The following is a 57,671-nucleotide window of genomic DNA, read 5'->3' as shown; positions in this document are numbered from 1 at the left end:
TGCTCGAAAGAGTCATCGGATCATGCCATTTATCGGATGCGCAACTTGCATCTGAGCAGGTAAAAAAGTGGGGAAATGCGGCTCATTCCGGTTTCCTTACATTCACCGCGTATTTGACATTTAAAGGTTCAAGGCAGCCGGAATGCTCTATCTCAGGCCGCTCAACGATCAGCCTAACCGCTTCAGCCCTCGCGATGTCATCGTGGAAGTTCTGCGATATGGCCGCGGGCTGGCGCTATGGTTCATTCTCTGCATGGCGCTGGCGGTTGCCTATCTGGTCTATACGCCGCCGGAGTACTACGCATCGACCAATGTCATCCTGGAGCCGCGGAATTCATTTTCCGCTCTGCAGGGCAACGATGCGACCCTGCTCCAGGTCAACCTCGACAACTCCCAGGTCGAAAGCCAGATCCAGATCGTGAGATCCGAGAGGGTACTGCGATACGTCTTCCAGACCCTGAACCTGCAGAACGATCCGGAATTGATGGGCAAGCCCTTTACGGGGCCGGACCCGACCGGCGAGGTGGCCAAGCGCCAGGCCGAGGCGGCTTTCCAGTCCTTCTCGAATCGAGTCACTGTGCGCAGGATCGGACAGTCGCTGGTGCTCGAGATCGGCTACCGGTCGAGTTCCTCCGTCCGCTCGGCCAGCATCGCCAATTCAATCACGGCTTCCTTCATCCGCGAACAGATCGAAGGTAGGTCCCTGACCATTCAGCGCAGCAACGACTGGCTGCAGGGGCGCATCGACGAAATCAAGTCCCAGCAGCAGGCGAGCGAGGAAGCCGTGCGCAACGGCGTCCTGCCGGACAGGCAGTTCTCCGCGTCCGACTCGCGCATCATCAGTTCGGCGACCGAACCCCTGGCCAAGAGCTATCCCCAGACCAAGCTCATTCTCGCGCTGGCCTTTGCGCTTGCCCTGCTCACCGGCCTCGGAGCCGTCGGTATCCTGCACAGCCTCGACCGAACGCTTCGGGCGAAGCGGCACATACAGCGGGATCTCGGCCTGAACTGCATCGGCATCGTGCCGATGGCGACGGAAAGCAGGGACGGAGGCCTGCTTAGCAGGGCGATCAACCTGCCGCGCTCGACCCTGAACGGCCTGCGTTCGCTGTGGCCGTTCCACGGTGAGGACCAGACGGAAAATGGCGAGGATTTCCTCTCCTACAGCACGTCGCGGGCGGGAACGGTATCGCCCTTCGCCGAAAGCCTGCGGGCCGTCCGCACGGCCATCATGGGCAGGGAGGTCAGCTCGGGGCCGCGGCTCATCGGTGTCGTCTCCTGCCTTCCCGGCGAAGGCAAGACCACCATCGCCTCGAACCTGGCCCATCTCTTCGCTGCGTCGGGGCGTCATACGATGCTGGTCGACGGCGACCTGCGCAACTCGACGCTCACGCGGCGCTATGCGCCGAATGCCAAATATGGCCTCAGCGACGTGCTGCAGCACAGCGAAAGCCAAATTACCGTTTCCGACGTGAACATCGCGCCGCGGCTGGATTTCATCCCGGCGATGGGCAGCGGCAGGAGCACCGACATCAATCTCTTCATCGGCTCCTCGGCCATGCAGGGGGAACTGAAGGTGATGAAGGCCTACGATTATGTCGTCGTGGACCTGCCGGCGATGAGCATGTCATCGGACGTAAAGGCCCTTGCTCCCCTCCTCGATGCGATGGTGTTCATCATCGAGGCGGGCCGGACCACGAGCGATGACGTCACAGAGGCCCTGGAAACGCTCCAGCAAGCCAACGGCAAGGTTCTCGGCGCTATTTTGAACAAGGTTCCCAAGCGCGACTGGCCGACCTTGCTGCGTCGCCCCAGGCAATAGCTCTTTAGATGAGCGGATGACGACTTGCGTCCATCCACAAATCGCCCAGCTTAACCCATTTGGATTTCGCCCACTCGCCCGAGTGGGCTCGACAACGTGCAGTTCCCTCTGGAAATACTCACATCGGGGGACTTAGCGGGCAAACCTACTACCTACTGCCTTTGGGTTAGACGATACCTAAATTGGGCCCGCCACCATCACCGTTCCTATCAACATTGCTAAATTGAAATGAAGGGTCATTTCAATCATTCTGCGACCATGCAGTATGGCGTAGAAGGGTTTTTGGCTACAGGATTGTGAATAGTGCGGCAGATAACGTGACGCACTATAAGTAATTCCTCCAAAGATTACATTTAGGCTGCTATGCCAAGCCGTCGCCGAACGGTCAAGTCAAGCAAGAACACAGAGATTGAGTTCTTTGTGGAGTTGCAGGATCTGCGCGAAGAAGTATCGCGACTTTGTTCCATTGACCTGTCCGTGGAGGCAACCGGTGAGCCCAGCAAACTGCAGGTTACAAGAGATCCATCCCCTCCGGCATCCTCGCGCTTGCCGGATCAATCGAGTGGCAGCTGCATGGTTGCGAGTAGTCTGATCGGGCCGATAGTTCTGATCAATAACAGGGCGCTTCAACGCGACTGCCTGAGTCGCGTCCTGGCGATCGAATTTCCGCACCGTGCCGTGCTGACCTTTGCTTCGATCGACGACTGGAATGCCGTCGCCGACCAGGAGGCTTCCACGCCCCTGATCTTCCTGTGCGAAGGCGACAGCGTTGTCGACCTCGCGGCGCTCGGCCTGGGATCTGCCACCCGGCAGCCCACCCCGGTCATTCTCCTCTCCGATGCCGAGGACCCGGCAAGCATCTTCCGCGCGCTGGACATGGGCGTGAAGGGCTACATTCCCTCGAGTCTCGGGATCGAAGTCGCGATCGAGGCAACGCGCCTCGTTATGGCTGGCGGCGTATTCGTGCCGGCGGCCAGCCTGATCCGCGCTGCCAGCGAACCCGTGACGATGCGCCCCGAACTCGCCGGAAGACCGCACGCGCCGATCTCGCCGCGTCAGTTGTCGATCATAGCGGCGGTCAGCCGCGGGAAATCCAACGCCGCCATAGCCAACGAGCTCAATCTTCGCGAGAGCACGGTCAAAGTGCATATTCGCAACATCATGAAGAAGCTCAAGGTGAAGAGCCGGACGGCCATCGCTCACAAGTCGCGCGATATCCTCCGTGCCCAGGGCCACGAGATCTACAATGCCCCCGAGACCACCCGGCCGCTAGGACCAAGTATAAAGGTCTCCTGACGAGGAAGCAGCGCTATTCACCGATGGCGGCGCCGCCCGCCCGGGCCGCCACTCCGATCGCCCCTTGGAGGGCTCTCCCGCGTCGCCGGCTGGTTGCATACGGGCTTTGGCGCCGGCAGATGCCCGCGCACGCATCGTCCGTATGGCATGGGCAAGGGAACCGCCTGGTGGCAGTGGCGATCTGCAGCGCAGCCGTGAATGAAATGAAGCCACCAAAAGGCGACAAAAGAAGTTGGCGCGCACCGGAGTCACCCGGGAGCGCGCCCGCTTCATGAAAGAGGAGAGCCTGCCGAAGGCCCTCCAGATCAGAACAGCTCGTTGGTCAGGAACGCGATCTCGGTACGGTTGCGCGCCTTGATCTTCCGCATGATGTTGCGGACATGCACCTTCACCGTGCATTCGCCCATGTTGAGCTTGTAGGCGATCAGCTTGTTCGATTCACCCTGGCGGAGGCGATCGATGACCTCGAGCTGGCGCTGGGTAAAGACGCTCTGACGAGACTTGCCGCTCGTTTCCGCTTCCGCGGTCGCCGGCGAGTTGGAGCCTCTCGACGAGAGAAGGCCGCTGGCCGGCACGAAGGTTCCACCCGCGCGAACGAGGCGGATGGCAGCGATCGCGACATCCAGGTTGGAGCTCATCGCGATATAGCCCTTGGCTCCGCGCTCGAGAGCCGCAACGATCTCGCTTGGCTCGTCGAAATCGGACACCATGATCACGCGCGCCTCGGGCTTCGTCTGGATGACGAGATCGAGATCACGGCGAACGGCTGCTTCGGTGGATTTACGGCCGGTGGCACACAGAAGCACGATCAGAGGAGCGTCCTGAGCATCCTGCTGCTGCCAATCACCGACGCTTGCATAACCCTTGGTGAGGAAATTCGGCTCGGAAGCCGAAAGACAGCGCATCAGACAGCTGCGCGACAGCGCATTCTCATCGATGATGGCGATGCGCGTTTGCAGATCCGGGTCGAGCTTCACGCCCGAGCGGACATCGTTCGAGCCTGCGGGGTATTCGTCCTTCTTGAAATCAAGAACGGCTGTCGAGGGCACGGAAGAAGGCCCTCCCCCTGTCGCAAACGGCTCCAATTCTTGGCGACCCACAGATAAGTCGTTCACAGTCCCAGTCTCCGAATAAATGATTTTTCCCAACGCCGCCAGCAAGCCTGTCCCAACCAAGCCGCGGCACTCAATATCCTGGCAACATTCGTGGTTCTAGCAGCCACGCTTAATTTCAATCCGGGCGGAGGAGTATTATGTTACCTCGAAAGGACGAGGTATTGCCCGGAAAATTTTCCCAGATGCCTAACCATTATGCATCGATTCCGATGTAAACTCCATAAGAATGCAGAATGGCCCTGCGGAATTTGTATGATGCGTTACGTTAGACATCATTGGCCGTGACACCTGCGTGATACCGTTAGGATAGGTTTCAGTCTAAAGTTGGGCCGGCACCTCCCGGTAATCACGCATTTCCTAAGGTCAACTCCTGTGCAGGATTCGATCCCTCGAAAGCCGGATCGTCCTACCCCCTCTTTCTTCAGGGATTCCCCGTTCAGCTCTGTGCGAAATCGCACAGCGGCCCGCAAAAAACGCTCTTCGACAGGAGGAGGTGTATCCCTGGGAACAGGATCCTACCCCTGCTGCGAGATTGGAGCGTGAAATCAATCGGGCGGGACAACGGCCCGGGAAGGATCCAGCAAATCGTACTGCTGCGGCATTACGTCCTGCCTGCCCTTCGACCTTTTCGCCTCAGAATGGAGGAGCGGCCGATTCTCGCGCTTCGGCACCTCGTTCGAATCACACCTGCCCGAATCGGGAGATGCTCGGCTTACTGGCATCCGCACCGGTTCGGCAAGATGCCCTGCGGGAGGGGAAGGCGGGTTGGCGGAATGCCGTCAGCGCGAGGCCGCCTCATCGGGATGCGGAGGGCGGTCTCGCAAACTCCAGACGCACCTGCTGGTACGGAGAGGGCATGTCGTCGATCAAGCTGGTCGGGGTGCCGGCCACATAGCGCTCGAAGAACGTCAGGATATAGGCGTCCACGATGTCAGGAATGCCTCGGGCGCTGGGCAGCAGCGCCACGAATTGCTGTGCGATCGAGCGTTTGGAAACGTCGACGAAGCTCTCATGGTTCGCGCCGGTCATGACCAGATAGTAGCCGCCATGAGCAATCATGTTGGCCCGCAGCCGGCGATAGTCGGAATCGTTCAGCTGCGCGAGGAGGCGATCCGGCACGTCGGGCGAGGAAAGCTCTTCCGGGGTCGGCATCGGCGTATCGTCGCTGATCTCCATGAGAGGCTGTACCACCCCAAGCTTGGCAGCATCGGCAAAGAGCCAACCGTCCAGGTTGAGCGCCGCCTTGAAGCGCGGATCCTGCCACGCCGTTTGCGCTGCGACGGCACCGCCGAAGGAGTAGCCGAGGATCCCCGCCCGGCTGAAGTCGAGGCTGCGCAGAAGGGCCAGCGTCCGGCTCGTCGCGGGGCATGTAGCCGCCGCAGTGAGTGCATCGAAGACGGCGCTATTGTCCGAAGCGAATTGGCGGGCCTTGTGATCGGCCACGAGCCTGGTCCTCTCGAACGACTCCTGAGAGGAGAAATCGAGGAACTGCCCGTATTCGTCGAGGTCCAGCCGGTGATCGATGCTGATGACGACGAAGCCGTGCGCCACGAGATTCAGGATCTGTCCGAAATGACTGTCGCTGCTGCCGCCCCATGCGGCGTTGAACAGCAGCAAGGGACGAAGGCGTCCTGCGTCCGGCACATCCACCCCCTCGCGTGGGTACCAGGCCTTAACCACCAGCCGGCGCCCGATATCCGCAAGGCCCTCCACCGCATGTCCCCCCGGGCAGAGCTCCGTCAGCGGCAGTGCCAGCATGTCGACGCCGGACGTATCGGCGCTGGAGGGGCCTGGGGCCCCCAGGCCGGCCACGACCATGCCTGCCAGCAGGCGCACGGCGGAGGACAGGGTCCGCCATGCCTTTAGTCGCGTCTTGAGGCCGACAAGGAACGGCCGCCGGCTCATTGCTGGCCGGACTGCCGCTTCAACGTGGCATTGATGATATTGGCGATCGTCGTCGAGCCCGCGCGGCGAAGCAGATCGCTATGACTGCCGGGAACCGCCGCCATGGTGACTGATTCGGTGGTCAAGGACTGCCACCCCATCGTCTTGTCGAGGAACGGTCCGAGGGGCATGTCGGCATTGTGGATGGAGAGGATGGGGACAGGCAATTGCCGGGTCTCCTGGCTCCAGCCGGCCTGGTCGATCCATTTATTGCGTTGCGTGATCTCGTCGATGTCGGCATCCGGTCTGGAGCCCAGCCCCAGCGCCGCGAAGATCCGCCTCGTGAACATCCCCATGCGGCGGAGAGCATTCCTGCGCCCCTCCCCGCCCCTGAACAGTTGTCCGACATAGAAGGTCAACTTCTGGACGCGATAGGAAGCCTCGGCCAGAGATGCCCGCAACCTCGACTGCCGCTGCAGATATTTCGGCGCCCACGCATCGATCGCCACCAGGAGTTCGACGCGTTCTCCCTTTTCGGTTAGCTGGCGCGCGATCTCGAAGGAGAGACGTGCCGCGAAGCAGAAACCAAGCAGGATATAGGGGCCGTTGGGACGAACTTCCTCGATAGCGCGCAGATAATGCGAGGCCAGCTCGGAATAGGGTATTTGCGGCCTGCTCTCGACGAAATCCGGCACGGGGATGGCAATGAAGGGACGCTCTTCTCCCAGGCGATCGGCAAGATCCTGGAAGATGAAGGTGTCATGCACGGCCAGGATCGGGATCTTGTCGCCCTGAGACTGCATGACGACCGCATTGCGGGTCGGCGCCGGCGGCTCGCCGACCAGAAGGTTCGCCAAGCCGGCGATGGTCGGATATGTGTAGAGGTCTTCGAAGGCGATGCGCCGGTCGAAAGCTTTTTCGACGCGCGACAGCAGGCGGAATGCAGTCAGGGAGTGCCCCCCAAGCGCGAAGAAATTGTCGGTTCGGCCTGGCGCCGGAATCTTGAGGACGGCCTTCCAGATCTCCGCTAGCTGAGCCTCCACGCCGTCCCGCGTCAAGGGAGCGGGAGCAGCGGGTGCCTGCAGCGCGGACTTTGCCGGTACCGCCGCCTCGAGCGCCCGCGCGGGCACCGAGGGCCTCTCGGCAATCGCCCGGTCGGGATTCGCGACGAAGCCTTCGAGCAGACGGTGCAACTGCAGGAGATAGCCCTCCGCCGTCTCGGCATTGTAGAGCGCGGTGTTGTACTCGCAGGACATTCGCCAGCCGTCCGGCCGCTCGACGAAGAAGAAGTTGAGATCGTAAAGCGCGCCTGGCGAGACCGAAGGCATGTCGATCAGCGTCAGGTCTGGCCGCACATCCGTCGGGATGAAGGAGCGCTGGCAGATGACATTGACGGAGAAGAGCGGATTGCGGCCCGGATCGCGCACCGGCTTGACGATGGCCACGATGTCCTCGATGGGCATGCGCTGGTTGACGAGAGCGCCTTCGATGACATCGTGCATCCGCATCATCAGCTGGCGGAAGCTCGGCATTCCCCCCGCATCAACCCGCAGCGGCACCGTATTGATGAACGGTCCGATGACATTGTTGAGTTCCACCCGGTCGCGGCCGGCGATCTGGGTGCCGAGGGTGATGTCCTCCTGCCCCGTGAGGTGATGGAGCATGCCGACGAGGGCACTGGCACCGACCATGAAGAAAGTGCAGCCCTCCGCCGTCGCCAGGGCCGTCATGGCGTCGGTCAGCTTGCGGGGCAATTGGCGGCCGGCGATTACTGCCGGCGCCGCTCCCACGGAGCGCGGCTTGTCGGTCGGTAGGTCGAACGGCTTGAACCCGGCCAGCTGACGCGTCCAATAGGCACGCTCCGCCTTGAGGTCGTCGACCTTGATCCATTCGGTCTGCCAGACCGCGAAGTCGGCGTATTGCAGCGGCAGGTCCGGCAGTTGGGGGGTGTCTCCCCTCAGGGCCGCCTGGTAGAACGTCATCATATCATGGGCAATGATCCCCACCGACCAGCCGTCACTCGCAATATGATGGACCGTAACAAGGATGATGTGTTCTTCCGCTCCCACCTTCAGGAGCGTCGCGCGCAGATTGGGAACCGCCGTCAGGTCGAAGGGCTTGCGTGCCTCGATCAGGCTGATGCGCTCCCTTTCCTCCAGCCGCGCGGGCTCGGGCAGGAGCGTAAGATCGATCACCGGGAGTTGCAGGGTGGCTTCAGGCATGACGAGCTGGACCGGCTCGCCGTCGATCTCGCGATAGGCGGTTCGGAGGATCTCGTGCCGCTCGATCACCTCGTTCAGTGCTTCCTGCAGCACGGGAACGTCGATCCGTCCCTGGAGCCGCCAGCGCACCGCGACATTCAAGGCCGGATTTTCCGGCGTGATCTGATCCAGAACCCAGAAGCGGCTCTGGGCCAGGGAGCACGGGAACTCATAGATCTCCGGCTCCGGAGCCAGGTGATCCATCCCGCCGCTGTTTCCGGGGTCAGAATTCGTCATAAACGTCACCGTTCGGGATACTGGACAGTACTGACCGCCGCAGCCGCCGCGCCGCTGATGCGACGGCCGGCCCTGGCGACACGGACGAGCTGGGGCAGCTCGGGCTGAGCTTCCGGCGGCGCCACCGTGGCAATGGTTGCGGCCGCCCTGGCGATGGTCCGGTTCTGCAGAAGGGTCTTGGCCGAAAGAGCCAGCCCCGCCTGATTGGCCCGCGCCACGATCTGGAAGATATGGATCGAATCCGCCCCCAGCGCGAGCAGGTCGTCCTCCACGCTTACCCTCGACTGCCCCAGCACATCAGCACAAATCTGCGCGAGCAGGATCTCGGGCTCGCTGCGGGGAGCCACATAGGTGGTTTCGTCGCCGAGCGACGCCCCGTCCGGCTTGGGCAAGGACCGCCGATCGATCTTGCCGCTGGAGTTGCGCGGCATCGCATCGAGCCTTACCCATTGGCTTGGCACCATGTAGTCGGGCAGCGTTTCCCCAACGGCCGCACGCAGCCTCTCGATACGCGGGGCCTTGTGCTCCGGTGCTTCGAAATAGGCGACCAGCCGCGGATCGCCGGGCGTATCCTCCCGCAGGATGACCGCCGCCACGTCCAGGCCTGCCTTGCCCAGCGCGCCCTCGATCTCGCCGAGTTCGATGCGGAAGCCGCGCAGCTTCACCTGGTGGTCGTTGCGTCCGAGGAGTTGCAGGCGTCCGCCCGGCAGCAGGCGCGCGAGATCGCCGGTTCGATAGAGGCGTCCGCCCGCCTTGCGCGAGATGGAATCCGCGATGAACTTCTCGGCTGTCAGCTCGGGCCGGCGGAAATAGCCGCGCGCCACGCCGTCGCCGCCGATATGTAATTCGCCCACGACACCGACGGGCACGACACGGTCGAACCTGTCGAGAATGTGAAATTGCGTATTGGCGATGGGATGGCCGACGGTGATCGGCTCGGGACCGGGCTTGATGAGCGCCACGGATGACCAGATCGTCGTTTCAGTCGGCCCATACATGTTCCACAGCTCGCCGCCATTCTGGACCAATTGGTCGGCAAGGCTGCGGGGCAACGCCTCTCCCCCGCAAAGCATCTTGAGGTTTGGCGAGGGCCGGAAGCCGCTCTCCAGCAGGATCACCCAGGTGATCGGCGTCGCCTGCATCACCGTGGCCCTGCTCTCCTCGAGGCGCCTGAGCAAAGCGAAGCCATCCGCCGTTTCGCCTTGCGGCGCGATGACCACGCTGCCACCCGCGGTCAACGGCAGGTAGAGTTCGAGCGCCGCGATGTCGAAGGAGATCGTCGTCACGGCCAGCAACCGGTCGCTGGCGGTAAAACCGGGCGTGGCGCGCATCGACGCGAGGAAGTTCGCCACGTTGCGATGGCTTACCTCGACGCCCTTCGGCTTGCCGGTGGATCCTGAAGTGAAGATCACATAGGCGAGATCCTCCCCCCGGACGTCCACCGAGCCCGCCGCCAGCGGCGCGAGCGACGCGATCGCTTCGCGCTCGGTGTCAAGCTGGATGACCCTTGCCGTACCGAAATCCATGCCGGCATGAGCGGCCTGGGTGAGCACCGCCGAGACCTGGGCTTCCTCGATGATCGAAGCCAGCCGGGCCGCCGGATGATTGGTCGCCAGGGGCACGTAGGCACAGCCGGCCTTGAGCACGCCGAGCAGGGCCACGAGCATGTCGATCGAGCGGTCCACCAGCACCGCCACGCGCGAGCCGCGCGCCACGCCGCGGCCGGCAAGACAGGCAGCGACCTGCCCCGCCCTGCGATCGAGGTCGCGATAGCTTACCGTCTCGTTCTCGAAGGATGCCGCCTCGGCACCAGGCGCTACCGCAACCTGCGCTTCGAAGAGGCCGTGGATCGTGTTCAGCCTCGCTTGGAGGGGCACGGTGAGCACCGGGCCGTCAAGCGTCGCGACCTCGTCCCCCGGAGCGACCAGCGGGAGCCTTTCGACAGGCGTGCTCATATCCTCGGCAATGGCCCGCAGCAGGCTGCGATAGTGGCCCATCCAGCGCAGGATCGTGGACTCGTCGAAGAGATCGGCATTGTAGTCGCAGTCGACACGCAGCCCGTTCGCGGACTCCGTCACATTGGCGAAGAGATCGAATGTCGAGAAGCTCTTCGGATTGGCGGATACCTCCGTCTTTAGCCCCGGGAAGGCGAGGTCGCCTCCCAGGCGCTCCAGATTGAACTGGACCTCGGCAAGGGGCAGCCGGCTTGGATCGCGCGGTAGAGTGAGCTTGCGCAGCACGGTGCCAAGCGTGCAGCTGCGATGGTCATAGGCGTCCAGCACGTTCTGCCTCGTCGCGGCGAGGAAATCGGCGAAGCTCACGCCATCCCGCCATGTCGCCCGCAGCGGAAGCAGGTTGACGCAGTGCCCTACCAGCGCCCGGTCGTCCTCGATCAGGGACTGGCCGGCGGCAGGGATGCCCACCACAACCTCGTTCTGACCGGCGAGCCGGCCCATCAGGACCTCGAAAGCCGCCAGCAGCGTGGCGAAGAGCGTGCTGCCGCGCTTGGCACCGGCCCTCTTCACGGCATCGTAGAGCGGCTTGTCGATGGCGAACTGCACCGAGCCGCCGTTGAAGTTCTTGATCGGCGGACGCGGTCGATCGGTTGGCAGTTCCAGAGGCGGAGGCGCGGTGCGGAACTGCGCCACCCAATAGCTTTCGTCAGCGGGGGAGCCGGCGCTTTGCTGCTCGCTTCGAGCATAGGCGCTGAAGGCAAGCGGCTCGGCCAGAACGGCCTGCGTCTTTTCGATCCTGGCGCGGTAGAGTTCCGAAAGCTCGCCGATCAGCACGTTGACCGACCAGCCGTCGCAGACGATGTGGTGGGCCGTGAAGACGAGCACATGCCTGCCGGCGCCGAGGCGCAGGAGCTGTGCTCGCACCAGCGGTCCGCCGACCAGGTCGAAGGGCGTCCTGGCGTCCTCCCCGATCCGGATTTTGAGCGCCGCTTCCGGCGATGTCTCGGCGGAGAGATCGATGACCGGCAGATCGAGCCGAAGCTCCGGCGCGAAATGAATGAGGGTGCCCGTGGTGTCGAAGCTGGCGCGCAAGGCGTCATGACGCGAGATCACCTCGTTGAGCGAGGAAGTGAGGGCGCCGGCGTCGAGTTCCCCATCGAAGCTCAGGCTGATCGACTCGTTGAAGGCGCAGGAGGCCTCGTCGCCAAGCTGAGCCGACAGCCACACTTCGGTCTGCGAAGGCGTCGGCACGATCGGCCCCGAAGGGGCGGCCGCCTCGGGGACGGGGCTGGCGGCCGGCGAGACCGCGCCGATGGATTCGTCCCGGGGCAACAGGTCATCCGCCTGCATCGCCTCGATGCTCTCGCGGAAGGCCTGGACGATGCGCGCGACGTCCTCGTCGGTGTGCTCCGTCGTCAGGAAGCACGGGAAGCCCTCATGTACGTAAACGCCGCGAGCGCGCAGATGATAGTAGAGCAGGCTGCCGAACCGGTAGTCATGGCTCGGCTGCATGTAGAACATGCTGCCGTAAACCGGGGTCGGCAAGCTAAGTCCGTGTTCGGCGAAGCAGGTCTGGAGTTGTTCGACCAGGCGGCCCATTCGCGCGGACACCTCCTCCTGGAGCGCGGGCCCCCTCGCCTTCATGTGCTCGAGCACGGCCAGCAGCGCCGCGAGGACGAGGGGATGGCGCACGAAGGTGCCGGCGAAGAAGGTGACGCCAACCTCCGGATAGGAGTCGTCGCCATAGTTCCAGATGCCGCCGTCGAGCGCGTCCATGAAGCTCGCCTTGCCGGCAAGCACGCCGACAGGCAGGCCGCCGCCGACCACCTTGCCGTAGCAGGCGAGATCCGCCTTGACGGCGAACACCGTCTGCAAGCCGCCAGGATGCATGCGGAAGCCTGTGACGACCTCGTCGAAGACCAGCGCCGTGCCGGACTCCTGCGTGATGGCCCGCACCTGCTTGAGGAATTCGACCGGCCGCAGGTCGGGCCGACGGCTCTGCACCGGCTCGACGACGACCGCCGCGAGCTCGCCCGCGTGCTGGCGAATCCAGGCCAATGCATCGTCCGAGCCATATTCCAGCACGGTGATGTTCTCGACCGACTGGGGCGGGATGCCCGGAGCAACCGGGAGAGAGCGATGTTCGCCCTTGCGCACCTGGCCCTTGACCAGGACCTCGTCGAACTGGCCGTGATAGTCGCCGGCAAAGGTCACCACGCGCTGGCGCCCCGTAACGGTGCGTGCGACGCGCATGGCGGCCATCACGGCTTCGGATCCCGTATTGCAGAACGTCACGCGCTCATTGCCCGTCATCTCGCAAAAGAGCGTGGCGACCTGGCCGGTCAGCGCCGATTGCGGACCGATCGCGAAGCCTTCCTTGAGCTGCCGGTCGACCGCCTCGACTACGAAGTCCGGCGCGTGGCCGAACATGGTCTGGCCATAGCCGTTGACGAGATCGATATATTCGTTGCCGTCGACATCCCAGATGCGGGATCCCTTCGAGCGGGCCGCCACGACCGGATAGACCATCTCCTTCCAGTCTGGGTTGAAGCCGGAGGCGGCGCGCGGATCGGCCAGTACCTTGCGATAGTCCTGGGTCATGCGCTTGGAGCCAGGGCTGCGCGCGCTGTAGAGGGCGGTCAGAGCATCGATATGGGCCCGCTGGCGCGCGTCGATACCCTGATCATGCGATTTCTGGGTGTTCTTGTAGACGGCGAAGCGGGAGGGCAGGTCCTTGTCGGCCCCTTCGGCTGCAACGGGTGCGGTGGCCGGTGCCGGTGCAACCGGAGCGACCCGCGAGGCGGAAACCACCTGAGGGGCCGTGGCTTGTGCGGGAGCTGGCGTTACGGCCGGCAGGGCGACGCCGCCGCGCAGCACCTCCAGTTGCTGCTGCATGAGCTGGGCCATGACCTGCAGCTGATCGCGCATCAGGCCTTCTACCCCCGCGGCGCCGCCCGCCAAGGGAGCTGTCGCGAGAGGCGCAAGCTGCGCCACCGCGACCACCGGAGCGACGGGCGACGGCTGCGCCGCCGGCACCTGGGCCACGACGGGAGGCGCGGCAACGGGCTCGGGTGCCGGAGCGAACCGATCCGGAGGCAGTGTCGCCGCCACATAGTTCGTGAGGGCCTCGATGCTGCCGAGATCGCCGAGGAGCGCCCGGAAAGTGATCTTGAGGCCGAACTTGTTGAGCAGTTCCTGGGCCGCCTGGGTGAGGAAGAGCGAGTCGAAGCCCATCTCCAGGAAGGTCGTCCCGAGGGGAGCCGTGCCGACGTCCTCGCCGGAAAGATCCTCGAAGATCGAGACGACGAGGGCACGGATGGCGTTTTCGCGGGCGTTCGGGTCAGGCATGGCGGCTTGCTCTGGGAGCGGCATTGCAGGGATATCCTGAGTCGCGCCGACAGGTGTCGGCGCCGGATCGGTGGAAACTGTGGCCACGGCAATCGTCGCAGCAGGCAGAGCGCCCTGGGCTTGTTTGGGAGCGTCGATCCAATGACGCTCGCGCTCGAAAGGATAAGTCGGCAAGCTGACCCGCCGACGCTGTGCGCCATCGCGCAGAACGGCCCAATCTATCGGGACGCCGGCTGCCCAGAGTCGGCCAAGCGCCTCGGCCATCGTGTCATCATCCGTACGTTCCCTAACGGCATCCCCAAGGGATGGCACGACGACCCTGCCCTTCGCCGCTCCCTGAAGGGCCAGCGAGGTCAGCGTATTGCCGGCGCCGACTTCAAGAAGCACGGCGTTCTCGTCGCCGAGCAGCAGGGCCAGGCCGTCCGCAAAGCGCACGGGCTGGCGGAAATGACGCGCCCAGTAGTCCGGAGAGGTCGCCTCGGCCACAGTGATCCACTGACCCGTGACGCCCGAGACATAGGGGATGGCGGGTGGGTGCAGCGCCAGCTTGCGGACATGGCCCGTGAAGGGCTCGATGATCGGGTCCATCATCGGCGAATGAAAGGCATGCGACGTGTGCAGCCGGCGGCTGACGACATTGCGCTCCTTGAGCACGGCTTCCAGCCGGTCGATGGCTTCATGCGGGCCGGCAGCCACGCAGAGAGACGGGCCGTTGATGGCGGCAATGGCGAGATCGCCGTCAAGAAGCGGAACCAGCTCCGCCTCCGGCAGGCGAACCGCCAGCATGCCGCCGGAGGGCAGATCCTGCATCAGGCGCCCACGCGTGGCCACGAGCGGCAGCACCTCCTCCAGCGTGAAGACGCCGGCGAGGCAGGCAGCTACAAACTCGCCGACGCTGTGGCCGATCATGGCACGAGGCGTGATGCCCCGGCTCATCCACAACCGCGCCAGCGCGTATTCGACCGAGAATATGCCGGGCTGCGCATAGCAGGTCGCCGCCAGTACCTTGTGATCGTCCTCGCCTCGCTCGGCCGGATACAGGATCTCGCGAAGGTCGCGTTCCAGATAGGGCCTCAGAATCTCGGCGCAACGGTCGATATCGGCCCGGAAGCCCGCATTGCCCTCATAGAGGTCGCGGGCCATGTCGGGATACTGCGATCCCTGCCCTGGGAACATGAACAGCACGCCAGGCTCGGCGGCGGCCTTCACGGGACGGGCCGAGGCAGAACTCTCCAGCGCCGCAACCGCTCCGGTAAGATCGCGTGCCGCGGCGGACCAGCGATAGTCGAAGGCCTTGCGACCAGCCTGGAGCGTATGGGCAACATCCGCGAGGCACAGATTGGGATTCTCGCGCAGGCGCCCGGCCAGCGCCACGCGCGCCTTGCCGAGGGATGCCTCGCTGCGGGCGGAAAGCGCGATCACCTCGACCGCGTCGGCGGCAGGCCGTGCGGAAACAGCCGGCGCCTCCTCCAGCACGATATGCACGTTGGTCCCGCCCACCCCGAAGGCACTGACCCCGGCCCGGCGGGGCTCGGGACCTTCCGGCCAGTCGTTCAGGGTCGCATTGACGAAGAAGGGCGTATTCTCAATGTCGAGACGCGGATTTGGCGTCCTGAAATGCAGTGTCGCCGGCACCTGCCGATGCTGCAGGCTGAGCGCCGTCTTGATGAAGCCGACGACGCCCGCCGCCGCGTCGAGATGGCCGACATTGCTCTTCACCGAGCCTATGGCACAGAATTGCTTGGCCTCGTCGCCGGTGGCCCGGAAAGCCTTCGTCAGCCCGGCGATCTCGATCGGATCGCCGAGGGGAGTGGCCGTTCCGTGGCATTCGACATAGCCGATCGAGCGGGGTTCGATGCCGGCATTGGCGTGCGCCATCATGATGGCGTTCGCCTGCCCGTCGGAACTGGGCGCGGTAAAGCCGACCTTGGCCGCACCGTCATTATTGACGCCGCTGCCACGCACGACGGCGTAGATGTGGTCGCCGTCGGCAACCGCATCCTCCAGCCGCTTCAGCAGGACCGCCCCTGCCCCGCTGCCGAATACCGTGCCGTTGGCCCCGGCGTCGAAGGTGCGGCAATGCCCGTCCTCGGAGACCATGCCGCCTTCCTGGCTGAGATAGCCGCGCTTCTGCGGGAAGGTGATGGAGACGCCGCCGGCGATCGCCATGTCGCATTGAAAAAGCATCAGCTGCTGGCAGGCCTGCGCAATCGCCATCAGCGAGGTCGAGCAGGCGGTGTTCAGGCTGAAGCTCGGACCGTTGAGGTTCAGCTTGTAGGATACGCGCGTGGCCAGGAACTCGCGGCTGGCGCCCAGCAGCATGGGATACTGCCCCACCTGGAAGGCATTGGTGAAGTCCTCCGAGGTGCCGCGGTTACCCAGGACATGATGGAGGAAATAGGTGTTCATGCTGCAGCCAGCGATCACGCCGATGGCGCCCGGATAGCTGGAAGGATCGTAGCCGCCGTCCTCCAGCGCCTCCCAGGCACATTCGAGGAAGACGCGATGCTGCGGATCCGTCAGTTCCGCCTCGCGCGGATACATGCCGAAGAAGCCTGCGTCGAAAAACTCCACGTCCGGCAGGATCGGCCGGGCGCGCACGAAGTTAGGTGCCCTGCGAACATCGGGACCGAAACTGTCCTCCAGTTCGCTATCCTCGAAACGGGTCACCGACTCCACGCCGTTGCACAGGTTGCTCCAGAACTCGCGAACGTTGCGAGCGCCGGGGAAACGGCCAGCCATGCCGATAACGGCCACCGCGTTGAACGGAAGCTCCTCGGCCTGTGTGCCGCCGGGAAGATGGTCCAGAGGCTCGCTCATTTGGCTCCCCCTCCTTGACGCTGGCGCAACCGCTGCAGCGCCTCTGCCTGCTGGCGCGCCCGCAATTGCCCCGCACCGACCACGGTTGCCTGGGACGCGGCACTGCCGCGAATGAATGCGGCGAGCGCCTTGATCGTGGGCCGCTCGAAGAGATCGTTCATGCGCAGCGCGGGATGAACACTCTCCTGGATGTCGTTCAGAACGGTCACCATCTGCAGCGAGCTACCGCCCTGGTCGAAGAAATTCACGCTGGTGCTTACATGCGGAATGGCCAGCACCCGTGCCCAGATCGCAGCGATTTTCTGTTCGAGTTCGTCCCTTTGCTCAGGAATGACGGGGCTTGCCGTAACCATGGGGGCCGGGAGAGCCTTGCGATCGAGCTTGCCGTTCTCCGTCATCGGCAGGGCGGCGAGTTCGACGAAGGCCGAGGGCAGCATGTAGTCCGGCAACGTCTGCGCCAGATAGGCCCGAAGTTCCGCCGCCGAGGTCGGAGTAGCGGCAGGGACGACATAGGCCACAAGGCGTGCCTCGCCTGCCGGCCCATCCCTGCGGGCGATGACGGCACAGGCGCTCGCGCCGGGATGACGGATGAGCTGGCTTTCGATCTCCCCCGTCTCGATGCGGAAGCCGCGGATCTTCACCTGGTCGTCGCTGCGGCCGAGATATTCGAGATCGCCATCCGGCAGGCGCCGCGCGAGGTCGCCCGTCTTGTAGAGGCGCTCCGTCACGCCGCTCGCGGGCGAACGCCACTCGATGAAGCGCTCGGCGGTGAGTTCGGGGCGATTGAGGTAACCCAGGCACACGCCGCCGCCCCCGACATACATCTCGCCGACCTCTCCCTGCGGGACGGGTCTGCGTGCTTCGTCGAGCACATGCACTGTAAGATCGGGGATCGGCTCGCCGATGACGCTACCGCGATTCTCGTCGAGATCCGCGAGATTGATCGGCCGGTAGGTGACGTGCACCGTGGTCTCGGTGATGCCGTACATGTTGACGAGTTGCGGCTTGCGGTCGCCGTGGCGGGCAAACCAGGGACGCAGCATCTGCAGTTCCAGCGCCTCGCCGCCGAAGATCACGTAGCGCAGGCTGAAACTGCCCGGCTGATGGGTGCTGCGCCGGTCCGCCTCGATCAGCGTGCGGAAGGCCGACGGCGTCTGGTTGAGCACGGTCACCCGCTCGCGCACCAGCAGGTCGAGGAACTCGGAGGGCGAGCGGCTGACGACGTAGGGCACCACGACCACCCGGCCGCCATAGACCAGCGCACCCCAGATCTCCCACACCGAGAAGTCGAAGGCGTGGGAGTGGAAGAAGGTCCATACGTCCTGTGGGCCGAAACCGAACCAATGCTCGGTCGCTCCGAACAGGCGCGCGACATTGCGATGGGTGACCTGGCACCCCTTCGGTCTACCTGTGGAGCCGGAGGTATAGATGACGTAGGCAAGCGAATCGAGGTCCTCGGCGACCACCGGAGCGGTCGCCGGCTCCTGAGCGAGGGCGGCGGCATCCGAATCAAGCAGAAGGGCCGGCACGTTGCTTTCCGGCAAGGAGGGCCGCCCGGTCGAACTGGTCACGAAAGCGACCGGCTTCGCATCCTCGAGCGTGAAGACGAGGCGATCGCGAGGGTAGCCAGGATCGAGCGGAAGATAGCCGGCCCCCGACTTCAGGATGCCGAGCAGCCCGACCACCATGTCGATGGAGCGCTCGAGCCCTATGGCGATCAGGCAGCCGGGCCCCGCCCCCATCTTGCGCAATCGATGGGCGAGCTGGTTCGACCTGGACTCCAGTTCACCGTAGGTTATGGCCGCGCCATCGCATGTCACCGCAATGCTTCCCGCACGGGAGGCAGCCTGCTGACTGATCAGAACATGGATGGGCCGCGCGGAAGCAAAATTGGTCACGGGGCCTCCGGATAAACTACCGCGCCATAGTTAAATCCATGGCACGATACATACGAATTACATCGACCTAGCCGTTGGCGGCAGTCGAACAGCGCTCGGCAAGACATTTCCTCGAAAGCCGCTCCGACACGGCGAACTTCTTCATTTTGGACCCCAAACCAATTCCACATAATACAACCCTGGCCCTCAGAGGAGGAAAAATTATTCCAGGACGAAATAAAATCCAGAAAATTGTTCTATATTATATTTTGAGTATGCAGGAATTCTACAACCGTGCCCTGGATTCCGCCATTCATCGACCAAACGATACCCCAGATCCGTAAAATTCGAAAGAAACTCTTTTCTGTTAAACAGATAATACGGACAGAAGGATGTACCGATGGATTGCAGCGTCACGACAGTTTCGCCATCCTGTATTGGAGTTCGGTTGATCAGCACATGCCGGGGTCGCCTCGCAGCCTCCCTTAGGGAGCGGAACGGATCTTCCACGAACTGCAATACACCTGAAGCCAGGTAGATGTCGGCCTCGTCCAGACCTTCGAAGTCGGTAACGAAGGAAAGTTGAGTCGCGCCCTCCTGCTCGGCGATTGCCGCGCCAGCGGCGGCAACGGCCGGCACGTCGCAGACGATCCACCTTATGTCTTCGGGATAGGCGAAGTAGGGCCTGAAATTGAAGAAACTGATGCCGACATTGCCGCCATAGTCGAAGATCACGCTGCGACCGCGGATCAGCTTCTGCATCCAGAACATCACGGGATAATCGGTCGGAGACACCTGATGGCGCTCGGATTCGAGCCGGAGCGCCGAGGCGTCGTTGTCGTAGCCGATCGGTTTGGTGGCCGGGGCAGACGCCCGTGCGCTGGCGAAATCGGGATAGACGCCACGAAACAACCGTATGTTTCCCGAAGCCATGGCAAAGTAGCGATCGTAGAGACCACTCAGAACAGGCAAGGCAGCCATGCCGTCAAGGCGCCGGCCCAGGCGTCTCGCAACAGCACGAATGTTCATGTCCTCGCCCCTTTCACCACCTACCGAAATGGCGGGCTCCCATTCTCATGGGTATCATCCCGCCACAGCCAATCCTGAACGATGTTTTCCCTACTCAACCGACGCAGATACCGACCAGAACGAGAATAGACGGGGCGACGAACACCTGAACTCCATCCGCCTGGGACGTAACCTACGGGAATCGCAAGTCAAACGATTGGTACCTCTCCAAATCAAAACGACATCCGAATACTAGAGGCCGTAGACTCCCGCCTCAATTCCGGAATTCGAGGACACCCAATAGGGAAAAAGGAAGCGAATTCGCCCAAAGGGGTATGCAGGCACCCCCGCGACGGAGACGTCTCGTAATACCTCCAAAGTGCTAATGTCACCGCAACGGACACTAGGCCAAGGGCTTGCCGGGCCTGCCGATTTGGTTGTAGCGAGAGCGAGCATCGCAAACTGGCGTCGAACCAACCATGCCTCCCCCCAGACCAGCGCATCGTCCGGATGGAAATGACGTCCATCTTTGGTTGTGGCAGCTGGAGACATCTCCTGCCGATTTCGAAGCCTTCTGGCAAAGCCTCTCGCCGGACGAGCGCCAGAGGGCCGATGCCTTTCGATTCGAGAAGCACAGGCAGCGTTTTGTGATAGCCCGGGGCCGGGTTCGTGCCATTCTGGCCCAATATCTGGGTGTCGGACCCGCCCAGGTCGCGATCGACTACGGCCCCGCCGGAAAGCCTCGCAGCATGACACAGCCTGCCGCCTGGCATCTCGACTTCAACCTCAGCCACAGCGAGGCCAGCGCCGCGCTCGCAATATCCGCTGGCATCGAACTGGGCGTGGACATCGAGCATGTCCGGCCGATGGAGGAGGACATCGCTCGCCATATCTTTTCGGCACCTGAGCAGGCACAGTTCGCGGCGCTGCCCCAGGCCGGCCGGAATGCGGCCCTCTTCAAAGGCTGGACATGCAAGGAGGCCTGCCTGAAGGCCCTGGGCACCGGGCTGCAAACGCCGCCCTCCCATTTCGAGTTCGATCTTTCGAAGGGCGAGCCAACGAGCCTCCTGCGCGTCGGTGGAAGCGCCCTCGAAGCCTTTTCCTGGCAGTTGAGTTCGTTCCGCGTATCCGGAACCTGCATCGGCGCCGTCGCGGCACGCGCCCGGGGGTGGTCGCTGATCCCGATGTCTCGAATGGAGGAGCCCTGACATCGCTTCCGTCGCTCCGCGCGGCAGAAACTCCAGGGCTCTTGGTTGTAGCCTGCGCCGCATTGGGCAGGAAGCATGCACGCGCTTGTGACGGCCTCAAGCGGCCGCGGCATGCACCTGTGTATCGGGCAGGAGCACCGAGCCGGCGATCTGACCAGCGCGCGCAATACGGCTGCGCATGTCCTCGCTGATCTCGAACAGGCCGGCATAGGTCATCACGCGGCCGATGCGGGTGGGAACGCCGATGATGTCGGCCGGGCAATCGGCGAGCTTGAATATGCGGGCCATGCGGGCGTCGTAGACCGACACCACGAAATCGATGCCCGCCAACATGCCGACCTCCACGATGCCGCAGAGAAGCTCGGTCGTCACGGAATGAAGCCGGCGATTGCCGTCGGTGGCGAGATCCGGATCGATCGCGAAACGGGAACTCTCCCAGATCAGCGGGCTCTCGACGATCTCCCCATCAGGCAAGAGCACGGAGAACACATCGCGGAGCATATTGGGGCCGGTCGTCGGCAGAAGACGCAGACCGCCCTCGACCCGGCCGGTATACTGGTTCCTCGATACTAGATAGACGGGATCGCAATCGTCAAAATAATCGACTTCCTGACCATCTCGAACCTGAACTTCCCAATTAAGCCTGTCCTTAAAAACCCTAGCCCGCATTCTATAAAGTGAATCGAGGGTTTCGGCATGCAAATGACGTTCACTACTTTGAATGACCTCAATCATCGAACAGTCCCTCCATCGAAAACTGTTCGACTTTACTTAGGGACTACTCCTATAGAAATACGGCAGATTTGACGGGTTACCTCACTCCGAAAAAAATGCTCATATTCAGTGCCTTAGCGACAGCATGTGTAACATTGGTTGCGTTGAGTTTCGCTCGGGCAAGGTCGAGATAAAACCGTACCGTCCTATCCGACAGGGAGAGAATGGTCGCCGTCTCCGAAACGGTTTTGCCCCGTGCCACCCACTTCAGGCACTCGATCTCGCGCGGAGAAAGATGGACTTCCTCCTCCACCACGGTTTCCGTGCGCAAGATCGCATTGTGAATGTGATAGGCAAGCACCTGAAAGTCGCGTTTGAAGGCACGCAGCGTTGAATCCCATTCAGCGTCCGGAACGTCGCTCGTAATGGTAAAAAGCGCGCGTTCTCCGTGCTTTCCGCGAATGGGAAAGGTCAATCCTTGTCGGCCAAGCCCGAACTCCACGGCCTCGCCGAAGAATGTTCGCAGCTTGGCCCCCTTCAGATCGAACTTTCGCCAGTCGATCGGAAGGACGGCCGAAAATCCCTCCCGCAGGACGGGATCAATTCTCACATAATTTTCACTCTTGTAGTGCTCAACCCAATCGTCGGAGTAAGTAACAGCCAGATATGGGTCATCGCTTGTAGAGCTCGGAATATTTACAGCAAAATAGGCAGCAGTGCGCAGCCCGTAGCTCTGAACAACACGGTTCAACATGGTCTTGACATCGGTAGATGTCGGCACACTACCGATCTCATCTACAATATCATAATATATCTTATCGAGCGCCTTCATGTTTCGCCCCCAAAGCATCAAAACGGTATGATAGTGCAAAACGAGCGGCCACGCCAGTTTTCAAACTACTTCTTGCACCGAGACTACATAGGGGCAATGCTCGGATAATGTACCTTATTATTTTTTTCAATCTCCAAACTGAGATGTCCGGAACCTGAAATTCCGGGCGCATTTCCCAAGGAGTCGTGCAGCGCTCTAGTTCTCACGTCGCCTTCGATGCAAGGGAAGGAACGTTGAGTTTAGTATCGTGTAGAAAAACCCTACTACGCCTTACCAAGAATGGGCCCTGGCAACGATGGAAAAAGATCAGAATAAAGCGATACAGCTACAAACTGACAGATCTACGTTGACGATTGACGATGAAACAGGTGCCATCACCATCGACCTTGTCGCCTTTGGCCCTGTCAGGATCGTCATGACGGCCGATGGAGATATCGAGGTCGAGGGTCGCAGCATTGTCAATACGGCATACTGGGCCAACTACGCGGCCGGCGCCGTGAAGCCAGTCTGAGGCCTTCCCTTCCTCGGGCACCTGGTCCTCACCATGCCATGAGGCGCTCGCCGGGAATCGCCCGCGTCGGCACCGATATCCCTCTGCCGCGACCTCGATATCACGTCATTGGCAGCACTGCGGCTATACGTCTCTTGTCACCGGACGCTGTCACCCTGGTTCAGCCTGTCGCACGGATGCCACCAGGCGCTCCCTGCATGGCGTCCCCAAGTGATGCGCAGCGAAAGCGAGAGATCCCAAACCGCCCAGCCATAAGGCCAGTCCGAGGAATTGGCTGTCCCGCCGGTTACAGCGTCCGGGGCTCGCAGTAGAGCCATGTGCAAACCCGCACAGATTGCTCCGACGATTTGCAGCCACATCGTCAGGTCACCACATCGCCTTAACTTGGCAGGGTCTGCTCAACCACAGTGGCACTCCCCTCCCAAAGCCAAACGGTGCGGTTGTCGAACTCTGCGCCAATGTTTCTCCACAAAGAAAACAATTGGCCGCCGCAATCAACGAAGTTGCGGCAATTTGTCATCGAGTTTGAAGTCCTTGCCTAACTATGGTGAAGGGGTAGGAGGAAGCCGTGACACCGAATATTGAGCTTGGCTCGGCAATTGGTGGAGAGCGTTACTTGAGGATCCCCGTTTGTGTCATCGACAGGCGAGCATTCTGGCGTGATTGCCTCACTCAATGCTTGTCTGCATCGGAGGCAAATATCGTAGCGGAAGGCTATGACAGCGCCGAACGCTGGATCGACGCTTCCACGCATGATACCTCCGCGATCGTTCTTCTCTGCGCAGGAGGACGGGAAGCAACGGATCTGCTGGTCGAACACGACCTCGACACACTCCTCGCAGCGCATCCGGACACGAACGTCGTCATCGTGTCCGACATCGACAGTCCCGGAACCATGGTCAACGCCCTCGAAAGGGGTGCCCGCGGTTTCGTGACGATGAGTCTGAGCCTCGACGTCGCCATCGAAGCCATCCGCATCGTCAATGTAGGCGGTACCTTCGTGCCTGCCAGCGGCTTGCTGTCGGCTCGCCCGGCACCGGCGTCCCCGACCGATCAGTCGGAGGCGGGCGAGGGTCAGAGCTACTTCACCGAGCGCCAGCTTGAAATCATCGCCTGCGTGCGCAAGGGGGAGCCCAACAAGATCATCGCGCACAAGCTCAACATGACGGAGAGCACCGTGAAGGTGCATATCCGCAACATCATGCGCAAGATAAAGGCGAAGAACCGCACGGAAGTCGCATTCCTGACGAATGAGCTCCTGCTGCCCAGTGAAACGCCGCCGCGCCAGTAGTGCGGCGGCGGGCGCAAGGCTCGCTGCTTCCGATACGCCAGGGCCCGGTTGATCCCTCGATCGGGCCTCCCGTTCTCGCCCTTCCCTGGCGGTTCAGCCATGGGTGGCCGGACATCGCGGACCGGACACGGGCCAGCCCCCGTGCCATCATGGGCAGGCCCATGGACTCATTTCGCGAATTCACTATCAATGACTGCGTATGCTACGCATTTGGAGGTAGGGATGTCTGACGCCCTCGGGAAATCACCAGCTTCCGAGCCTCCCCGCCGCAGCAGCCTTTCGCGTTGGCTCTATCCCGCCCTGCGCGCCGGCTTCCTCATACTTGCCGCCTGGCTGGTCTGGTATGTAGCCGGCAATTGGAACCGCTGGACCGGCGCGGCGCGCCTCGCCACCACGGACGATTCCTACATCGCAGGCGACGTGACGCCGCTCTCGGCTCGCGTTTCGGGGTACGTCCAGAGCGTCGCCGTCCAGGATTACCAGACGGTGAAGAAGGGCGATCTCATCGCCACCATCGATCCCGCCGACTATCAGGCCCAGCTCGAACTGGCGCAGGCCAACCTGGCGGCGTCGCAGGCCAGCCTCGCCAACATCGCCAACCAGAAAAACGTTCAGAACGCGCTCATCCGCCAGGCATCCGCGAACATCACCGCCTCCGAAGCCGATGTGGAACGTTATCAGGCCGAGGCCGTGCGCCAGCGCGACCTTCTCGCCGGCGGCACCGCCGGCACGCCGCAATTCGTGGAACAGGCCGATGCAAACGCCAAGCGTGCCGTCGCGCAGAAGGCGCTGAACGAGGCACAGCTCGACCAGCAGAAGGCGCTGCTCGCCGGTCTCGACGTGCAGGAGCAGCAGGTCACGGCGCAGATCAAGGCGGCCGAGGCGCAGGTGGCGCTCGCCACCAACAATCTGAGCTACACCCGCATCCTTTCCCCCGCCGATGGCCTGCTGGGCCAGCGCCAGGTACGCCCCGGCCAGTTCGTCAACGTGGGCACGCAGGTGATCGCCGTGGTACCTCTCCCCAATATCTGGGTGACGGCGAACTACAAGGAAACGCAGATGACCAATGTCCGCCTCGGCCAAAGCGCCAAGGTGACCGTCGACGCCTTTCCCGATCTTGTGCTGACCGGCCATGTGGATGCCTGGTCACCCGGCACGGGCAGCACCTTCGCCCTGCTGCCTCCCGACAACGCAACGGGCAACTTCACCAAGGTCGTGCAGCGCGTACCCGTGAAGATCGTCCTCGACAGCAATCCCGCGCTCGGCACACTGGTGCGGCCGGGCATGTCGGTCGTCGCGACCATAGACACCGGCAGCAAGGGCTTGGACGGCGCGGCCGCGGCGGCGACCACCAAGCCATGAGGTTGCATTTTGCTCCGATCACGGCGGTGGGTGCGGTCCTTCACCCGATCTCGCATTTCCACCCACGCCTGACCGCTGACAGCCTGCGGCCCTATGTCGGCATCCTCGGCGTCCTGCTGGGTGCGATCATGTCCACGCTCGGCAGCCGCGTCACCAGCTTCGGCCTGGCGGACCTGCGTGGCGGCCTCCATCTCGGCTTCGACGAGGGAGCGTGGATGACCACCAGCTTCGCCGTGGGCCAGATGCTGGTGGGCGTGTCCTGCCCCTATCTCGGCGTTATCTTCGGCGTGCGCCGCGTGCTGCTGCTCGGCATCATCCTGCTGTTCGTGGCAAGCCTCCTGGCTCCGCTCTCACCAAATCTGGAAGCCTTCCTCGCCATGCAGTTCCTGGCGGGCGTGGGCTCGGGTACCTTCATCCCGCTCACCATCAGCTTCATCGTTCGCAGCCTCCCTGCCCGTCTCGTGGTCTACGGCATTGCCGTCTACGCCATGAACTCGGAGCTGTCGCAGAACGTCGCCGCCTCGCTCGAGGGCTGGTATGCCGACAACCTGTCCTGGCGATGGATCACCTGGCAGTATTGCGGCATGCTGCCGTTGATGTTCGCCTGTGTGTGGTACGGCATCCCTCGCGAGGACGTGAAGACGGAGCTGCTGCACCACCTCGACTGGCCGGGCCTCGCCTATGCTGGCTTGGGCTTCAGCCTGCTCTATGCAGGTCTCGACCAGGGCAACCGGCTCGATTGGACCAATAGCGGCCTGGTGAATGGCCTGCTGATTTCCGGCGCGCTGGTGACGACCGCCTTCGTCGTCAGGGAGCTCTGGGTCTCGCGTCAGCCCTTCCTCAACCTGCGCATTCTGATGCGGCACCAGCTCGTGCTGATCCTGCTCCTGCTCGCGGGCTTTCGCTTCATCATCCTCTCCACCGCCTACATCATTCCGACCTATCTGCAGTCGGTGCAGAATTTCCGGGAACTGCAGGTCGGCTCCGTGCTGCTCTGGATCGCCCTTCCCCAGCTCGCCATCGTACTGCCGCTCGGCTACATCCTGCAGCGTGTGGACGGACGCTGGGTGCTGGCGATCGGCACCACTTGCGTCGGCATTGCCTGCCTGATGGCGGCGCAACTCACCAGTTTCTGGGCCACGGACGATTTCCTCGCCTCCCAGATCCTGCAGGCCCTCGGCCAGTCTTTCGCACTCACGGCCCTGATCGTGCTAGCCGTGCAGGCCATCAATCCCGCCGACGCGCTCACCATAGGCGCCCTGCTGCAGCTCAGCCGCCTGTTCGGCGGCGAAATCGGTACCGCCTTCATGCAAACTTTCGTGCGTATGCGCGAGCAGGTTCATTCAAATCTAATCGGCCTGCATGTCGACAGCTTGGCAAGCCTGACCGCCGATCGCCTAGCGGCTTATCGCAATGCGGTAGGGACGCACACCTCGGACCTTGCCGTTGTCGCCGGGAGGGCGACGAGCCTCCTTGCGTCCGCCGTCTCCAAGCAGGCAGCGGTGCTGTCCTTCATAGACGGCTTCCTCGCTGCAGCGGTCGGCGCTTTCCTGTGCCTGCTGCTCGTCGCGATATTGCCTGGACCGCAGAAGTCGCCCTCGCCGTCCTGAAGCGCCCCAATGACGCTTGACGTCGCCGCGCCCCTGCGCCCATCAAGGCGCATGCCCCAGACAGCAATCACGATCCAGACATCCGGCCAGGGCCTTTACGAAATCACGGGCCATGCCGACGAATTCGTCCGCCGCGCCAAGGTGGAGACGGGACTCTTCACGGCCTTCGTAAGGCATACCTCTGCCTCCCTCGTCATCCAGGAAAATGCCGATCCGGATGTTAAATCCGATCTCGAGGCTTTTTTCGCACGACTGGTCCCTCCGGCGACAGATGCTTCGATGCACTACCTCGTGCATCGCCTGGAGGGCCCGGACGATATGCCGGCGCACATCAAGTCAGCCCTGACACAGACCTCGATGTCCATTCCCATCGGCAGGGGAACTCTCCTGCTGGGCACCTGGCAGGGCCTCTATCTGTTCGAGCACCGAGACCGTCCCCATCGCAGGGAGATCGTATTCCACATCGGCGCCTGACGAATACCGCTCAGGAACTCCAGAACGCAAAGAGGATGAAGCAGGCGAGAGCCGCACCGACAAAACCGCCGAGCAGCACATAGAGGACGCGATGCCCGTCGGGGCCTTGCCTGGCGGTGTCCGCGGTTATGCGAACCGGTTCCTCCCTGCCCTCGCGGGGAGCAGGCTGAACCTTGTCTTTCTCGACAGTGGACATGGCAACCTCCTGTTTCCTCTACAATCTCCGTTGACGGGCCATTGTTCCGCACGCCGGAACCGGTGGGCATGGTGCGGGTTGAATTCCGGCCAGTCATGGCAACCACCGGAGCCAGCCGATGCCAGATGCCTTGCGAGACCCCCCAAGCGAAATTGAACTGGCCGCAGAGGAAGCGGGGCTTCGATATGTCGGCGACGAGGAGCCCGGGATCCATCGGCGCCGGGCCGGCAAGGGATTTCGTTATACCCGCCGAAACGGCACCCCCATCCGGGAAAGCGCGATCTTGACCCGTATCCACAAGCTGGCCCTCCCGCCGGCGTGGACGGATGTCTGGATCTCCCCCTTCTCCAGCGGCCATATCCAGGCTACCGGCCGCGATGCGAAGGGGCGGAAGCAATATCGCTATCACCCCGCGTTTCGCGCGCTTCGTGAGGCCAACAAGTTCGAGCACATGGCGACGTTCGCCCGCGCCTTGCCCGCTATACGCCGCAAGGTGGACGAACACATGGCATTGCCTTCGCTATGTCGGGAGAAGGTGCTGGCCAGCGTGGTACATCTCCTCGAATGCACGCTCATTCGGATCGGTAACGACGAATATGCCCGCCACAACAAGAGCTTCGGGTTGACCACTTTGAAGAACCGGCATGCGAGGGTGGACGGCAGCGAGGTGCGGTTCCAATTCACTGGCAAGAGCGGCAAGAAATGGTCTCTCGGCATCAGGGACCGACGCGTGGCAAGGATCATCCGCTCCTGCCAGGAACTACCCGGCCAGCAGCTCCTGCAGTACAGGAGCGTCAATGGCGAGATCCATGGCGTGAGTTCGACCGACGTCAACGACTACCTGCATGAGATTTCCGGCGAGGAGATCTCGGCCAAGGATTTTCGCACCTGGGCCGGCACCATACTGGCGGCGCTGGCCCTCAATGAACTCGAACGCTTCGACAGCCAGGCCCAGGCCAAGCGCAACCTCAAGGCAGCCATCGAGACGGTGGCGGCGAGGCTTGGAAACACCCCGGCAATCTGCCGGAAGTGCTACGTGCACCCCGAAATCCTCAACGTCTATCTCGACGGCGATCTCATGCTGAACATCCGATCGGAGGCGGCGCGGGAACTGAAGGAAGACCTTCCTCGGCTGCAGCCGGAGGAAGCCGCGGTACTGGCGCTGCTTCATCGCAGGCTCGCGGCCAGATCTGCGGAACAAAGGGCTGGGCCAGCGGTTTGACAGCCAAGTCCGGATGCCCGTTCCCCCGCTGGTGTCCCAGAGAATGCCGGCGCCCGCCGAGGCGTCCGGCATTCTCGTCACAGGCGCGCCGTCGCGGGAGCCGGAGACTTGACCATCACCGTCGCCGTCTGGCCCGCAACGAGGCTCACGCCGTCCGGTATCTTGTCGAGGGCGATGCGGATGGGCACGCGCTGAGCCAGGCGCACCCATGAGAACGTAGGATTGATGTTCGCAAGCAGTTTTGAGCCATCGCTGCGCTCGCGATCCTCGATACCACCGGCGATGCTCTCGACATGTCCCGTGATCGTGGCAGGCTGGCCCATCAGATGGATATCCACGGGATCGCCCACCGCGATGCGCGGAAGCTTGGTTTCCTCGAAATAGCCTTCCACGCGCAATGTATCGGTGTCGAGCAGCGCCATCACGGCCTTGCCGGCATTGACGTAGTCGCCCTCGTTGAGATCGAGATTGGTGATGACGCCGTTCGCGGGAGCCTTGATCTCTGACCTCTCCAGATTGAGGCGCGCGACGCCCTGGTTGGCGACGGCCTGCGCATAGCTGGCGGCGGCCACGTCCTGGGCCGCCTGTGCCTGCTCGATCTTCTGCGCGGAGGTCACATCCTTGCCGAGTTCGCTGTAGCGGGCGAAATCCCGCTGGGCCTGGGCCAACGTGGCCTTCGCCCCGGCTACTGCCGCATCGGCCTGTTCCAGCGCAAGCTCGAAGCGCTTGCCGTCGATTCTCAGCAGGACGTCGCCGTGATGGACGGCCTGGTTGTCATGCACCAGCACCTCGCTGACGAGACCGGAAACATCGGGCGTCACGCCGATGATGTCGGCCCGCACATGGCCGTCCCGGGTCCAGGGATCGTTCATATAGTAGTCCCAAAGCCGCCAGCCGGTACCAGCTGCGATGACGACGATGATGAGAGTGATGAGGACGCGCCCCACCGAGGCAAAAAAGCGTTTCACGACACGAACCGTTGAGACAAGGAGAAGAGTCCACTCAGGACTATGACGAACAAGGCGAGATCGAACAGCGAGCGATGCCAGACGAGGCGATAGAAGCCTGCCTTGGCGAGCACGGTCCGGGCGAAGAGATCGATGGCGATGGCGGCGAGTGCGAGAACCATGAGGCTCGGCACATAGACGCCGAAAATATCGATGTCCGCATTCATGAGGCGAGTTCCAATTCAGCTTGTGGGGACACGGCACCGGCCCCTGCCGGCACCAGGGTTACGGGCGGCGGAGCATCGGCGAACAGGCCGCGCCGCAGGCCCACGAAGGCCTGCAGCACCCGGCGCCTGTTCGCTCCTTCCGGCATCCGCTGTGTGATCTCCGCCAACGCCGCGTCGATCGAAGCCAGGAGCTGGGCATAGGGCGCCACTGGCTTCCCGCTGGCCGCGCACTCGGCATAGAGATGGGCGACGGTGTCCAGAACCTCCTGGAGCAGCCGCTCCTGGGACGCCGGAAGGCTTCTCCGCACGCGCTGCAGGTCGAGCACGTTGATGCCCACCCGCAATTCCTGGAGGAGATCGGCGGCCGCGATGTTCCCGGTCTCGTCGGCAGCCAGGCGCGGCACGAGCTGGCCGAGCCGGTCGAAGACACGGCCGGCGAAACGATCCGGATCCTCGTTGCGCCCTCCGCGCGAGGTGGCGGCAATGTCGGCCCACCCTGCCCTGATCAGGCGCCGCGCCACGAAGGCTGCACCGAAGGGACGGGTCGCCAAGGTCCAGGCCAGGGCAAAGACACCGCCCGCCACCGAGGCGATGTTGCCGTTGATGAAGCTGTCGAAGTCGGCGCTGTAGTTGGCCTGGAGGCCGACGAAGGACGCCGTGTTCACTGCCAGCAGCATGGCGATCATGGTGAATTGCGGCCTCGATACCAGCGTACCGACGAAGATGAAGGGGATCGCGAACATAACCACCAGGCCGACGAAATCGTGCGCCAGCGGCAGCAGCGCGAAGAGATAGACCGCGGAAGCACCCACGCTCACCGCCATCCACAGCGTGAAGCTGCGAATCTGGCTGGCCGGATCGTCGATGGCCGCGAAGAAGGAGCAGCCGACCGCCGTCATGATCACGCAGCCGGCACCTTCGCTCCATCCCGTGCCAATCCAGAGGAAGCCGGCAAGGATCGTGGCGAGCACCACGGAACCCGCCGAGAAGACGAGCAGGGCGAAGTCGTAATGGCGCGCCTTGCCGACGGTTCTCCGGGAACGGAAGGCAGGCCTCCATTTGCCGGCGCGGTCGCCGAGTTCGATCCTGCGTTTGAGCTGGCGGCAATCCTCCCAGAGGTCCACGAGTTCCCTGAGCCGTTCGAGCGCGCTCGAAAGAAGGAGGCCGTCCCATTGCGTGCCGCGCTCACCGCTTGGTTCGAGAGCGGCGATCCGTCCCTCAAGATCGTCGACCGCATGGCTCGTCTGCTCGGCCGGCGAGAGCATCCAAGCCTGGACGTCCCGCCTCAAGGCCTCGAATTCAGCCGTGTCCGCACCGACCTCCCGCAGGGCGGCGACGCGATCGTCCAGGGACGAAAGGATCGGCAGAAGCAACGCCATGCGTCCGCGCAACTCGTGAGCGGCGCGAACCGTGTCGCGATTGGCGGCGTCATAGCCGAGTTGGCTGATGAGCATGTCCATGCTGCGGATGTCGGCGGCAAGACGCTGGCGTTCCAGCGACGCCCCGAGCCCGTGCTCGCCGCGCAGGAGCGACCCGGCCCAGGCGCCGGCATCGCGCAACCAGCGTTCGACCTGGGCGCCCAGCACGGGACCGACCCGCGTCGGGAAAAACAGCGAGTTGACCACTGCAGCGCAAACGATGCCGAGCGTGATCTCTTCCGAACGGGCAACGGCGACATCGAAGATGGTGCCGGGCGCGTTGACCGCTGGCAGGGCGATCAGCGGCAGGCTGTAGCCCGCCAGCATGAAGACATAGCCGCGCGGCGTCCGGTCGAGCAGCGACACGAACAGGAACAGGCCGGTCCACAGGCCGATCACGATGATGAAGAGCTCCGGAGCGGTCGCGAAGACGGGAAGCAGAAGCACCGAACCCGCTGCACCGATGAAGGTGCCGAGTGCGCGGTAGAGAGCCTTGGACGTGGTTGCGCCGGAGAGGGGGTTGGCGACGACGTAGACGGCCGCCATGGCCCAATAGGGACGCTCCAGCCCGGCGGCGAGCGCGATATAGAGCGCCAGCATCGCGGCGATGAAGGCCTTCAGGGAGAAGAGCCATTCGCGCCAGCTCGGCAGGGAGAGGCCCATCGTCACGAGACTGCCTCCTCCTGCTGGCGGACAACCGCCTGCTCGATCGCCGCGAAGACGCGAAGGGTAGCCTCGATATCGCTCTGGCCGAGATGGCCGAGCACCCTGCTGCGCAGCGCGACGAGTTCGCTCTCGATCTGCAGCGTCACCTCTTCGCCCAGCGGCGTGAGCCACAATGTCTTGGAACGCCGGTCGATGCCTTCGCGCCGTTCGATCAGGCCGTTGGCACAGAGCTGGTCGAGCAGGCGCACCAGGGAAGCGCCCTCGATGCCGATCTCATCCGCCACCGCTATCTGGTTTATGCCGCCGCCGCTGCGCCCGATGGTGATCAACGGCACGGCGCAGGCCTCGGATATGCCATGGGCCGTGACGATATCGCGGACGAGCCGCCGCCATTGGCGCCCGACTTGCTGCGTCTTGCTGGTGAGCGTGAAGAGGAGGGAGTCGATTTTGTTCATGAGCTAATAATTAGCATCCTAATTAAAAGCATGCAATCAAAACTCCGCGAGCGCCTGGAAGCGCAGGAACGGTGCAGGGAATTTCATCGTTGCAATACAAAGCCTTCGGCAGTCCCCTTCTCGTCGGACTGGAGGACATCCGGTATGAGTCGTAACCCGCAAGGCTTCGAAGTTAAGCCCGCCGAAGGTGGGAAGGTCGGGGCAACCACTGTCTTTCCCTATGACCGCATGACGGTGGAGCGCTTTCGCGCCGCCTTTCCGCGCGCCCGCTGGCGTGACGACCTGAAAGCCTGGTTCGTGCCCGGCGTCCGGGCGGTTTCGCGTCTCGACCGCTGGCTGGATCGCGAACTCGGTTCGGTGCTTGCTTACGCGGACGAGCGCGGCCGGGATGCCTTTCGGTTCGAACCGATTGAGAGCCCGTATCTGGCCGCGCGGGACGATATCGAGATCCGCACGCCCTACTCCCGGACCATCATCGAGGAACTGCGCAAGGTCCCCTGGGCCCGGTGGGACGAGGAGATGAAGGCCTGGCGTGTCCCTTATCGCTCGTGGCACGAACTCAGCCGGTTTTGGCCGGCAATCGAGGAAGCCGCCCGGCGCAATGAACCGGAGACACGGCGAAGGCGCCACGAGGAACGGCGGGGCACGGCCGAGCACGAGGAGGCAAAGGTGCAGGCTAGCGAACGGCGACGCCATCGCTACCCCGTGCCCGCAGGTGATCTGCCGCCACCCGACCGCATCGTCATGACGATCCACGGGGCCGTCCTGTTCATCGACGTCACCGGGGAAATTGCGGAGGACGCCATCGTCAGCCGCTTTTACCCGGGCATAGCGACGGGGATGGGGACGCTGGTCTGGGGCCTGTGGCACAAACCGACCCACGCGGAACTGGTTGCGGCCTGGCCGTCTCACTGGCCACCGAGCGAACGCGAGCTGGCGCGCGGCTGGTGGTCTCCCACCCTGGATGAATTGCGCGAGGAACGCCGCAAGACCCGTTCCTCGGAGCGGGCCCGCGCGACTCGTGCCGCCGGAGGCACGAACTGAGGACTCTCCCTCGACGCAACCGTTCGCCTCTCCTGACATTTTCCGTCAGCACATGCGATAGAATAGCCCGCTCAACCGGATATCTCTGCCATGGCGAGGACAAGCCGCCTTCTCACTTTGCTCCAGATCCTGCGCGGCAAGCACTTGCCGGCAACCGCCGCCTCTCTGGCAGCCGAACTCGAGGTGTCCGAGCGAACACTTTACCGGGACATCGCCGAATTGGTGGCCCAGGGGGCTCCGATCTATGGAGAGGCCGGAGTCGGCTATGTTCTGCGGCCAGGCCTCTTCCTGCCGCCCTTGATGCTGTCGGCCGACGAGACCGAGGCGATCGTCCTCGGCCTGCGCTATGTCGATCAGCGGGGAGACCCCGTTCTCAGCCAGGCAGCCCACGACGCCCTCGCGAAGATCGAGGCGGTTCTGCCACCGGCGATGCGCGAGACGGCGCAAAATCCCGTCGCCCATCCGGGACCTCCCTTGCGACGATATCCCGATGAACCGGTCGAGTTGAAGGCCTATCGCTCTGCCATCCGGGCCCAAGCAAAGCTGCGTATCACCTATCGCGATCTTGCGGGGCAACCCTCGTCGCGCGTGGTCTGGCCGATCGCGCTCGGCTTCATGGAAGAGGTGCGCATGCTGGCGGCCTGGTGCGAACTGCGCCAGGACTTTCGCCATTTTCGGACCGATCGCATCGCCACCGCCGAGGAAACGGGCGAGCGTTATCCCGGCTACCGGTCAGCCCTGGTCAAGGCGTGGCGATCGGCGCGCCTGCATCGTGACGACCGCTGATCCCGGAAGGCCTGCCCTGTTCATCGAATGATCGTGGCCGTGCTCTCCACCGTCTCGGTGATCATCCCGTTCTCGCTGAAAGGCGCCAGCACCTCGCGGCCCTCGTCCAGTGCCGCCTCGATCCTGTCCCCCAGAATGGCGGGCGAGGTCGAGGAAAATGAAAGGATGCGCTGGACCAGATCCTCGGCGGGAATGGTCTGTTCGGTCAGGACCACGATCTTCTCGCTCACCGCAAAACGTGTCCCGGCGAAGAAGGCCGGCAGGTCGATGTGGGACCGATCCGGCTTGGCCTGGCCCCAGCGCACGCGCAGGGCATCATAGGCGTCGCGCCATTTGTTGCGGCCGTCCCTGGCCGTACTCGAAGCACAGACGGCGATGGCGCCGCCGGGCGCCACGAGCCGCGAAAGAACGACCTTGGTCGGCCCTGGATCCATCCAGTGCAAGGCACGGCCGATCGTGACGACATCAAAGGCTCCCGCATCCGCAGGAAGAGATTCGGCCGTGCCTTCGATGAGGGTGATCGGGCGGGCGGCCCTCGCCGAAGCCTGTCGCGCGAGGGCGAGCATGGCGGGCTCGGGATCCACCGCCGTAACGGGACCGGCATAGGGCGCAAACCCGAGGGCGATCAGTCCCGGACCGGTGCCCAGATCGATGAGCGAGGTTTCGGGCGTGATGCCGAGTGCCGAAACGATCTTCTCGAAGAAGGCTGCGGGATACGGCGCCCGAAAGCGTTCGTAGAAATCAACTGTCGAGGCAAAGCGGCTCACCCTTGAAACTCCATCGTCAATATCAACCTTGAAACAATTGCCGACTTTGGGAATGCGAAATGACGTTTTGATGGCAAGGTCGAGATTTCCGTACGTCGCCGCCGGATGTTTCCCGCGAGTGCTGCGAAGAGCTACCTCGGCGGTTCGCTCCTTGCCTCTGCACCCCAAACAAGGCAAAGGGCTCCCATGCGCGTTCTCGTTCCCGGCGGCTACGGCTTCATCGGTTCGGCTGTCGTTTCGGCCCTGCTGGCGGCCGGCCATGAGGTTACGGGGCTCGGCCGCTCGGTCGCCCAGGCGAGACTGCGCCAGCCTCGCGCCCGTTGGCTGCGGCACGACCTCAAGGAACTCGTCTCGGCGCAGGCCTGGCTGCCGCTGATCGAGGGCATCGATGCGGTCGTCAACGCCGCCGGGGTGCTGCAGGACGGCCCGGGCGACGATGTGATGGTCACGCAGTCGCTCGCGATGGTCGCGCTATTCCAGGCCTGCGCGGAAGCAGGTGTTCCACGCTTCGTGCAGATCTCGGCGGCAGGGGCCTCGGCGGATGCCGAGACCGTCTTCATGCGCTCGAAGGGCATGGCCGACGAAGCGCTGCAGGCATCGGACCTGGAGTGGACGATCCTGCGTCCCGGCCTCGTCCTGGGTGCGCAGGCCTATGGCGGCAGCGCCCTGCTGCATGCCCTCGCCGGCCTTCCCTTCTTCTCGCCCCTGCCGCCAGTTCCCTCGATCCGGTCGGTGGCTCTGGACGAGGTCGCAGGCATTGTCGTGGCGGCGGCCGAAGGAAAAATACCCACCCGGCGGATCTATGATCTCGTCGAAGACGAGCCCCACGGCCTCGCTGATATCGTCGGGCACATTCGCAGCCGCCTGGGCTTCCCGCCGGCGCGGCCGTTGCCTCTGCCGCCTTGGCTCCTTGGCCTGCTCTTCCGGTTGGGCGATGCCGCGAGTTGGCTGGGCTGGCGGCCGCCGCTTCGCACCACGTCGCTGCGACAGATCCTGGCGGGCATCGACGGCGATCCCAGGCCACTGGCGGCAGCGACCGGCCGCTCCCGCAAACCGCTGCCGGAGATCCTCGCCGTGATGGACGGCTCGGCCAGAAGCCGCTGGTTCGCCCATCTCTTCCTGCTGAAGCCGATCATCATCCTGACACTTGGCCTGTTCTGGCTCGCCTCCGGAATCATCGGCTTGATCCATTATGACGTGGCGACGGCAGTTCTCACCAGCCGCGGCTTTTCAGCGGGTGTCGCAGGTCTTGCCGTCCACGGCGGCGCGCTGGTCGATATAGCGCTCGGAGCGGGAATGCTATGCCGCCGCACCATGCCTGCCGCCTGCATCGGCATGGTCGGGGTGACCGCCTTCTATCTGCTGGCTGGCACCTTGTTCACCCCGGACCTATGGCTCGACCCGCTAGGCCCCTTCGTCAAGACCCTGCCGGCGGCGGTGCTTGCCCTCGTCGCACTCGCCATCAGGGATGCGAGATGACCTTTGCCGCGTTTCTCCTGTGGCTGCATGTGATCGGCGCCACCGTGCTCCTCGGTACAGGCGCCGGGATCGCCTTCTTCATGCTCATGGCGCATCGCACGGGCGATCCGAAGATCATTGCCCATGTCGCCGGCGCGGTGGTGATCGCCGATCTCGTCTTCACGGCTTCAGCCGTGGTGGCCCAGCCGATCACCGGCGCGATGCTCGCCCTTGAGATCGGCTGGCCGATGGACTCGGGATGGATACTCGCCTCGCTGGCTCTCTACGCGCTCACCGGGCTGTTCTGGCTGCCGGTGGTCGTCATACAGGTCAGGATGCGCGATCTCGCGCGCCAGGCAGTCAGAGAAAAATCCTCTTTGCCTGCAGACTATTACAGCCTTTTTCGCATCTGGTTTGCCTGCGGCTTCCCAGCCTTCGGTGCAGTGCTCGGCATCCTCTGGCTCATGCTCTCCAAGCCGCAATTCGGCTAGGAACCTGCCGGACCGCTTGCAGCATATAATTTACGGGCATATACCCGCTTATAATTCAGACGATCGTTCGGCCTGATGGCGGCTCACGAAACCGACCTTTGGTCAGGAGCGCTTCATCGAGCCATCGATACTTTTCTTGGAGAGGTCATGCGCATTTTGATTGTCGGCGCCGGTTCGACCGGCGGCTATTTCGGGGGACGCCTGGTCCAGGCCGGCCGCGACGTCGCCTTCCTCGTTCGGCCGACTCGTGCCGAACGGCTGCACGAGAGGGGCCTGGAGATCGTCAGCCCGCTCGGCGATGCAACCCTTCATCCACGGCTTGTGACGGCCGAAGCCATCGACGGCCCCTACGACGCCGTGCTGCTGGCCGTGAAGGCCTACGCCCTCGAAGCCGCGCTCGACGATCTTGCGCCCGCCGTCGGTCCGGAAACCATGATCCTCCCGGTGCTCAACGGCATGAAGCACGTCGGCGTCATCAGGGCTCGTTTCGGCGACAAGGCATTGGCGGGCTGCGTGTGCAAGATCGCGGCAACCATCGACGAGCAAGGTCGCATCGTCCAGCTCACGAGGCTTCAGGAACTGGCCTATGGCGAGATGGATGGTGCGCGTTCCGATCGCATTTTGAGGTTCGACGCGGCGGCAACGGGCGCAGGATTCGATGCCAGGCTGTCAGATGACATCGAACGTGAAATGTGGGGCAAGTGGATCATGCTCGCCAGCCTCGGCGGCATATGCTGCCTGATGCGGGCCAGTGTCGGCGAGATAGAGGCGGCCACGGGAGGCACTCTCTTCGTGCGGCGGCTCTTCGACGAGGTCGTCAAGGTGGTGGAAGCGGCAGGCAAGCTGCCTAGCGCGGCCTTCCTCACCGGGACACTCGCCATGCTGACGGAGAAAGGCTCGCCCATGGCTTCGTCCATGTACCGGGACCTGCAGAAGGGGGCGCCCATCGAGGCAGAACAGATCATCGGGGACCTGCTGACGAGGGGCCGGGACGCTGGCCTCGAAACACCCTTGCTGCAAACAACTTATGCCAATCTCATGATCTATCAGAAGAGGAGGTCCGAGCGCTGACGCCCTGTCGGCGCTCACCGATAGTGACCCCAGGCACATAGCGGTTCGTGTCTCCCTTTGCCTAACCTGTTCCGGTTCACAGGGGACAGGGACCGCGATGACCACGACAAGCGCAGAAGCAGTCGGCACTCCCATCGTCATCGGCATCGACGCCGGCGGCACGATGACCGATACGATCCTCGTCGACGGCAACGGCCACTTCAAGATCGGCAAGGCCGCCACGACGCCGCGCGATGAATCGGAGGGCTTCATCGCCTCGGCCGCCGATGCCGCCGATGCCTGGGGGATCTCGCTGGAAGACCTGTTCTCGGGCATCGACGTCGTGCTGTATTCTGGCACCGGCATGCTCAACACCCTGCTTTCGCGCACGGGGCGCAAGCTCGGCCTCATCACGACCAAGGGCCTGGAGGATATGATCCTGATGGGCCGGGGACTGCAGGCCTGGGCCGACTATTCCTATGCCGACCGACTGCATGCCATCACCCACCACCATCCCGACCCGCTGGTGCCGCGTCGGCGCACCCATGGCGTGACCGAGCGCGTCGACCAGTTCGGCGACGTCATCATCCCCCTCTATGAACACGAAGTCGTCGCGGCCGTGCGCAAGCTCATCGCCGACAAGGTGGATGCCATCTGCATCATGACGGTGTTCGCCCATGTGAACCCGGCGCATGAAAAGCGCATCGCCGAGATCGCTCGCGAGGAAATCGCCAGGGCCGGAACCGAGACGCTCGTCTACACCAGCCACGAGGTCCGCCCCGTCATCCGCGAGCAGTCGCGCCTGAACTCGGTGCTGATCGAGGCCTATGCCACATCGAGGGGGCGCAAGCAGCTCAAGGGCATCGAGGACATTTCGAAGAGGCATGGCTACCGCTATCGCGTGCAGACCCTGCTCTCCTTCGGCGGCCTCACCTCGATCGACCATCCGCGCCTGCACGAGACCATGATATCGGGTCCGATCGGCGGAATCCTCGGTGCGGCCTATGTCGGCAAGCTGATCGGCAACGACTCGCTGATCTGCTCGGACATGGGGGGCACCTCCTTCGACATGGGCGTGATCACCCGCGGCCAGACCCGCATAGAGAACGAACCGATCATGGACCGGTTCAAGCTGAACGTTCCAACACTGCATCTCGACACCATCGGTGCCGGCGCCGGCATGATCCTCAAGGTCGATCCCTTGACGAAGAAGATCAGCCTGGGGCCGGAGAGCGCCGGCTCGGATCCCGGCCCGATCTGTTTCAACCGTGGCGGCACACGCCCGACCATCGCCGATTGCGACGCCATTCTCGGGCGTCTGAACCCTGATTATTTCCTCGGCGGCAAGGTCAAGCTGGATGTCCAAAAGGCCACCAGGGCCTTCAGGGAACAATGCGCCGACATTCTGGGCGTGCCCCTTCATGAGGCAGCGGAAGGCATGATCGACATGCTGGAGGCCGACGCCAACAATGCGCTGCGCCGCGTGATCTCGGGCCAGGGCATCCACCCCTCGGAATTCACCCTGCTGTCCTATGGCGGCTCAGGCCCTCTCCATCTCGCCGGCTGCAGCCGAGGCATCGGCTTCAAGGACATCATCACCTTCCAGTTCGCAGCCGCCTTCTCGGCCTTCGGCTGCACCACGGCCGACTACATGCGCCGCCACTCGATCTCGACGCAGATCGATGTGCCGAGCAATGCGGACGATGCCGCGCTCGAGGCCTTTGCCAGGAGAATCTCCGGCGTATGGCACGAGTTGCGCCAGGCCGCCGTCGCCGAGATGCTCGCCGACGGACACGCTCGGGAGAAGATCAGGACGGTCCCCTTCCTGATGATGCGCTACACGGGGCAGTTGGAGGACGTCGAAGTCGCCGCGCCCATGGAGCAGGCCAGCACGGCTGAGGACATGCGCCATATCATCGACGCCTTCGAGGACGTCTACGGCAAGATCAACCACCGCGTCTCGCGTTACGGCTCGGCTGGCTATTCGGTGATGGAGCTTGGCCTGATCGCCACCGCCGACAAGGTCAAGCCCGTGCTGCTCAAGCGCCCGCTCGGCAGCGCCGATCCCGGATCAGCCCACAAGGGCAGGCGCGAGGCCTATCTCGGTGGGCGCTGGCACAAGGCGGACCTCTACGAGATGGACCGCCTGCAGCCCGGCCACGAGGTCGACGGGCCGGCGATCATCGAGCATCCCGCGACTACACTGGTGGTGCATCCCGGCGACAGCGTCTTCGTCGACGAGTGGACGCTGCTGCATTACCGTCACGCTTGAGCGAAGAGGAATAAGTCCATGCTGGATCACGCCAAAACCCACATGCCTCTTCGCGAGCGCATGCTCGAGTCCGAGCGGCTGATGGAGGAAACCGGCTGCTATGACGGCATCACCTCGCTGAAGCTGCGCAGGCAGGATCCCCTGAAGTTCGAGACGCTGCACACCAAGCTTCGTGCCTTCTGCGTCTCGGCCCGCGAAATGGCGCGCCGCATCTCGGCCTCCCCGGGGGTGCGCGAGGTCGGCGAGATGGTGGTAGCACTGTACACACCGGAGGGGGACGCCATCGCTCTCTCCAATGGCATCATGGTGCATGTCCACACCATGAGCCGCTTCATCAAGTGGATGATCCGCGAGGGCTACGAGGCCAATCCCGGCATCCGCCCGGGCGATATCTTCGCCAACAACGATGCCTTCATCGGCACGGTGCAGGTGCCGGACGTCATGGACGTGGTGCCTATCTTCCATTCGGGTGAGTTGATCGGCTGGGCCGGCGCCGTCTGCCATGAGCTCGAGGCCGGCGGCATCACCCCGGGCGGCGACGTCTGCCTAGCGCAGGAACGCTTCACCGAAGGCCTGTTCGTCTGCGCCGAGAAGATCGGCGAGAACGACGAGATCCGCCGCGACTACGTCATCCGCTGCGAGCGCAACCTGCGGATGCCGATCTACTGGGTGCTGGACGAAAAGGCCAAGGTCGCCTCCTGCATCGACATTCGGGAAAATCTCGTCGCCCTCGTCGACGAGATCGGCCTCGACTATTGGAAGCAGGTCTCCAAGGAGTTCATTGAGGAAGGGCGCCTCTCCCAGCTTGCCCGCACGCGGCAGCTCACCGTGCCCGGCATCTATCGCGGCCACACCTTCTACGGTCACGTCACGCAGGGCAAACCCGGTTTCCAGCCGCTCGGCGACCCCGATTGGCTCTACAACATTCCCGTGGAGATGGAGATTTCGACCGAGGGCAAGATCACGCTCGACTTCGAAGGTACCCAACCCTGGGGGTATCATTCGATGAACTGCACGCCGGCTGGCATGGACGGCGGCATGTTCGTCACCCTCACGCAGCACATGAACTTCGAGGGCCTCGTCAATGACGGCGCCTGGCTCGCCACCGAACTGAAGCTGCCCAAGGGCACCTGGACCAATCCCGATAACGAGATGGTGGCGACCGCCACGTCCTGGGCCTTGCTGCTGCCTGCCTATGGCGTGTTCCAGCGCCTGCTCTCGCGCGGCTTCCTCGCCCGCGGCTTCATCGAGGAGGTCTTCGTCGGGCAGGTCAATTCACCGATGATCGAGATGGGCGGAGAAAGCCAGTATGGTACGCTGTTCGGAATGGCGCATTTCGAATGCGCCGCCGCTGGTTCCGGGGCGCTCGCCATCAAGGACGGGCTCGACACCGCCTATGTCGGCTGGAACCCCGAATCCGACATGGGCAATATCGAGATCTGGGAACAGAACATGCCGATGCTCTATATCGGCCGCTCGATCCTGCCGAACTCGGGGGGCGCCGGCAAATATCGCGGCGGCTGCGCTTTCATCTCGACTTGGCTGGTGAGCAAGTCCAACCATCTGCGTCTCGTTACGTCGGAGCACTCCTCGCGCGTGTTCGACAATGGCGGCATGTGCGGCGGCTATCCGGCGCCTACCTGCCAGATGCATCGGGCCGTGCGCGACACCAATGTCGGCGAGTTGATCGCGCAGCAGAAGCCTCTGCCGCATACCATCGGCACCGATCCCCGGCACTCGGATCTGGAGAAGCTCGTCGAGGGCAAGCACGTCACCGACGAAGGCCCCTACATCACAGCGCCGCACAAGTCGGGCGACATCTTCACCCACTCCTACAACGGCGGGGGTGGCTATGGCGACGTACTGGAGCGCGATCCCGTCAAGACGACCCATGACGTCGAGAACGGCTTCCTGACACCGGAGGCGGCCCGGGGAGTATTCGGCATCGTTCTGCGCGAAGCCGTCGAGGCCGATCGTCTGGAACCCGATCCCGAGGCAACCGCAGCCCTGCGCGGGAGGATGCGCCGGGAACGGATCGAGGCGTCGGTACCCGTTTCCGAATGGATCGCCGAGGAAGCCAGGCGCGTGGCCGCTTCCGATTTCGCACCGGAAGTCGCCAAGATGCATGCCAATGCCATGAAGCTCTCTCCCCGTTTCGCCGGCGAGTTCCGGGCCTTCTGGGGGCTCAACGATGATTTCACGATGAAGTACTGAGGTCCGATATGAGCAATTATCCCAAGGAAACCATCCGCGAGCTCGTTGCCGGCACCCTGCCCTGGCACCAGACCAGGCAGATCATGAGCGCCTACAAGGACGACGACCGCTTCCACGCCTACATCGCCGTGCTGCAGGACCGTGTGGCCTGGGAGGACAGGATCCTCCTGCCGATCGGCGACCACCTCTTCATCGCCGACACGCCAAGCGGCCGCGTGACCAAATGCGAGTGCGGCCAGGAATTCGGGCACTACAAGAGGAACTGGAAGCTCGGCGCCCATATCCGCGTGCGGAGGAGCAAGGAGGCGCTGCGCGAGATCTATCCGAATTCCGATATCCCCGACCCGGAATGGATGGAGATCCGCGAGTTCGTCTGCCAGTCCTGCGGCACGCTGCACGAGGTGGAGGCTGCGGCACCGGGCTACCCCATCGTGCATGACTTCGATCCTGACCTGGAGGGCTTCTATCGCGAGTGGCTGAAGCAGCCGCTGCCGGCGGAAAAATAGGCGCCGTAACCGGGACCGCAAGCGACCTCGCCCGCACTCCTCGAAGCAGAGCGCTTGGTGGAAAGGAAAAGGCGGCGGGGTACGGTCGCGGTCCCAGCGACGACGCTATACTCGCGAAATCATCAAGGTAGAAACAGCCAGTGCCTTACTTCCCTTCCCTCCATGGCCGCGCAGCCCTGATCACCGGCGGCCTCACCGGCCAGGGTTTTGCCATCGCGCAGGCACTGGCCGCCGCGGGTGCCAATGTCGCGGTTGGCTCCTATATCGGCGAAGGCGCGCGGCTGGGAGACGCGGCCGCCTATCCCGAGAAGGCGCAGATCGAACATGTGCGGGCTACGCTCGAAGCCTTGGGCGTCAAGGTTCATGCCGGCCATCTCGACGTGCGCTCCAGCGAGGTGATCGATGCCTTCGTGACCGAGGCGGAGGCCGCCTGCGGCCCCATTGACATCCTGGTCAACGCCGCGGGCACGACGGCCGAACAGCCCGTCAGCGGCCATTCCGATGCGCTCTGGGAGAAGATCATCGACACCAATCTCACCGGCGCCTTCCGCACGACGCGCAGCCTGCTGCCGGGCATGATCGCGCGTGGATGGGGGCGCATCATCAATATCGGCTCGACGGCGGCAACCGTCGGCTGGAAGGACAATCCGGCCTACTGCGCCTCCAAGTCCGGCCTCCTGGGCCTCACGCGATGCGTCGCTCTGGAGGGCGCGCCGCACGGGATCACGGCCGTCATGATCTCGCCGACCTGGGTCGAAACGGAATTGATGCGCCGGAACGTCGCCCAGGTCGCCCAACGGGAAGGCAAGGGCGAGAACATCGAAAGCGCCATGGCGCGCATCGCCGCGCAGAACCCTCAGCAGCGTATCATCCAGCCCGACGAGGTGGCAGGCCTTGCCGTCTTCCTGTGCAGCGACGCAGCCAAGGGGATCACGGCGGAGAACATCCAGATCACCGGAGGGGCGCTCTGGTGAGGCCGGCAGCCGCGGTATAGCCTTTACAAATGGGTATGGATTCCGAGCAGAGCACCACACGCAAGATGCGCCTCACCTCCGGCCTCCCGCTCGCCTCCGCCACCACCGCCTTGGGCGAAGCGGCGCGGCTGGTTGGAACGTCGGGCTTCTATCCGGCCCTGCTGACAGCCTTCAGGAGCCTGGTGCCACACGACATTGCAACTGTGGTGCGCTATTCGGCAGTCGGCACGCCGAATTTCCTGCTCCACCACGGCTTCTCGGATATCCTTGCGCGCCAATACGAAACCACTTTCTTCGTCTTCGATCCCTTCTATCGCTACTGGATCCAGACGGAGCAGCCGGGCGTCGTTTCGCTCGACATGTTTCCGGCCACGGCAACCCGCCAGAGCCGATATGTCCGTGAATTCCTCGAGGAATCCTCCATCACCGACGAACTCGGCATCTTCCTGCCGGCGATCGGGCGAGCGAGCGTGGCGATGTTCCTGGAGCGCGGCGTCGGGCGCTTCCTCAGCGCCGAGCGGGCCTCGATAGAAGATTTCTACCCGCTCTTCGCCGGTCTCGAGATCGCGCATGTGAATGCCGTCCTCGCTGCGGAAGGCACCACGGGGCCGTCTCTGCCGCGCGCCTTCCTGATCCGCGATCGCGAAGGCCATCCCGTCCACTCGAGCGAGGCCTGGCGGGAACTCGCGAGAGAGGATGCCGGCCTGATGCGGGCCGTCGACCGTCTCATCGCCGGGGACGCGGACCAGGCCGTGCTCGGCGAGGGCAACGTCCTGCACCGTACCCGCGTTTCACCGGCCCATGCCATCGCTCCCCAGGGCTGGCTGTTCATGGTCGAGAAGTCCCCATATACATCGGGACTTTACGACCAGATCATCATCTCGCGCCTCAATCCTTCGCTGACCCCGCGAGAGATCGACATCGTGAAGCTTGTCCTGGAAGGACATCCAACGGCGACGATCGCTCAGCGCCTCAACCTCCAGCGCGGCACCGTGAAGAACCACCGCCTGCGCATCTACGAGAAGCTCGACATCACCTCCGAGCGGGAACTCTTCATCACCTATATCCAGGCGCTGCAACGGCAGAGGCACACCGAAAAGTGATGACCGCGATGCTTGGCGAAGGCAGGCTCCCGGGTCGATAAACGCGGCATTCCTCCTCTCCTTTCCTCGAAGTCCTTTCCCTGGGCCCCTGCCCCCTCACCATCGGATAGACCCATGCATTACAAGTCGCTCGGCAAGACCGGCCTCAAGGTCTCGGAACTCTGCCTCGGCACCATGACTTTCGGACTGCAGATCGAGGAAGCTCTCTCCCGCCAGATCCTCGACAAGGCCGCTGCAGGCGGCATCAATTTCATCGACACGGCGGACGTCTATCCACTCGGGGGCGGACTCGACACGGTCGGCCGCACCGAGGAGATCGTAGGCCGCTGGCTCAAGGACAAACGGGGAAGCTTCATCCTGGCCACCAAGGCGTGCGGAGCGATGGGCCCGAACTCGTGGGAACAAGGCGCCTCGCGCAAGCATCTGCTCGACGCGATCGACGCCTCGCTGCGCCGGCTCGATACCGACTATGTCGACCTTTACCAGCTTCATTCGGATGATGCCTCCACCCCGCTCGACGAGACGCTGGAGGCCCTCGACGTGATCGTCCGATCGGGGCGTGCACGCTATATCGGCGTTTCCAATTTCCTGGCCTACCGCCTGGCCCGGACGCTGGGTCGTTCGGACCTGAAGAATACGGCTCGTTTCGTCTGCGTCCAGCCGCGCTACAGCCTGCTCTTTCGCGAGATCGAACGCGAGCTGCTGCCCCTCTGCGCGGAAGAAGGCCTTGGCGTCATCCCCTACAATCCGCTCGCCGGCGGCTTCCTGACCGGCAAGCATAAGCGCGGCGCGCCGACGCAAGGCACCCGCTTCACCCTCGGCACGGCCGGCGCGCGCTACCAGGAACGCTATTGGAACGATCGTGCCTTCGACACCGTGGATGCCTATCTCAAGCTGGCCTCGGAGGCAGGCGTGGCGCCGGCCACCCTCGCCCTGGCCTGGGTGCTCGCCAATCCGGTGATCACCGCTCCGATCATCGGAGCCAGCCGCCCCGACCAGCTCGACGACTCCCTGGCCGCCGCCGACTATGCCCTCTCAGCGGACTTTAAGAAGCAGCTCGACGAACTTTCGCACGAATACCGGTTCGGCGACGCCGTCCGATGAAGCATGGGCCGATCGGATCGATCGGCGTCCCGCTGGCACCGCGCGCGGCCGGCTCTACCAGCGCAGCAGCTTCCTGCCCGCGAAATAGCCGGCCAACACCACGACGCCGGTCGCCAGCGGATACCAGGTCGCCACGAAAAGGGGGCTGTCGTCCGGGCAGTGCGTGGCATAGAAGGTCGCGCCAATGCCGCTGGCGACGAGCCCGGCTATCGCTCCCATGAGACCCGGGTTCTCCGGGGCTCCCTGGCGCATGACATAAAGAATGCACGCCAGCGGCCCCACTGCCAGCAGCGGGATCAGCATCATGCAATAGCGGGCGTTGGTACCGATCCAGCGCGTCTCCCAGGTGGAGGGAGGCATAACCACCAGTTCCACGATGACGGCCACCGCCAGCAGCACGGGTGCGGCCGCCACGGCCTTGCCCCACACGCCCAGTGAAACGCCGGGCTGCGCCATGCGCAGCAGGAGGCCGGTTGCCGTCGCAGCCAGCGTGAGAGTGACCAGGAACTTGAACAGGAAGCGCCCCGTATGCATGGCACCGCCGACATCGGGCCGCATGCCGATGGAACAGAAGAAGAGAATGCCGGCGATGACCACACCTCCGGCGAAGGCGGCGGCAAGGGCCCGGCCAAGCCGCCAGCGGACCGCGCTGTCCTGAGCCAACGCCTTGATGAGATCATCGGTCTTCACGACTTGTCACTCCGGTAGAGCGCCGCCAGGGTCTTGAGAGCGCGATGCAGGGCAACGCGTACTGCCCCCTCCGACATGTTGAGCCGGGCCGCCGTGTCCCGAATGCTCGTGCCGCGCACCGAGATGGACTGCACGATATCGCGTTGCGGCTCCTTGAGACGCGCAAGCAGGCGCTCGATGTCGAGGTGATCAAGATCATCCGTCTGCTCCTCCGCCTGCAGCGTCTCGACCACGTCCTCGATCGGGACGACCGTCTGCCGACCACGGCGGCGCATGGTGTCGATCATCTTGTTGCGGACGATGGTCGAAAGCCAGGGACCCAGCGGGCGTGCCGGATCCCACGTGCCCCGCTTGAGATGGATGGCCAGCAATACTTCCTGCACGATGTCCTCAGCCTCGTTCGGTGGGGCGCCGAAACTCTCGCAGCGCTTGCGGGCCAGGGCTCGCAGGAAAGGCGTCACCGCCAGCAGGAAGCGCCGATAGGCTCCGCCGTCACCTGCGATCGCCGCCCGCAGCCATGCCGCCCACTCTTCTTCACGTGGGGAATTATGCACGCCTCACCCCTTCTACGCGTGGGTTCACGTCTTTGTTACGGGCCGTAATGATCGCCGGCAGTCCGACGTAGGAGCCGTTGCAAGCCGATAGCGGCTCGCTGCATTCCATGGAGATACCATAATGGATCGTCGTATCGTAACGCTCGCCCTCGCGGGCTCCCTCGCCTCGGCCCTCGCCGCCATTGCGATGCCCGCCTTCGCCGGCCCTGTCAGCCCCGAGCAGGCCATCGGCAAGGAGAAGTGCTACGGCGTCGCCCTGAAGGGACAGAACGACTGTGCCGCCGGCAAGCATGACTGCGCCGGGCATTCCACGATCGACTACGACAAGGCGTCCTTCAAGCTGGTGCCCAAGGGCACCTGCCACACGATCAAGGGCACGCTGAAGCCCGCCAGGGCCTGACGCGGCGGGGCGGCTCCTATTTCGTCCCGACGCGGAACCTGGAAGCCGCCCCATCCCCTTGCCCATGCAGAGTTGCAGCGTCGGCGTCAGCCCGATTGGACCTCCAGTCATGGCATCTCGCCCCTGCCGTAACGCTCTTCCTGCCCGAGTACGGTCAGCACAGGCCGCAACACTCCTTCAAGCTGGTCTCGGCTCGGAGCTGTCCGGGCGAGCACGCGAATGCCCAGGAGCACACTGAGCAGGAAGCGGGCGAGGTCCTCCGAATCGTGTGTGAGGGCAATGCTGCCGTCCTGCTGCCCGGCTGTGGCACAACGATGGAAGAAAGCCTCGATGCGACCCAGCACCTCGGCCACGACCGCCCGAAACTCCGGATCTCGGGGGCCTGCCTCCAGGGCCGAATTCACCATCATGCAACCCCGCGCCTTGGTGTCGCCGAGAGATCGCTCGATGATTTCGCGATAGAACGCGATGATCGCTTCGCGAGGCGGAAGTCTCCGTTCAAGGCGGGTCGAGCGTTCGCCGAAGCTCCGCTCCGCATAGAAATCCAGAGAGCGGCGATAGAGGGCACGCTTGTCACCGAAGGCATTGTAGAGACTGGCGCTGGTAATGCCCATGCGCGCGCAGAGGTCACGCACCGATGTCGCCTCGTACCCCTGCTCCCAGAAGCATCCCACGGCCGCGTCGAGCACTGCCTCTTCATCGAACTCCCGTGGCCGGGCCATGGTCGGTCCTTCCCGAGATTATGTCCGGTCGGCGATTGCCTTCCGCCTAGCATCATGCATTTTATAGCGACCGCTCCAAAACTCAATGTCTGGAAGGCCACTGCATGATCCGCTTCTATTTCCATCCCACGCCGAACCCTCTCAAAGTAGCACTGCTTCTCGAGGAGTGCGGATTGTCCTACGAGGTGGTGCCGATCGACACCCGCAAGGGCGAGCAGCATCAGTCGTCCTTCCGGGCCATCAATCCGAACGGCAAGCTGCCGGCTATCGTCGACATGGATGGGCCGGGCGGAAGGCAGGCTCGCGTCTTCGATTCCAGTGCCATACTGCTCTATCTCGCCGAGAAGAGCGGGCGCTTCCTCGGCGGGGCCGATGACCGGCCGGAACTCCTGTCCTGGCTGTTCTTCATCGGAACAGGCATTGGTCCCTACTCCGGTCAGGCGGTTCATTTCCAGCACGCCGTGCCCGATGCCATACCCTACGCGATCAACCGCTACCGGCGCGAGGTGGAACGACACTACAAGATCCTGGACGAACAGCTCGCCGACAGGAAGTTCATACTCGGTGACGAGTACACGATCGTCGACATGTCTGCCTGGGGCTGGCTCGATCGCGCGCCGCGTGTCCTGCCCGGTGCGGAAGACCCCCTCGCCGCCTTTCCCAATCTGAAGCGCTGGTTCGCCGCCGTCGACGGCCGACCCGCGGCGTCAAGGGCGCGGCAGGTCGGATCGGGCCATGTCTTCAAGACCGAGATGGACGAGGACGCCAAGCGGGCCATGTTTCCGTCCAACTATCCCGCTGCTTCATGACGACGGCCGTCTGCTTCTCTCAGGCAGCTCCTGCTGGCGAAACGGCCGCCGCGTAGTCGTCCAGCACTTCGCGCACGGCGAGCGAAAGGGCTATCGGCATGTCCAGTGGTCCGGCATGCCCCGCGGACGCCGGGAGGAACTGGTGGACGAGTGTCGGCGGCAACTCCCTTCCGGCCAGCGCCGCTCTGAGCCGCTCCACGGCGGCGACCGCCCGAGGATGCGGCCAGTAATACCGGATGCGATCGCTGTAGCTGTAATGGCGCAGCATACGCTGGCTATTGGCGTCGCCCTGGTAGTAACGTTGCCAATAGCCTGGCTCTGCCAGCATCAGGGCTTCCATCGCCTTGTACAGGGACCGTTCGCCGTAGGAGGGATCGAGCTCACCGGCGATGAGATCGAGGCCGTACAGCGCCTCACGCAGCGCGAAGGTCAGGCCGGGGCCCACCTTGAGGATGGGGAAACCGTCCGCGACCAAGCGGGCAAGTTCTCTCCGGGGCTGATAGTCGGTGGAATGAGCCTCGAAAACCAGGGCCGGCTCGTCATCGAGCACGCCGGCGAGTTCCCGCGCCCTGTCGGGCCGGTATACCACGACCTCCTCGTGGCCGAACTCCACTCCGGGCTGCACGACAACGCCGATGACGCGGTCAAGCGCGGCCTCGGCCCCGTGCCTGCGGAAGACTTCCCGATGGGTAGCGATGGTGGCCTTGGCCGCCGCCGCTGAAGTCGGCTGCAGGCCATCCAGCGCATGCCACGCACCGCCCGGTACCGGCACCTCGGTGCCGATGACATATACGGGCGGAGACAGGCCATTGTCGCGAGCTGTCTTCTCGGCGACGCGCGTCAGCCTGGCGGCCCGAAGCGCGGTGACCTCGTCGTCGAGCGCCTCCGGTTCACCCTTGCAGCCCATGCTGGCGTCGAGATGGATCTTGGAGAAACCGGCCGCGACGAAGGCGGCCATCATGCCCTCGGCCTTTTGCAGGGCGTCCTCGGCCTCGAGATGCCGCCACGGGTTGGGGCCGAGATGGTCACCGCCTAGTACCAACCGGCCAGTGTCGAACCCTGCCACCGCCGCACTGTCCTCGACGGAGCGGCGGAAATCAGCCGGCGTCATGCCGGTATAGCCGCCATCCTGGTTGACCTGGTTGCAGGTCGCCTCGATCAGCACGTCGCCGCCGACGTCGCGGCCGTGCGCCAGGGTCGTCTCGATCACCGCCGGGTGAGCCGAACAGATCGCGGCGATACCACGCGGCCGCCCGGAGCGCCGGCTCGGCGCGAGGTCTGCCAGAATGGACATGGGGTTCTCCCTAAACGCTGTCATGATGGGTTCGTCAGGCCGAGGCGCGCATCATCAACTGCGCTTCCAGCCGATATTGCTGAGGGGCGTCGGGAGCAGTTTCCGCCCCCTCGACCTTGGCCAGAAGGGTCTCGACGCACTGGGTGCCGATACGCGAGAAATTCTGGGCGACCGTCGTCAGGGGCGGACAACCGAAACGACTATAGGGCTGGTCGTCATGGCCCGCGACGCGAAGCCGGGAATCGGCGTCCCGCCCGACCTTGATGCCGCGCTGGAAGGCAGCGGCCATCACGCCGACTGCGATACGGTCATTGGCGCACAATACGGTGGAGGACGGAAATCCCTTGCCGTCGATCACGCGCAAAGCCTCGCCGTAGCCGATTTCCTCGAAACGCCAGTCCGGCTTGCTGGTCACCGGGATGATCTGCGGCGTGAAACCGAGACGCTCCATCACGCCGATATAGGCGGCGCGCCGCTCACCGGCGTTATGGTTCACGGCCGGCATCTCGAAGAAACAGGGCGGCGTGCCGGTGCGGCAGAGATAGTCGGTGATGAGGCCGATGCTCTGCTCGTTGTCGGTGCCGACGAAAGGGGATCCGTCGCGCAGGAAGGAGTCGAGATAGACGACGGGGATATGGGCCCTGAGGCTCTCCATGCGCGAGGCGTCGGTGAAAGTACCCAGCGGCGCGATGATCGCCCCCGCGATCTTCAAGGACAGAAGAGTCTCGACCGAGCGGGCTTCCAGGGAGGGATCGCCACGCGAGGAGAGCACCAGCACCAGGTAACCGTCGAGGGCGCACCGCATCTCGATGTGGCGAACCATCTCGGAGAAGAACATGTCGGACGTGTCGGGCACGATCACTCCCACGATCTTCGGCCGCTTCTTGTTGAGGTTCACGGCAAAGAGGTTGGGGCGATAGTCGTATTTCGCCAAGGCGCGCTCGATCTTGCTGCGGATCGACTTGCGCACGCTGGAGGGATCGTTGAAGTATTTCGACACGGTGGGGCGTGAAATCCCGCTGAGCTGGGCGAACTCCGCCATGTTCCTGATCTTCTGCACGGCCATGGCGATCCCCCTGGTTCCAAGCGGCTCCAAATTTTTACACGCGAAAAAAATTTTATTTTTTACATGCCGCAAAATTAGTCGGCCAAGCTCGCGGCACCACAAGGCGACCAATATCGTCTTATCGATAAATTACAATAACTTGTTCGGAGTTTCTGGCATCGCTTCCATCCCTGTTTTGTCAACTTTTTCTCGCGCAATAAATTTTATTGACGCTTTTATAGTCAAACCATAGTCTGACAAAATATAAAAGACAAAAACAAAATCAGGAGGGAGGGATAAACAGCCCGGGTGGCATGGGATGCCCCGGCGCGCTTCAGGTCTATTTGTATCCTTTCTGCACGTCATCGGACGCCCTCCGGGCGGCCGTAACCGGCATGGCACCTCTCGCCAGAAGAGGCCCAGCGCCGCGCGACCCATCGAACAAGCCAACAAAGGAAACGACATGAGGAAATTGCTCACGGCCGTTGCGGCCCTCGCCATCGGCATCGGCGTACTCGCCGCCCCCGCTCAGGCACAGGACAAGAAGTTCACCATCGCCCTGATTCCGGGCCTGACCACCGATGCGTTCTACATCACCATGCGCAAGGGCGCGGAGGCGGCAGCCAAGGCGGTCGGCGCCGAACTCGTCTTCCAGGGCGCGCCGGACTTCAACCCCGTCACCCAGACGCCGGTCCTCGACGCCGTCATCGCCCGCAAGCCGGACGCGATCCTGATCGCCCCGACCGACAAGGTGCAGTTGATCCAGCCCCTGAAGAAGGCAATCGACGCGGGCATTCCCGTGATCACCGTCGACACCTTCATCGGCACCGGCCAGTACCAGACCGGCTCGGGCGATGCCGACTTCCCGCTCTCCTACATCGCCTCCGACAACCTTCTCGGCGGCCGCATGGCGGCGGATGCCCTCTCCAAGGCCATCGGCGGCAAGGGCAAGGTCTACGTCTCCAACGTGAAGCCTGGCGTCTCCACCACGGACCAGCGCGAAGAGGGTTTCAAGGACGAGATGAAGAAATATCCCGACATCACTGTTCTTGAGACGCAATTCAACGACGACGACGCCAACAAGGCAGCCTCGCAGTTCCAGTCCGTCTATGCCCGTAACCCAGATTTGGCGGGCGTGTTCGGCGCCAACCTCTTCTCCGCCCTCGGTGCAGCAAACGGCGTGCAGCAGGCCGGCCAGAGCGGCAAGATCCGCGTCGCCGCCTTCGACGCGCCGGCTTCGATCGTCGACAACATCAAGACCGGCCTGGTCGATATCGCCATTGCCCAGCATCCGGCCGAGATCGGCTATTTCGGCGTGATGGCGGCCTATGCCCATCTCACCGGCCAGTCGATCCCGACCACGATCGGCACGGGCTTCACCGAAATGGACAAGTCCAACGTCGACCAGCCGGAAGTGGCGCGCTTCATCTACAAGGAGTGACGCCGCGGCCGGCCCCAGGGCCTGGCCGGGAAAATCGGCAAGCCTCCCTCGCATCGCCGGCCCCGTCCAGGCGATCGCGGGGACTCCGACGCCGACGAGGTTGCAAGCATGCCCGGGACAGGCCCGGGCATGACAAGACCCGGACCGCTCCGCACGCGCATGGCCGTCGGGCGAGGCCCGGGACCTGCATCGATCGCCGCCCCGCGCGGCCCCCAAAGACTTTGAACGGAGCGGCAGATGTCGTCAGCCCAATCCTCCCTCGACCAGCGGTCGCAGTCCGCGTCAGGGCCTCATCCCTGGCTCCTGCGCATTGCGGAACTGAGAGCCTGGCTCTTTCTCATCCTGCTGCTGATCTTCTTCGAACTATGGGCGCGCCTTGCCTATGGCTCGACCTTCGTCTTCTCGGTCACGACCATGCAGTCGATCTCGATCTATACGGTGGCCCCGCTGCTGCTCGCATTGGGCTCGACCTTCGTGATCATTTCCGGAGGCATCGACCTGTCGATCGGCTTCATCATGGGCCTGTCGGCCGTGGTTGCGGCCCATACCGTCAACACGATGGGCGGCTTCATGCCCCCCTTCCCCGCCATGCTGATCGGCATTCTCGTCGGTGTAGCGGTGGCCGTGATCCCCGGCATCATCAACGGCCTGCTGATCTCCAAATTGCGGGTTCCGCCCTTCATCGGCACGCTCGGCATGTATGGCGTGGCGCGCGGCGTTGCCTTCCTCCTCGCCGGCGGCACCACCGTTCCCGTTTCCAACAACTGGTTCGCGGCGCTCGGCAATGGCCGTTTCTACGGCCTCCCCGTGGTCGTGATCGTCACCGTCGTGTTCCTTCTGGCCATGCATTACGTGCTGTCCCAGACCCGTTTCGGGCAGCACACCTATGCGATCGGCGCAAGTGAGCAGGCTGCACTGCGAGCGGGTATCAACGTCGCCTGGCACACCCAGAAGCTCTATATCCTGTCGGCCATCTGCGCGGGCATCGGCGGCGTCCTCTATGCCGCCCGGTTCACCGCCGGCGCGGCACAGGCCGGCGAGCCGCTGCTGCTCGACTCGATTGCCGCGGTGGTCATCGGCGGCGCCAGCCTGTTCGGCGGCTCCGGTTCGATTTCCGGCACCCTCGCGGGCGCGCTCGTCATTGCCGTCATCCAGTTCGGCCTCGTCTACATCAACGTCGAACCGTTCTGGCAGTTCGTCTCGGTCGGCGTGGTCATCATCGTCTCGGTGCTGGTCGACCAGGCCCAGCGCAGCATTTCGGGAGGACGCCGTTCATGAGCGCCCAGCCTCTTCTGGAAGTCCGCGACATCACCAAGCGCTTTGGTGGCGTCACCGCGCTCAACGGCGTTTCGATGACGCTCAATCCAGGCGAAGTCGTCGCCCTTGCCGGCGACAACGGCGCGGGCAAGTCGACGTTGATCAAGACGATCTCGGGCGTCTATCACGCCGATGTGGGAGAAATCCGGCTCAATGGTGAGGTCGTGAAGTTCGCCACGCCCGAGGCCGCGCGCGGCCATGGCATCGAGACGATCTACCAGGACCTGGCACTCGCGGACAATCTCTCCATCGGCGCCAATATCTTCCTCGGCCGCGAGCCGATGAAGCGGCTGTTCGGCTTCCTGCCCGTGCTCGACCGGGCCAAGATGGCCGAAGCTGCCAAGGAAACCATGGCCCGGCTCGACTTTCACGTCACGCGCCTTGCCGCACCCGTCGGCAACTTCTCCGGCGGGCAGCGCCAGGCCGTCGCCATCGGCCGCGCGGTCTACTGGAACGCGCAGGTACTGATCATGGACGAGCCGACCGCCGCCCTCGGCGTACCCGAGCAGCGCAAGGTGGTCTCGCTGATCCAGACGCTGAAGGCACAGGGCCGCGGCATCATCTTCATATCCCACAACCTGCAGGATATCTTCGCTGTGTCGGACCGCATCGTGGTACTGAGGCGCGGGACGCTCGCCGGGGAGCGCCGGATTGCCAAAACCAACCATGACGAGATCGTCAAGCTGATGGTGGGCGGCTGATCCGCCGTGCGACGGCGCCAGGACTGACTGCGGCGTCATTCCGGGCGACGACGAAGCGAAAATCCGGAATCCGGGAACGCGGCCCCTCACGGGACCCTGCTCGAGGATTCCGGGCCTCCCTTCCGTCGCTCGCAACAGGTGCTGTCGGCCTACAGCTTCACGCCCGTCTCGATCAGACCGCGCGTGATGCTGCCCGTCGTCGGCAGCAGCGGGATCAGGCAGGCCTGCAGGGCATGGTAGATATCCACCTTGCCATAGAACGGGCCGGTGTTCGGCTGGAGATCGTCGCCGAGCTGCGGGAACCAGCCGCCATGCTCCTTGTCGATGAAGCGGGCCGCACTGAAGTTCCAGATGTTGCGATACCACTCCTCAAAGAAGGCATCGCCGTCGACGGCATTCAGGAAGGCAGCGGCGCCGATGCCCTCGCAGCAGGGCCACCAGTAGCGGTCGCGGATGCGCGCCTTCCCCGACCAGTCGAGTGTATAGTAGAAGCCGCCCTTCTCATGGTCCCAGCCATCCTTCACGGCCTGGCGGAAGAGGTTCTTCGAAGCGTCCGGCAGCCAGGAGAGCTTACGCCCGCCGAGTTCCCACAACTGCAGCAGGAGGCGCGCCCATTCGAGCCAGTGCCCGGGCGTAGTGCCATAGGGGCGGAAGACAGGACTGCCGGAATATTCCCTGTCGAGCTTCCAGTCCTCGCCGAAGTGTTCGGCAACATGCCAATTGTTCTCGGCGGCGTGGCGGCGGATGATGAGGTCGGCGATGCGTTCGGCCTTGCGAAGATAATCGTTGTCGCCAGTCGCCTCGAAGGCGGCCATCAGCGCCTCGGTGAGGTGCATGTTGGAGTTCTGTCCGCGATACTTGTCGAAGGGTTGCCAGTCGCGCGTGAACTCCTCGGCGGTCGCTCCCGGGCCTTCCTCCCAGAAGCGCTCCGCCAGCACCGTGGAAATGTCGGCGAGCAGGCGGTCGGCGTCGGGATGGCCGGCCACCTTGGCGCTGGAGGCAGCCAGCAAGACGAAGGCATGGCCATAGGCCTGCTTGGTGTCGTCAGTCGGCTCCTGGTAGCCCACGCCCCAGAAATAGCCGCCATTCCTAGTGTCGCGATGGCCGTTCCAGATGAAGTCCATGCCGTGATCGATCATCACGTCCGCACCGGGCCGGCCCATGAGATGGGCAATGGCGAAACAATGCACCATGCGGGTGGTGACGTGAATCTGCCGTCCTGGCTTGCTTCCCGGCGGCTTGCCTGGAGCGAAGGGCTTGCACTGCATGTCCAGGTCATAGAACCCGCCGGCCGGGTTCAGGCTGTTGCGCTCGAACACGTCGAACAGTGTTTCCGCCTGCCCCAGCAACCATGTTCGATGGCCGGTCAGCGTCACCCATTTGGGCGTGGCGACGGCGGGAACAGCGGACTTCATGTCACTCTCCTTGGGCATGCTCTGATTTGGGGCACTCGGCCCGGCACTTGATAGAACATGGCAGACGCCGGCGCCACAGATTGGTAAGAGGAATACCGCATGCTCGGACCGTGCGCACGGACACGGCGGCAGCCCTGGGAAAGCGCCACAGCTCATCCGTGTGCCACGGCCCGTTGAAAGCGAAAGCCATGCCCTTCCTGCGATATGCTCTTCCCCTCACCCTGGCGTTGCTTGCCTCGACTTCCAGCTTCGCGGCCAGCTTCAAGGACTGGGAAGTGGGCTGCGACAATACCCGTGCCTGCAAGGCCGTCGGCATGTCGAGCTCCGACGGCGGTTCGAGCGGCTATCTCACCCTCACGCGCGGCGGGCGCCCGGACGACAAGCCGCAGGCATCCTTCTGGTTCAACGCGAACTACGCCGACAGCAGCGTCAAGGACAAGGATTTCAGGCTGACTGTCGACGACAAGCCGGTCAGCGGTATCGACCATGAGATCCGCTTCGCCGGCGGCGGATCGGACGATCTTTTCGAGGTGAAGCTGTCGCCGGAGGAGATTGCGGCGCTGATCCAGGCCTTCAGGAACGGCACCGAGTTGAAGCTGACGGCAGCGGACGGAACCGTCGGCGCCGACGTCTCGCTCAACGGATCGATGGCGTCCCTTCTCTACATGGACGACAAGCAGCACCGTATCGGCACGGTAACCGCCCTCGCCCGGCCCGGCAGTCAACCGGCAGACGCCGTACCCGTTCCGCCCGCGGCA

General features: G+C 63.6%; 46 protein-coding genes (1 of these 46 running past the window's edge). 26 read left to right on the top strand and 20 right to left on the bottom strand.

Annotated elements, in window-relative coordinates; genetic code table 11:
• Positions 1–142: 142 nt before the first annotated feature.
• Together AC6H34_RS22135 and AC6H34_RS22130 are read left to right on the top strand one after the other, a co-directional pair.
• Complete coding sequence (locus tag AC6H34_RS22135) at positions 143–1,822, top strand: CpsD/CapB family tyrosine-protein kinase (protein WP_497540238.1); 1,680 nt, start codon at positions 143–145, stop codon at positions 1,820–1,822.
• 573 nt (positions 1,823–2,395) lie between these two features.
• Positions 2,396–3,118 (top strand): LuxR C-terminal-related transcriptional regulator, encoded by a 723-nt coding sequence (locus tag AC6H34_RS22130; RefSeq protein WP_497540237.1) that lies wholly within the window; start codon positions 2,396–2,398, stop codon positions 3,116–3,118.
• A gap of 305 nt (positions 3,119–3,423) precedes the next feature.
• Here the strand turns inward: AC6H34_RS22130 and AC6H34_RS22125 are convergent, their stop codons facing one another.
• From AC6H34_RS22125 to AC6H34_RS22100, 6 genes are all read right to left on the bottom strand, one after another.
• Positions 3,424–4,167, bottom strand: coding sequence for a LuxR C-terminal-related transcriptional regulator (locus AC6H34_RS22125; RefSeq protein ID WP_448147113.1), 744 nt, complete (start codon positions 4,165–4,167; stop codon positions 3,424–3,426).
• An 861-nt stretch (positions 4,168–5,028) separates the two neighbouring features.
• Complete coding sequence (locus AC6H34_RS22120; RefSeq protein WP_497540236.1) at positions 5,029–6,138, bottom strand: alpha/beta hydrolase; 1,110 nt, start codon at positions 6,136–6,138, stop codon at positions 5,029–5,031.
• Entirely contained in the window at positions 6,135–8,615 is a 2,481-nt protein-coding gene (locus AC6H34_RS22115) for a condensation domain-containing protein (protein ID WP_497540235.1), read from the bottom strand. Before AC6H34_RS22115 ends, AC6H34_RS22120 begins: the two co-directional genes overlap by 4 nt.
• Before the next feature lie 5 nt (positions 8,616–8,620).
• Complete coding sequence (locus AC6H34_RS22110) at positions 8,621–16,738, bottom strand: amino acid adenylation domain-containing protein (RefSeq protein ID WP_497540234.1); 8,118 nt, start codon at positions 16,736–16,738, stop codon at positions 8,621–8,623.
• The gene (locus tag AC6H34_RS22105; protein WP_497540233.1) at positions 16,735–18,636 is read right to left on the bottom strand and encodes an amino acid adenylation domain-containing protein; all 1,902 of its coding nucleotides are present in this window, start codon (positions 18,634–18,636) and stop codon (positions 16,735–16,737) included. Before AC6H34_RS22105 ends, AC6H34_RS22110 begins: the two co-directional genes overlap by 4 nt.
• A 201-nt stretch (positions 18,637–18,837) precedes the next feature.
• The gene (locus tag AC6H34_RS22100; RefSeq protein ID WP_497540232.1) at positions 18,838–19,644 is read right to left on the bottom strand and encodes a methyltransferase, TIGR04325 family; all 807 of its coding nucleotides are present in this window, start codon (positions 19,642–19,644) and stop codon (positions 18,838–18,840) included.
• A 458-nt stretch (positions 19,645–20,102) separates the two neighbouring features.
• Here AC6H34_RS22100 and AC6H34_RS22095 point away from each other — a divergent pair, with 458 nt between their 5' ends.
• The gene (locus AC6H34_RS22095; RefSeq protein ID WP_497540231.1) at positions 20,103–20,831 is read left to right on the top strand and encodes a 4'-phosphopantetheinyl transferase family protein; all 729 of its coding nucleotides are present in this window, start codon (positions 20,103–20,105) and stop codon (positions 20,829–20,831) included.
• 96 nt (positions 20,832–20,927) lie between these two features.
• Here the strand turns inward: AC6H34_RS22095 and AC6H34_RS22090 are convergent, their stop codons facing one another.
• Positions 20,928–21,566, bottom strand: coding sequence for an acyl-homoserine-lactone synthase (locus tag AC6H34_RS22090; RefSeq protein WP_497540230.1), 639 nt, complete (start codon positions 21,564–21,566; stop codon positions 20,928–20,930).
• A gap of 76 nt (positions 21,567–21,642) precedes the next feature.
• The gene (locus AC6H34_RS22085) at positions 21,643–22,377 is read right to left on the bottom strand and encodes a LuxR family transcriptional regulator (protein ID WP_448147106.1); all 735 of its coding nucleotides are present in this window, start codon (positions 22,375–22,377) and stop codon (positions 21,643–21,645) included.
• A gap of 346 nt (positions 22,378–22,723) precedes the next feature.
• Here AC6H34_RS22085 and AC6H34_RS22080 point away from each other — a divergent pair, with 346 nt between their 5' ends.
• From AC6H34_RS22080 to AC6H34_RS22060, 5 genes are all read left to right on the top strand, one after another.
• Positions 22,724–22,888: a hypothetical protein gene (locus tag AC6H34_RS22080; RefSeq protein WP_497540229.1), complete on the top strand. Its 165-nt coding sequence runs from the start codon at positions 22,724–22,726 to the stop codon at positions 22,886–22,888.
• A gap of 679 nt (positions 22,889–23,567) precedes the next feature.
• Complete coding sequence (locus AC6H34_RS22075; protein ID WP_448147104.1) at positions 23,568–24,179, top strand: LuxR C-terminal-related transcriptional regulator; 612 nt, start codon at positions 23,568–23,570, stop codon at positions 24,177–24,179.
• 222 nt (positions 24,180–24,401) lie between these two features.
• The gene (locus tag AC6H34_RS22070; protein ID WP_448147103.1) at positions 24,402–25,541 is read left to right on the top strand and encodes an HlyD family secretion protein; all 1,140 of its coding nucleotides are present in this window, start codon (positions 24,402–24,404) and stop codon (positions 25,539–25,541) included.
• The gene (locus AC6H34_RS22065) at positions 25,538–27,151 is read left to right on the top strand and encodes an MFS transporter (RefSeq protein WP_448147102.1); all 1,614 of its coding nucleotides are present in this window, start codon (positions 25,538–25,540) and stop codon (positions 27,149–27,151) included. Before AC6H34_RS22070 ends, AC6H34_RS22065 begins: the two co-directional genes overlap by 4 nt.
• A 51-nt stretch (positions 27,152–27,202) precedes the next feature.
• Complete coding sequence (locus AC6H34_RS22060; protein ID WP_497541257.1) at positions 27,203–27,625, top strand: secondary thiamine-phosphate synthase enzyme YjbQ; 423 nt, start codon at positions 27,203–27,205, stop codon at positions 27,623–27,625.
• Positions 27,626–27,635: 10 nt separating this feature from the next.
• Here AC6H34_RS22060 and AC6H34_RS22055 read toward each other — a convergent pair whose 3' ends face one another.
• Complete coding sequence (locus AC6H34_RS22055) at positions 27,636–27,821, bottom strand: hypothetical protein (RefSeq protein ID WP_448147101.1); 186 nt, start codon at positions 27,819–27,821, stop codon at positions 27,636–27,638.
• Between the two features lie 118 nt (positions 27,822–27,939).
• Here AC6H34_RS22055 and AC6H34_RS22050 point away from each other — a divergent pair, with 118 nt between their 5' ends.
• Positions 27,940–29,043, top strand: coding sequence for a DNA topoisomerase IB (locus tag AC6H34_RS22050; RefSeq protein ID WP_497540228.1), 1,104 nt, complete (start codon positions 27,940–27,942; stop codon positions 29,041–29,043).
• 77 nt (positions 29,044–29,120) lie between these two features.
• Here the strand turns inward: AC6H34_RS22050 and AC6H34_RS22045 are convergent, their stop codons facing one another.
• From AC6H34_RS22045 to AC6H34_RS22030, 4 genes are read right to left on the bottom strand one after another with little or no spacing between them, the layout of a single operon-like run.
• Positions 29,121–30,011 (bottom strand): efflux RND transporter periplasmic adaptor subunit, encoded by an 891-nt coding sequence (locus tag AC6H34_RS22045; RefSeq protein ID WP_497540227.1) that lies wholly within the window; start codon positions 30,009–30,011, stop codon positions 29,121–29,123.
• Positions 30,008–30,217: a DUF1656 domain-containing protein gene (locus AC6H34_RS22040; RefSeq protein ID WP_448147098.1), complete on the bottom strand. Its 210-nt coding sequence runs from the start codon at positions 30,215–30,217 to the stop codon at positions 30,008–30,010. Before AC6H34_RS22040 ends, AC6H34_RS22045 begins: the two co-directional genes overlap by 4 nt.
• Positions 30,214–32,298: an FUSC family protein gene (locus tag AC6H34_RS22035; RefSeq protein ID WP_497541256.1), complete on the bottom strand. Its 2,085-nt coding sequence runs from the start codon at positions 32,296–32,298 to the stop codon at positions 30,214–30,216. The genes AC6H34_RS22040 and AC6H34_RS22035 overlap by 4 nt, the downstream gene beginning before the upstream one ends.
• Positions 32,299–32,300: 2 nt before the next feature.
• Complete coding sequence (locus tag AC6H34_RS22030) at positions 32,301–32,756, bottom strand: MarR family winged helix-turn-helix transcriptional regulator (protein ID WP_448147097.1); 456 nt, start codon at positions 32,754–32,756, stop codon at positions 32,301–32,303.
• Between the two features lie 144 nt (positions 32,757–32,900).
• Between AC6H34_RS22030 and AC6H34_RS22025 the strand changes: the two genes are divergently transcribed.
• Together AC6H34_RS22025 and AC6H34_RS22020 are read left to right on the top strand one after the other, a co-directional pair.
• The gene (locus AC6H34_RS22025; RefSeq protein ID WP_497540226.1) at positions 32,901–33,800 is read left to right on the top strand and encodes a hypothetical protein; all 900 of its coding nucleotides are present in this window, start codon (positions 32,901–32,903) and stop codon (positions 33,798–33,800) included.
• A 90-nt stretch (positions 33,801–33,890) separates the two neighbouring features.
• Complete coding sequence (locus AC6H34_RS22020; protein WP_448147095.1) at positions 33,891–34,586, top strand: helix-turn-helix transcriptional regulator; 696 nt, start codon at positions 33,891–33,893, stop codon at positions 34,584–34,586.
• Positions 34,587–34,606: 20 nt separating this feature from the next.
• Here the strand turns inward: AC6H34_RS22020 and AC6H34_RS22015 are convergent, their stop codons facing one another.
• Positions 34,607–35,353 carry a class I SAM-dependent methyltransferase gene (locus AC6H34_RS22015; protein WP_497540225.1) on the bottom strand — a complete coding sequence of 249 codons (747 nt, stop codon included), beginning with the start codon at positions 35,351–35,353 and terminating at the stop codon, positions 34,607–34,609.
• Positions 35,354–35,539: 186 nt separating this feature from the next.
• Between AC6H34_RS22015 and AC6H34_RS22010 the strand changes: the two genes are divergently transcribed.
• The 9 genes from AC6H34_RS22010 (at position 35,540) to AC6H34_RS21970 (ending at position 46,525) form a co-directional block, all read left to right on the top strand.
• Positions 35,540–36,832 (top strand): SDR family oxidoreductase, encoded by a 1,293-nt coding sequence (locus AC6H34_RS22010; protein WP_497540224.1) that lies wholly within the window; start codon positions 35,540–35,542, stop codon positions 36,830–36,832.
• Positions 36,829–37,302, top strand: coding sequence for a DUF2269 family protein (locus AC6H34_RS22005; RefSeq protein WP_497540223.1), 474 nt, complete (start codon positions 36,829–36,831; stop codon positions 37,300–37,302). The genes AC6H34_RS22010 and AC6H34_RS22005 overlap by 4 nt, the downstream gene beginning before the upstream one ends.
• A 147-nt stretch (positions 37,303–37,449) precedes the next feature.
• Positions 37,450–38,373: a 2-dehydropantoate 2-reductase gene (gene panE, locus AC6H34_RS22000; protein ID WP_497540222.1), complete on the top strand. Its 924-nt coding sequence runs from the start codon at positions 37,450–37,452 to the stop codon at positions 38,371–38,373.
• A gap of 97 nt (positions 38,374–38,470) precedes the next feature.
• Positions 38,471–40,624, top strand: coding sequence for a hydantoinase/oxoprolinase family protein (locus tag AC6H34_RS21995; protein ID WP_497540221.1), 2,154 nt, complete (start codon positions 38,471–38,473; stop codon positions 40,622–40,624).
• Between the two features lie 18 nt (positions 40,625–40,642).
• Positions 40,643–42,838 (top strand): hydantoinase B/oxoprolinase family protein, encoded by a 2,196-nt coding sequence (locus AC6H34_RS21990; RefSeq protein ID WP_497540220.1) that lies wholly within the window; start codon positions 40,643–40,645, stop codon positions 42,836–42,838.
• A gap of 8 nt (positions 42,839–42,846) precedes the next feature.
• Positions 42,847–43,344, top strand: a complete 498-nt coding sequence (locus AC6H34_RS21985; RefSeq protein WP_448147088.1) for an acetone carboxylase subunit gamma — start codon at positions 42,847–42,849, stop codon at positions 43,342–43,344.
• 140 nt (positions 43,345–43,484) lie between these two features.
• Positions 43,485–44,318, top strand: a complete 834-nt coding sequence (locus AC6H34_RS21980; protein WP_497540219.1) for an SDR family NAD(P)-dependent oxidoreductase — start codon at positions 43,485–43,487, stop codon at positions 44,316–44,318.
• Positions 44,319–44,347: 29 nt separating this feature from the next.
• Complete coding sequence (locus tag AC6H34_RS21975) at positions 44,348–45,421, top strand: helix-turn-helix transcriptional regulator (protein ID WP_497540218.1); 1,074 nt, start codon at positions 44,348–44,350, stop codon at positions 45,419–45,421.
• A 114-nt stretch (positions 45,422–45,535) separates the two neighbouring features.
• Positions 45,536–46,525 carry an aldo/keto reductase gene (locus AC6H34_RS21970; RefSeq protein ID WP_497540217.1) on the top strand — a complete coding sequence of 330 codons (990 nt, stop codon included), beginning with the start codon at positions 45,536–45,538 and terminating at the stop codon, positions 46,523–46,525.
• Positions 46,526–46,579: 54 nt separating this feature from the next.
• Here the strand turns inward: AC6H34_RS21970 and AC6H34_RS21965 are convergent, their stop codons facing one another.
• Both AC6H34_RS21965 and AC6H34_RS21960 read right to left on the bottom strand, forming a co-directional pair.
• Positions 46,580–47,215: an NrsF family protein gene (locus tag AC6H34_RS21965; RefSeq protein ID WP_497540216.1), complete on the bottom strand. Its 636-nt coding sequence runs from the start codon at positions 47,213–47,215 to the stop codon at positions 46,580–46,582.
• Positions 47,212–47,769 carry a sigma-70 family RNA polymerase sigma factor gene (locus AC6H34_RS21960; RefSeq protein ID WP_448147083.1) on the bottom strand — a complete coding sequence of 186 codons (558 nt, stop codon included), beginning with the start codon at positions 47,767–47,769 and terminating at the stop codon, positions 47,212–47,214. Before AC6H34_RS21960 ends, AC6H34_RS21965 begins: the two co-directional genes overlap by 4 nt.
• 121 nt (positions 47,770–47,890) lie before the next feature.
• On the opposite strand from AC6H34_RS21960, the gene AC6H34_RS21955 reads away from it, so the two are divergent.
• Positions 47,891–48,169 carry a BufA1 family periplasmic bufferin-type metallophore gene (locus AC6H34_RS21955; protein ID WP_497540215.1) on the top strand — a complete coding sequence of 93 codons (279 nt, stop codon included), beginning with the start codon at positions 47,891–47,893 and terminating at the stop codon, positions 48,167–48,169.
• A gap of 107 nt (positions 48,170–48,276) precedes the next feature.
• Here AC6H34_RS21955 and AC6H34_RS21950 read toward each other — a convergent pair whose 3' ends face one another.
• Positions 48,277–48,891: a TetR/AcrR family transcriptional regulator gene (locus AC6H34_RS21950; protein ID WP_497540214.1), complete on the bottom strand. Its 615-nt coding sequence runs from the start codon at positions 48,889–48,891 to the stop codon at positions 48,277–48,279.
• A 104-nt stretch (positions 48,892–48,995) separates the two neighbouring features.
• Between AC6H34_RS21950 and AC6H34_RS21945 the strand changes: the two genes are divergently transcribed.
• Complete coding sequence (locus AC6H34_RS21945; protein WP_448147080.1) at positions 48,996–49,700, top strand: glutathione S-transferase family protein; 705 nt, start codon at positions 48,996–48,998, stop codon at positions 49,698–49,700.
• A gap of 19 nt (positions 49,701–49,719) precedes the next feature.
• Here the strand turns inward: AC6H34_RS21945 and AC6H34_RS21940 are convergent, their stop codons facing one another.
• On the bottom strand, positions 49,720–50,994 hold the full coding sequence (locus AC6H34_RS21940; protein WP_497540213.1) for a D-tagatose-bisphosphate aldolase, class II, non-catalytic subunit: 1,275 nt from the start codon (positions 50,992–50,994) through the stop codon (positions 49,720–49,722).
• Between the two features lie 34 nt (positions 50,995–51,028).
• Positions 51,029–52,060, bottom strand: a complete 1,032-nt coding sequence (locus tag AC6H34_RS21935; protein WP_497540212.1) for a LacI family DNA-binding transcriptional regulator — start codon at positions 52,058–52,060, stop codon at positions 51,029–51,031.
• A gap of 442 nt (positions 52,061–52,502) precedes the next feature.
• On the opposite strand from AC6H34_RS21935, the gene AC6H34_RS21930 reads away from it, so the two are divergent.
• The 3 genes from AC6H34_RS21930 to AC6H34_RS21920 all read left to right on the top strand — a co-directional run bounded on the left by AC6H34_RS21930 (position 52,503) and on the right by AC6H34_RS21920 (position 55,498).
• The gene (locus AC6H34_RS21930; protein WP_448147077.1) at positions 52,503–53,480 is read left to right on the top strand and encodes an ABC transporter substrate-binding protein; all 978 of its coding nucleotides are present in this window, start codon (positions 52,503–52,505) and stop codon (positions 53,478–53,480) included.
• Positions 53,481–53,717: 237 nt separating this feature from the next.
• Positions 53,718–54,758 (top strand): ABC transporter permease subunit, encoded by a 1,041-nt coding sequence (locus AC6H34_RS21925; RefSeq protein WP_448147076.1) that lies wholly within the window; start codon positions 53,718–53,720, stop codon positions 54,756–54,758.
• Complete coding sequence (locus AC6H34_RS21920) at positions 54,755–55,498, top strand: ATP-binding cassette domain-containing protein (RefSeq protein WP_497540211.1); 744 nt, start codon at positions 54,755–54,757, stop codon at positions 55,496–55,498. The genes AC6H34_RS21925 and AC6H34_RS21920 overlap by 4 nt, the downstream gene beginning before the upstream one ends.
• A gap of 149 nt (positions 55,499–55,647) precedes the next feature.
• On the opposite strand, the gene AC6H34_RS21915 is transcribed toward AC6H34_RS21920, so the two are convergent.
• Entirely contained in the window at positions 55,648–56,913 is a 1,266-nt protein-coding gene (locus tag AC6H34_RS21915) for an AGE family epimerase/isomerase (protein WP_497540210.1), read from the bottom strand.
• Between the two features lie 188 nt (positions 56,914–57,101).
• On the opposite strand from AC6H34_RS21915, the gene AC6H34_RS21910 reads away from it, so the two are divergent.
• Positions 57,102–57,671 carry the 5' portion of a DUF1176 domain-containing protein gene (locus AC6H34_RS21910; protein ID WP_497540209.1) on the top strand. The gene runs 540 nt beyond the window's last position, so 570 of the gene's 1,110 nt are visible here — the first part of the coding sequence; it begins with the start codon at positions 57,102–57,104; its stop codon lies off the right edge, out of view.

Source organism: Labrys sp. ALF-8, assembly GCF_059699065.1.
The sequence above is the reverse complement of the archived record's forward strand: the minus strand, read 5'-3'. Positions and strand labels throughout refer to the sequence as shown.

Coding starts and splice junctions, on each gene's coding strand:
- AC6H34_RS21975 (WP_497540218.1), top strand. CDS start 44,348: ATGGGTATGGATTCCGAGCAGAGCACCACACGCAAGATGCGCCTCACC.
- AC6H34_RS22060 (WP_497541257.1), top strand. CDS start 27,203: ATGCCCCAGACAGCAATCACGATCCAGACATCCGGCCAGGGCCTTTAC.
- AC6H34_RS22095 (WP_497540231.1), top strand. CDS start 20,103: ATGCCTCCCCCCAGACCAGCGCATCGTCCGGATGGAAATGACGTCCAT.
- AC6H34_RS21940 (WP_497540213.1), bottom strand. CDS start 50,994: ATGTCCATTCTGGCAGACCTCGCGCCGAGCCGGCGCTCCGGGCGGCCG.
- AC6H34_RS21970 (WP_497540217.1), top strand. CDS start 45,536: ATGCATTACAAGTCGCTCGGCAAGACCGGCCTCAAGGTCTCGGAACTC.
- AC6H34_RS22100 (WP_497540232.1), bottom strand. CDS start 19,644: ATGAACATTCGTGCTGTTGCGAGACGCCTGGGCCGGCGCCTTGACGGC.
- AC6H34_RS21950 (WP_497540214.1), bottom strand. CDS start 48,891: ATGGCCCGGCCACGGGAGTTCGATGAAGAGGCAGTGCTCGACGCGGCC.
- AC6H34_RS22115 (WP_497540235.1), bottom strand. CDS start 8,615: ATGACGAATTCTGACCCCGGAAACAGCGGCGGGATGGATCACCTGGCT.
- AC6H34_RS21955 (WP_497540215.1), top strand. CDS start 47,891: ATGGATCGTCGTATCGTAACGCTCGCCCTCGCGGGCTCCCTCGCCTCG.
- AC6H34_RS22070 (WP_448147103.1), top strand. CDS start 24,402: ATGTCTGACGCCCTCGGGAAATCACCAGCTTCCGAGCCTCCCCGCCGC.
- AC6H34_RS22085 (WP_448147106.1), bottom strand. CDS start 22,377: ATGAAGGCGCTCGATAAGATATATTATGATATTGTAGATGAGATCGGT.
- AC6H34_RS21995 (WP_497540221.1), top strand. CDS start 38,471: ATGACCACGACAAGCGCAGAAGCAGTCGGCACTCCCATCGTCATCGGC.
- AC6H34_RS22005 (WP_497540223.1), top strand. CDS start 36,829: ATGACCTTTGCCGCGTTTCTCCTGTGGCTGCATGTGATCGGCGCCACC.
- AC6H34_RS22040 (WP_448147098.1), bottom strand. CDS start 30,217: ATGAATGCGGACATCGATATTTTCGGCGTCTATGTGCCGAGCCTCATG.
- AC6H34_RS21935 (WP_497540212.1), bottom strand. CDS start 52,060: ATGGCCGTGCAGAAGATCAGGAACATGGCGGAGTTCGCCCAGCTCAGC.
- AC6H34_RS22025 (WP_497540226.1), top strand. CDS start 32,901: ATGAGTCGTAACCCGCAAGGCTTCGAAGTTAAGCCCGCCGAAGGTGGG.
- AC6H34_RS22030 (WP_448147097.1), bottom strand. CDS start 32,756: ATGAACAAAATCGACTCCCTCCTCTTCACGCTCACCAGCAAGACGCAG.
- AC6H34_RS22130 (WP_497540237.1), top strand. CDS start 2,396: ATGGTTGCGAGTAGTCTGATCGGGCCGATAGTTCTGATCAATAACAGG.
- AC6H34_RS22055 (WP_448147101.1), bottom strand. CDS start 27,821: ATGTCCACTGTCGAGAAAGACAAGGTTCAGCCTGCTCCCCGCGAGGGC.
- AC6H34_RS22010 (WP_497540224.1), top strand. CDS start 35,540: ATGCGCGTTCTCGTTCCCGGCGGCTACGGCTTCATCGGTTCGGCTGTC.
- AC6H34_RS21985 (WP_448147088.1), top strand. CDS start 42,847: ATGAGCAATTATCCCAAGGAAACCATCCGCGAGCTCGTTGCCGGCACC.
- AC6H34_RS22050 (WP_497540228.1), top strand. CDS start 27,940: ATGCCAGATGCCTTGCGAGACCCCCCAAGCGAAATTGAACTGGCCGCA.
- AC6H34_RS21990 (WP_497540220.1), top strand. CDS start 40,643: ATGCTGGATCACGCCAAAACCCACATGCCTCTTCGCGAGCGCATGCTC.
- AC6H34_RS21945 (WP_448147080.1), top strand. CDS start 48,996: ATGATCCGCTTCTATTTCCATCCCACGCCGAACCCTCTCAAAGTAGCA.
- AC6H34_RS22035 (WP_497541256.1), bottom strand. CDS start 32,298: ATGGGCCTCTCCCTGCCGAGCTGGCGCGAATGGCTCTTCTCCCTGAAG.
- AC6H34_RS22090 (WP_497540230.1), bottom strand. CDS start 21,566: ATGATTGAGGTCATTCAAAGTAGTGAACGTCATTTGCATGCCGAAACC.
- AC6H34_RS21930 (WP_448147077.1), top strand. CDS start 52,503: ATGAGGAAATTGCTCACGGCCGTTGCGGCCCTCGCCATCGGCATCGGC.
- AC6H34_RS22135 (WP_497540238.1), top strand. CDS start 143: ATGCTCTATCTCAGGCCGCTCAACGATCAGCCTAACCGCTTCAGCCCT.
- AC6H34_RS21915 (WP_497540210.1), bottom strand. CDS start 56,913: ATGAAGTCCGCTGTTCCCGCCGTCGCCACGCCCAAATGGGTGACGCTG.
- AC6H34_RS21925 (WP_448147076.1), top strand. CDS start 53,718: ATGTCGTCAGCCCAATCCTCCCTCGACCAGCGGTCGCAGTCCGCGTCA.
- AC6H34_RS22120 (WP_497540236.1), bottom strand. CDS start 6,138: ATGAGCCGGCGGCCGTTCCTTGTCGGCCTCAAGACGCGACTAAAGGCA.
- AC6H34_RS21920 (WP_497540211.1), top strand. CDS start 54,755: ATGAGCGCCCAGCCTCTTCTGGAAGTCCGCGACATCACCAAGCGCTTT.
- AC6H34_RS22065 (WP_448147102.1), top strand. CDS start 25,538: ATGAGGTTGCATTTTGCTCCGATCACGGCGGTGGGTGCGGTCCTTCAC.
- AC6H34_RS22020 (WP_448147095.1), top strand. CDS start 33,891: ATGGCGAGGACAAGCCGCCTTCTCACTTTGCTCCAGATCCTGCGCGGC.
- panE (WP_497540222.1), top strand. CDS start 37,450: ATGCGCATTTTGATTGTCGGCGCCGGTTCGACCGGCGGCTATTTCGGG.
- AC6H34_RS22110 (WP_497540234.1), bottom strand. CDS start 16,738: ATGAGCGAGCCTCTGGACCATCTTCCCGGCGGCACACAGGCCGAGGAG.